Here is a 56,929-nt window from a genome sequence, read left to right on the forward strand (position 1 = left end):
TTCGCCTGACGACCATAGCGTGCGGGAACCACCTGATCCCTTGCCGAACTCAGCAGTGAAACCGCTCAGCGCCGATGGTAGTGTGGGGTCTCCCCATGTGAGAGTAGGTCATCGTCAGGCACTTATTCTGAAGAAGCCCAATTCCGAGAGGAGTTGGGCTTTTTTGCATGCATGGGGCAGGCCCCCCTTTTTTATTCGTGGGGCCGCGCCGAACGAAAATAACCTCGGTGCGGTCCGGCCTGGCTTTTCGTAACGGAGGCTCGTGTCGTTCGTCCCCGCTTTTCTTGTTGCGGCGACGTTGTAACCCGCGGTGGGACTCACCCCCATGTGAGACCGGTGTGAGAGCACCAGGAAGCCGGCCGGTCCGTCAGGCACTTATGATGAAAAGCCCGATTATCGAGAGAGATAGTCGGGCTTTTATCATCAAGAGGCTTATCCAGCGCCATAGGCATGGAACGGTCCTGGTTATACGTCAGTCGGGGCAGCCCCGACATCATTGTTCGTCCAACGCCTGAACTCGCTCACGCGACCGGCTCAGGATGGTCAGTCTTGCCTCGTTGGTCGATGAGCCGAATGAGGTTGGCTAGTGGCGGCGAATCATTGCCTTGGCGCCAGGCGAAGCGTAGAGGCATATCGCAATCGTCAAGTTCATCGAGACGGAGGTACTGGATACCAGGCATCGGATGGGCCGCGGCGGAGTCTGGCACGATAGCGATGCCGAGCCCTGCGGCTACCATGCTCAGGATGGCGATGTTATCGGCGCCGTACTGGACCACCTTCGGGTGGAAGTTGTGGTGATGAAAGTGTCCCATCACTCGGTCGTGATAAGCGGGAGATGCTTGTCGAAACCCCCAGATGAAGTCCTCACCTTCCAGCTCCGACAAGCGCTTGGGCGGCTGGCTGGTCCAGGCAGAGGCCGCGGGTACGGCAAGGATCAGAACGTCTCGATGGTAATCGCGACAGAGGATGCCGGACTCGTCGTCGTGCTGGAGGTACAGGAGCCCTGCGTCGAGCGTTCCCTCTCTCAGGCGTTCCAGTGTTGGACCCGATAACAGTGGATAGACTTCCAGGGCGATATCCGGATACCGGCGGCGGAAGTCGGCTAACAGCGACGACACTCGAGGCACCCACAAGTGGGTGACCGTAATGCCCAGGCTCAGGCGACCACTGATACCGCTGCCGAGTGCCGAGAGCCGGCCGCGCAGCTGGTCGCGATGGGCCAGAAGCTCACGGGCCTCTTCGACCAGGGCGCGACCGGCCACGGTCATGACCATGCCGCGCGCCTGGCGCTCGAAGAGGCGGGTTCCCAGATCTTCCTCGAGTAGCCGTATCTGGCGCGTCAGTGCCGGCTGAGCGACGTGAATGCGGCGGCTGGCGGCAGTGAGCGAGCCGGCTTCGGCGACGGCGAGAAAATAGCGTAGCTGGCGAAATTCCATGACGAGCCATGCTGGTTTGATATGGAGGGCATCAAGTATAGATATTTCTGATATGGCCTGAAAGCTTCCATAGTGAGGGTGCCTAATAATTCCAAGACGGGACCTCTCATGACAAAGCGCTACCATCTCGCCGTCACGGCCCACTTCGCTGTTTGTGTGCTGGCGATGGTCTGGCCGGGAGCCCTGATCGCTAATCGCATTGAGCCCTATGTCCTTGGTCTGCCCTTCCTGTTCTTCTGGTACGCCGCCTGGATGATGGTGCTGTTCATCGGCATGTGGGTCGCGTACGCCGTACGCCACGGAGTGCGGTCATGAGTGATTCCGTCGTGGTGATGGGGATTACGCTGGCTTACCTGGCCGTGGTCCTGTGGGTGGGCATTCGTGCGCGGGGGCAGGGTAGCTCCAACCTGGAAGGCTACGTTGCCGGTGGGCGCCATATTGGTGTAGTGATCCTCTTCTTCATACTCGGCGCCGAGATATTCTCGGCGTTTTCGTTTCTTGGCGGCCCAGGCTGGGCCTATGACCGCGGTGCGCCGGCGTTCTATATTCTGGCTTACCTGGGGTTGGCACCGATTACCATCTGGGCGTTGGGCCCGAAAGTCGCGAGCTTGGGGAGAGAAAAGGGCTATCTGACCCAGGGGGACCTGATCGCCGATCACTATGACAGCCGTCCGCTTGGCGTGCTGGCCGGGGTCATCGGAGTTCTCGCCATGGTGCCTTATCTGACGATTCAGATCGCCGGCGCTGGCCTGTTGTTCCAGGCGGCGACCGACGGGCTGGTGCCGTTCTGGCTCGGTGCCTTGCTGGCCTTCCTGGTGGTGGCCGTATACGTCTTTACCAGCGGTCTCAACGGGATCGGTTGGACCAATCTGCTGCAGGGCATCATGATGATCGTCATCGCCTGGTTTCTGGGGTTGGCGATCCCGCAGCACCTCTACGGTGGCGTCGGTGAGATGTTCCAGCGCCTGGCGCTGGAGGCTCCCGAGTATCTGACCATGCCTGGCGCCAAGGCCATGTCCTGGGGCGCCTTCAGCACAGCGGTGCTGGTCAGTGCCTTTGGTGGCTCGATGTGGCCGCACCTGTTCATGAAGTTCTACTCTGCTGACAGTGGCCAGAGCCTGCGCAAGGTCAGTGTCTTCTATCCGCTCTACGCTTATCTGCTTATCCCGCTGTTGCTGATCGGTTTCGCCGGCATCCTGGTGTTTGCCGAAGCCCCGCTGGACCGGCCCGACAGGGTGCTGCTGGAACTCGTCGTCAACGTCTCGGATTTTCCTGCTTGGGTCATCGGCCTGATGCTCTCTGGCGCGTTGGCTGCGGCCATGTCGACCGGTGCCAACCTGGCCCACACGGCTGCCGTGATCATGGCTCGTGATGTGCTTGGGCCATCGCTGCTGCGCGATGCAACGGATGCTCGAATGGTTTTCACCACCAAGGTCTGCGTTCTGGTGGTGTCGTTGGTTGCCTATGTCTGTGCCTTGGTCAATCCGGCGTCTCTGGTCACGCTGCTGCTTGGCGCCTACGGGATGATCGTTCAGCTCTCTCCGATGGTGCTGGGAGCGCTGTTCCTGCCCGCGTTGACACGCCGGGCCGTGTCCATGGGGGCACTTGTCGGGAGTCTTGTCTTTCTCACCTGTCAGTTCCTCGTGGCGAGCCCTCTTGGCTGGCACGCGGGGTTCTGGGGCATTGTCGCTAACGTCGCGGTGTTGCTGCTGTGGCAGACCCGTATCGAGAAGATCAGCGTGACGCCTGTCGCCTGACTGTCCACCCTCAATGACAACACTAAGGACCTCCCATGACTCAGACCTACGATAGCGTATCGCTCAAGTCCATGATCGAGGCGCAGCTCGATGAGCATCTCGATGGTGTGACCGCGCTATACCGGCGTCTTCACGAGCATCCGGAATTGCCTTTTCAGGAGCATAAGACCAGCGCCCAGGTTGCCGAGGCGCTGCGGGCGCAGGGCTTCGAGGTAACGCAGGGGGTGGGTGGAACCGGCGTCGTGGCGATGCTACGCAACGGCGATGGCCCGACGGTGATGCTGAGAAGCGACCTGGATGCGTTGCCGATTCTTGAAGATACCGGTGTCGATTTCGCCAGCCGGGATACGGGGCAGACGCCGGATGGCCGGCAAGTGCCGGTGATGCACGCTTGCGGCCACGACCTCCACTCCAGCTGTCTGGTGGGGGCTGGCGCGGTACTGATGGCGCTGCGAGAGCACTGGCAGGGGACGCTGATGTTGATCGCACAGCCCGCCGAGGAGATCTTCGGCGGCGCTCAGGCGATGCTCGCCGATGGCCTCTACGACCGGTTTGCGCGCCCGGATATCGTTCTTGGGCAACACAATATGCCGGCGTTGGCCGGCACCGTAGGTCATACCGAGGGCCAGGCCATGGCGGCGGCGACCACGCTCAAGGTGACGGTACACGGAGCCGGGGGGCATGGGTCGATGCCGGCGCAGACCATCGATCCGGTAGTGATCGCCGCCCATATCGTGACGCGGCTTCAAACCATCGTCGCTCGGGAGGTGCCTCCGGAGCAGACCGTGGTCGTGACGGTGGGCAAGCTGGTGGCCGGCACCCAGGGCAACATCATTCCCCATTCTGCGGAGATGGAGGTCAATGTTCGCGGCTTCGACGATGCGCTCCACCGTAGGGTCCTGGAAGCCATCGAGCGGATCGTGCGTGCCGAATGTGAGGCTGGCCGCTCACCTAAACCCCCGGAGTTTGAAGTGCTGACCGAAACCATCACCCTGCGCAACGACGACGCGGCGGTTGCCCGAGTGCGCGCCAAGCACGCAGAGTTGCTCGGCGAATCGACGTTGTTCGACATGCCGAGGGTCAACGGGAGCGAGGACTTCCCGTACTTTGGCAATGCCGACGCCGGTGGCTTCGGTGGTGATGATATTCCTTGCGTGTACTGGTTTGTGGGCGCGACTCCCGACGCGCGTTGGCAGCAGACCCCGGGCGAGAGCCTGAGCGAAAAGCTGTCGCAGCTGGAGATGCCGCACTCGCCGTACTATTTTCCAGGCAACGACGTGACCGTGCGCACGGCGATGGCGGCGTTTGCGGCTGGGGCCTTGGCATGGCTGGCTCCCAGGGAAAGAGACACGCCGGGCGCTTGACGCCACCCCGGCAAGCCAGCGGCTGCGAAACCACTCGTTGGAGGACGCGACGCAACGATAATCCAGTGCTACGTGGCACTGGATTTTTCGGTCGGACACTGGGAGCGCCGAGCTTAAGGGCTCGCGGACAGGACCGCTAGAATTCCACCTCCAGCCCCGCATATACCGAGCGGTCGGGGGCAGGCTCGAAGTAACGGTTCCCTGTGGCGTTGATGCGCACGTTGGCGTAGTGCTCTTCGTCGAACAAGTTCCGCACGCCGAGGTAGCCGGAAAGCACCGTGTCGGCGCCGATACGCCACCCGTTGCCGGCGCGCAGGTTGACCAGCCAATAGCTGTCCACCTCCACCCGGTTGGCGTTGTCGGCCATCATGTCGCCAACGTACTGCGTCTCGAGGGTGGCAAACGGGCGTTCGCTTCCATTGCCTTGGCCATACCAGGTGAACTGGTTGACCCAGGTGGTTTCCGGAAGCCCCGGCAGGCGGTTGCCATCGAGATCATCGACGCCTTCGACATCGTCGAACTCGTAGCGGGCCAGCGTCAGGGCGCTGTCCAGGCGTATGCTGCGTGATGGCTGCCAGCCCAGTGCCAGTTCGATGCCATCGCGGGAGGTGTCGCCCGCGTTGGTATAAAAGGTACGCCCGCTCGCCCCTTCATAAGGCACCAGCTCGTCCTCGACATCGATGGAGAACAACGCCACGTCATAATCCAGCCCCAGTCCCAAGGTACCCCGTGCTCCCAGCTCACGGCTCCAGGCTTGCTGTGGCTCGATCTGCGGATTGAAGCCACCGCTGCCATCGGGGTTGGCGAACTCGGCAAAGGTGGGGGTCTCGTAGGCGGTCCCGGTGTTGGCATACACCTGATGATGGGGGCGGTAATGGTAGCTCGCGCCAAGGCTGCCGCTGGCTTCGCGGAAGGTGCGATCGCCGCTTTGGTCGCCATCGCTCAGGTAATCATCGTCGACCTTGAGATCTACCCGGTCGAAGCGTCCACCGAGCGATACTGTCCAGGCCTCGCTGAGAGAGAGGTCGGCCTGGCTGAAGACGCCGAGAGAGTCGGCGGTCTGTGTCTCGTCGGCCACTTCGCCGGTCACGCGACCATCGAATGCCACGTCACGACGATGGCGGTCGTCCTGTTGTCGTGCGCCTTCCAGGCCGACCATGAAGGCCACAGGCATGCCTGCGATGCTGGCTTGCTGGCGATACTCGGCGCTGACTCCAAAGTGCTCGCGGTCATAATCGATCAGGCTGTCCCCGGGGTAGGGCAGTTGCTGCTCGAAGTCGCGCCAGGTGGTGAAGCCCTTGAGCGAGAGTTCGCCGGGGCCGAACCCCCGGTCTTCGTACTGCAGGCCCAGTACCTGCTGGTCGACTCGTTGGCCGGTATCGTACTCCTCGGTGAAACGCCCGGCCTGGCGACGGTCGCTATCGACCTGGTCCTGGGTCAGGCCACCGGGATCTTCCGAGCGCGGGTTGTCGAGCAGGTTCAGGATCGCGGTCAGACGACGCTCGGAGTCGAGGTCGCGGGATAGTTTGGCGTTGAGCTGGTTCTTCTCTACGCGGCTGTGATCGCGATAGCCCGCCTGTTCCAGCCTCGAAGCGCTGACATGATAGGCCCAGCCGGCATTCGTGCCGCCGGTGGCCAGGGTCTGCTTGTTGTACCCATCGCTGCCGATGGCGGCGCCGATTCGGGTCTTGTCTTCGCCTTCTCCACGACCATCCGCGGTGGTGACGGCGATGACTCCGCCTGCGGCATTGCCGTACTGCACCGACGAAGGGCCACGAATGACCTCGATGCGCCGAGCACTGTCCAGGTCGATGGCATCGAGTTGGGCCTGGCCGTCGGGCAGGCTGTAAGGAACGCCGTCGACCATGACGGTCACGCCGCGGACGCCGAAGGGGGCTCGGGCCCCGAAGCCGCGGATCGATACGCGAGCCCCCTGAGCGAAGTTGTCGCGGTTCTGGATGAACACCCCCGGCACCGTGACTAACGACTCGTCGATGTGCACTCTTTGCCGCCCCTGGGCAATCGCGTCGTGCTCCACCACCGAGACCGCCAGCGGTGTGGCGTACAGCTCTCGGGCGAGGCGCGGGGCCGTCACCGAGACGGGGGGCAGGGTCAGGCTGGTGGCTCCCTCTGCCTGGCCGGCGGCGCTATCGACGGGTTGGGCGAGGGCAGGGGAGCCGAGGCCGCAGCCCACCACGAGCGCGGATGCGAGACGAAAGGCGGTCATGGACGTCCTTGATGGGGAGAGCTGGATCGATTCGCCTAGAGTCTAAAGAAGACGCTTCAGAATAGGTAGATGATAAATACCTAATGCCTGGTATCCGGTGGAAACGCGCGACGGTTTCCTCGTCGCAAGACGGGCCTAGACCAAAGTCGCTTTTCGTCTTGAGCGCCGGTAGTTTACCTTTCTGTTGAAATAACGAACTGATGTTCTCCATGCGAACTTTTCTACGACAGCGAAGCGAGCAGAAGAAATGTCGGTCGATATAACGATAACTCCCGGAGGATCCCCATGAAGCTTACCCAGACGCTACCTACCACGCTCGCGAGCTGCCTGCTGGCCGCATCCATCGCCGCTGTATCGGCCACCTCGGCCCAGGCTGCCACCACCCTGCGCATGGCTCACTTCTGGCCGGGCGCATCGGGTATCAACACCGAGATCTTCGAGCAATGGGCCAAGACGGTCGAGGAGGAGTCTGGCGGTGACCTGCGGGTTCAGCTATTTCCGTCAGGCACCCTGGCCAAGCCCGACGATATCTATGAGGCGACGGTAAACGGCATCGCCGACATCGGCGCCACGGCGCAAGGCTATACGGCGGGGCGCTTCCCGCTAACCCAGATCGTTGAGTTGCCCGGCGTATCGGATACCGCGGTCCAGGGCTCGTGCATCCTGCAGACGCTCTATGATGATGGTCTGCTCGACGAGGAGTACGCCGATACCAAGGTGTTGTACATGTTCACCACCGGCCCGGGCTACATCCATACCGTGGATACCGACGTCCGGACACCGGCGGATCTCGAGGGCTTGCGCATTCGTCGCCCCACGGCGGTGGCCGGCGACATCCTAGAGAACATGGGCGCAAGCCCTGTCGGCATGCCGGCGCCGGATATCTATACCTCCATGCAGCGCGGTGTGATCGACGGCCTGAGCTTCCCCTGGGAAGGCATGAAGGGCTTTCGCATCAACGAACTGGTCGAGTACCACACCCAGGTACCGTTCTATTCGTTGGTCTTCGTGGCAACCATGAGCCAGCGCGCCTACGACCGCCTGAACCCCGAACAGCAGGCGGTGATCGACGACAATTCCGGCATGAAGTGGGCCGAGAATGCCGGCGAAGTCTTCAGTGCCATCGACCAGGTGGGCAAGCAGGAGGCCGAGGACGCCGGGCATACCATTCGCGTGGTCGACGATCCGCTCAATGACCCGGATTGGGCGGCACCGCTTGAGAAGGGCATTGAAGACTACCTGTCTGGGCTCGAAGAGCGCGGTCTGACCCAGGCTCGCGATGTCTATCAGGCCGCGCTTGCCGCGCGTGACTCCTGCTCGACGAAAGCGGAGTAAGCGCCATGCGTGAACCTCTCGAACGGGTCAGCCATTGGCTTGCCCTCGGCTGTCGTGTCGTCGCCGGCATCGCGTTGGTCGCACTACTGGCGGTGACCATCGGGGATGTTGTCACGCGCTATCTGCACCGCCTGACCGATGGTGTCATCTCGCTTAGGGTGATGGGCAGCGTGGAGCTGGTGAGTTACTTCATGCTGTTCTCACTATTGGCGGCCATGGCCGCCAACGTCGAGAAGAGTCAGGTGGTGGTGGAGGCCTTCTCCCATCGCCTGCCGCGGTCCTTTGCCGCTCGCTTGAATGGCGTCTATCTGCTCGGCTTTGCTGGACTCGGTCTGGTATTGTTCGTCGGCTTGCTCGGGGCGGCGTCGAGTGCTGCCGGTCACGGCGAGGTGACGCAGGATCTGCGTCTGCCGATGAGCCCGATCTATCTGGTCGCGGCGGTGCTGAGCCTGTTGCTCGGTGTGCGTAGCCTGATTCATGCGCTGCTCGGCGCCTTGTATGCGGTAGACATGGAGGTGTCACATGGCGACTGAAACGATCGGCGCCATCGGCCTTGGCCTACTGCTGGTGTTGATGGTCCTGCGGGTTCCGGTAGCCCTATCGATGCTGTTGGTTGGCGTGGGTGGCTTCTCTCAGGTGATCGGCTGGGAGGCGGCGGTCTCCATGCTCAAGTCGGTGCCGGTGGAGGTGCTCTCCAACTACAGCTTCAGCGCGGTGCCGATGTTCATTCTGATGGGGGTGCTGGCCGCCCACTCGGGCATGGCCGGCAAGCTGTTCCAGTCGGCGCGGGTGATCTGCGGCGGCTGGAAGGGGGGCCTGGCCATCGCCGCGATCGGCTCCTGCGGGATATTTTCGGCGATCTCCGGCTCGTCCTTGGCCACCGCCAGCACCATGACGCGGGTGGCGCTGCCGGAGATGGAGCGCTACGGCTATCATCGCGGGCTGGCCACCGGGGCGCTCGCCGCTGGCGGGACGCTCGGCATCATGATTCCGCCGAGCATTGCGTTGCTGATCTACGCCATTCTCACCGAGCAATCGGTAGGTGACATGTTCATGGCGGGCCTGATTCCGGGCCTGATGGGGCTCGCCTTCTATGCCCTGACAGTGAGCGTGGTGATGCGGTTGAAGCCGTCGCTGGCGATCGCAGGGGTGCCGACAGGCTGGGGGGAGAAGCTTGCCTCCCTCGGCGGGCTGGTGCCGTTCTTTGCGGTCTTCTTGATCATGATCCTGGGCATCTACTTCGGCATCTTCACGCCGACGGAAGGCGCCAGTGTCGGGGCCTTCGCGACCCTGCTCTATGCACTGGCCAAGGGCCTGCGTGCGCGCGAGCTGTGGGCCGCGGTACAGGAAACGCTGGCGCTCTCGGCGGTGGTGTTCTTCATGCTGGTGGGGGCCGAAACGCTCGGCTACTTCATTTCGGTGTCGCGCATCTCGTTCTCGATCAGCGATACCCTTTATGCGATGGAGCTGTCGCCCTTCGTGGTGGTGCTGTGCATCCTGGCGATGTACTTCGTGCTGGGCATGTTCATGGACTCCATCGCCATGCTGGTGATCACGGTGCCGGTGGTGTTTCCGATCATCCAGTCGCTGGGGATCGACCCGGTGTGGTTCGGCATCATCACGGTGCTCACCGTGGAGCTTGGCTTGATCACGCCACCGGTGGGCATGAACGTGTTCGTGATCAAGGCCATGGCGCCCCACGTGGGGCTCGGCGAGATATTCCGTGGTGTCTCGCCGTTCATTGTCTCCGACTTCCTGCGCTTGGCATTGCTGCTGGCCTTCCCGGTGCTTGCCACGCTGTTCCTGTAGGGCTCGGGGGCACCGCCGTGAGATGGCGGCGGCGCCTCTTGCCCGTAGACTCTGGCGCCCCCTTTCCAGGGGGCGTCGGCGTTTGTGGCGGGCACCCGCTCAGTCCTGGCGGCGCTGGCGCTGGCGAAACGCGCGAGGGGCGAGGCCCGTCAGGCGCTTGAAGAAGCGTGTGAAGTAGGCGGGCTCCGAGAAGCCCAGACCGTCGGCGACCTGGGCAATGGTCAGGTTGGTGTAGGTCAACTCGCGCTTGGCCTCGAGCAGCAGCCGCTCGTGGAGCATCATCAGGGCACTGCGTCCGGTAAGCCGGCGGCACAGGGTGTTGAGGTGCGCGGCACTCAGGTCGAGCTCCTGTGCCAGGTCGGCTACACCGGGTTGGCGTCGAAACTGGGTCTCGATCAGCGTCTGGTAGCGGGTCAGGTGGCGATGAGAGCGATCGTTGTCGCCGCGCTTCGTCGCACGGGACCCATCGCCCACGGCAAGCCGTGAGGCTTCTATCGTCAGCGCCTGCACCAGCGCGCCCAGTAGGCTATCGCGGCCCTGGGCGGGGCGTCGGTACTCGCTGTCGATATGCTCGATGAGCGTCGTCAGATGGCCGTGGGCCTCACCTTGGGGGAGCGGTTGAGCGCTGGGACGTCGCCACACCCTGGCCTGTTCCGGCAGGGCGACTTCGAGACGCTCCACGAGGGGGGCCGCCAGGGTCAGAATATGCCCGTCGATGTTCTCGGAAAAGTGAAACCCGTGGATGGTCATGGGGGGCACCACGATGGCAAGCGGCGCCTTGAAGCGCTGCCGGTGACCCTCCAGTTCCAGGCTGATGTCGCCACCGCGAAGCACCAGCAGATGCATCAGGTCGGCGTGGCGATGAGGCTGGATCCGCCAATCGTGCAGGCGACTGCGTTCGGCGATCGACTCGCAGTGCAGCAGGTCCGGTGTCGGCCAGTGCTCGATCTCGCCATAGAGGGCGAAGATCGGCACGGTTTCCAGTCCGGAAGGGGCAGCAGGGCGGGGCATGTCACCTCCTCGGGGTCGGTGGGACGGCTTCGACCAAAGTCGAGGAAAAATCTTCGGAAAGTCCAATTCACCTGCCGAATATTGCCTTATCTGCGGTGCTATTTCAGTGAAAAATACAACCTATAACGATAATCGCGATTCCCTCCCTGCTCCTGCCGTCGACGAGGCCATACCATGACGACTACCGCACCGCCCCCTCAGATCCTGACCACCCGTGTCGCCATCATCGGCGCCGGCCCTTCCGGGCTGCTGCTTGGACAGCTGCTGGCTCGCCAGGGCATCGCCAACGTGATTCTCGAGCGCAAGAGCGGTGAGTACGTCCTCGGGCGAATCCGTGCAGGCGTTCTGGAACAAGGCATGGTCGACCTGCTGCGGGAAGCCGGTGTCAGCGAGCGAATGGACGCAGAAGGTCTGCCCCATGACGGCTTCGAGCTGGCCTTCGACAATCGCCGCGTGCGCGTGGACCTGGCCGGTCATACGGGGGGCAAGCGAGTGATGATCTATGGCCAGACGGAGGTCACTCGTGACCTGATGGCGGCGCGCGAGGCCGAAGGTGGCATCAGCTACTACGAGGCCGATGCGGTGACCCCTCATGACCTCGAGACGGATGCGCCTTACGTGACCTTTACCCATGCTGGTGAATCTTACCGACTCGACTGCGCTTATGTGGCCGGCTGCGATGGCTATCATGGCGTGTCGCGGCGCTCGATCCCGGAGGAGCGTCTCAAGACCTTCGAGCGCGTCTATCCCTTTGGCTGGCTGGGCATGCTGTCGGACACACCGCCGGTGACCGATGAGCTGATCTATGCTCGTCATGATCGCGGGTTCGCCTTGTGCAGCATGCGCTCGGAGTCCCGCAGTCGCTACTACGTTCAGGTGGGCCTCGAGGAGAAGGTCGAGGACTGGTCTGATGAACGCTTCTGGGACGAGCTCAAGCGCCGCCTGCCCGATGAGGTGGCCGCGCAGCTGGTCACGGGGCCGTCGCTTGAGAAAAGCATCGCGCCGCTGCGCAGCTTCGTGGTGGAACCGATGCAGTATGGCCGCCTGTTTCTGGTCGGTGATGCCGCTCACATCGTGCCGCCAACCGGAGCCAAGGGCTTGAACCTCGCCGCCAGCGACGTCAATACGCTGTACCGTCTGCTGCTGAAGGTCTTCCGGGAGGGGCGCACGGACTTGATTGAACGCTACTCGTCAACCTGTTTGAAGCGGATCTGGAAGGCCGAACGCTTCTCTTGGTGGATGACCTCGATGCTGCACCGATTCAGCGACGAGGAGGACTTCGAGGCGCGCATGCAACTGGCCGAGCTCGACTATCTCACCGGGTCTGAGGCGGGCCTGACGACCATCGCGGAGAACTACGTCGGGCTGCCGTACGAGACGCTGGAATAGCTTTCGGCAAGGACCGTCAACAAGATCTGGCTTGGCGGCGCCATCAGCGAGCGCCGCGGCCTACCGCCCTTTGTCTCGTGTGGCCAGGCTCCAGTACCTTCTGTCGCCGACTAGGCAGGTCGCGGTGCTTGACGTACTGTCATGGGCCAACCGCCAATGCCTGCACGCTCTGCCATGACCCAAGACCGCTTGACGCCGTTTCAGATCCTGATCCTGATCCTTTCCTTCTACGTGCTTGGCGCGATGGCGGTGCAGGAGCTCAATGACCTCACTCCCGAAGTCGAGGAACTGCTGTCGACCCTCGACCTGGTTGTCTGTGTCTTCTTCTTCGCCGATTTTGCCATTCGCTTTTACCAGGCAGACGACAAGTGGCGTTTCATGCGCTGGGGGTGGATCGATCTGCTGGCGAGCATCCCGGTCAGCTTCTTGTTCGCCGGACGCCTGATTCGCGTGGTTCAGATCATCCGCATGCTGCGAGCGATCAAGTCGGTGCACTTGATCTGGAGCCTGATGTTTCGCAACAAGGCCAAGGGCATCTTCGCCTCGGTGGCGTCGGCGACCTTGTTGCTGCTGATTTTCGGCTCGGTGGTGATACTGGTGGTCGAAGGCCCCAACCCCGCAAGTTCCATTGACACCGGCGAGGAGGCGTTGTGGTGGGCTTTTGTCACCGTGACCACCGTCGGTTACGGCGACTACTATCCGGTCACCACCCTGGGGCGTGTCGTCGCTGCCCTGTTGATGGTGGCAGGGGTGGGGCTCTTCGGGAGTTTCGCCGCCTATGTCGGCTCGTTGTTCATCGATGACCAGGAAGACGAGTCCGAGCGCTTGCACCGAGCCAATCGCGAGATGATGCGGGAGCTGCATAAGGAAATTGTGGCGTTGCGCCAGGAGGTGTCGTCATTGCGCGGGGAGTTGAGTGGCGCTGCGGCCGACGACGGTAACGCGCCGCCGGGGGCCCAGGCCGCGACGGAGCGCCCCACACCGGGTCCGAGGCCGAGCGTGAAGGACGCGGCCTCGGACCCTGGGCAGAAAAAAGAGTAGCGAGGGGCCTCGCTACTCGATTTGCTCATCGCTTGATGCGTGCACCAGCGAAGGCCCTACCTAGTCGTCCTGATTGACGCTGGTGACCTCGAAGGAGTCCCGGGCCAGGCTCAGCTCGAGCTCTCGATGCTGATCGTCATAGCCCTCGACTTCGATGTGTCCGTAGCCGTCCGCGTCGATTGACGAGATCTGCACGATGCCCGATGCCTGGGCGCTGTCCAACGCCTTGCCGACGTCTTCGGCGCTGAGGCTCCACTCTGGCGCCTGACTCTGAGTGGCGTTGCGTTGTTCGCGCAGAACGCTGCCGTCGTCGAGAGACAGGTCGACGTCCAGACGCGTACCGTCGTTATGCCAGCCTTCGGCTTCGAAGCGATTGCCATCGTCGATGCTGAGCTCGTCGAAGCGGACGAAGCCGTAGTCGCTGGCAGCCTGGGTCATGCTGTCGAAGCGATCGCGTGGACTGCTTTCATCGGCCATGGCGGTCGTGGCCAACGGCACCAGCAGTGCGCCACTGAGAGCCAGGGTAGCAATCGTCAGGGTAAGAGGCTTGCGAGTCATGATGTCGTTCCTTGTTGGCTGAGTAGGTTACCCGGCGATCCTTGCTCCCGGGAGTGACGCCAGTATCGCAAGGTCCACCTGTCGTCAGCCTGACAGCTTCGTTCATGTTTCATTCATGAATCCGGGGGAAGCAGACCAAGCGTGGAGAAGTGCGGCAAGAGCGCGGCAAGAGCACGGCAAGAGCACGGCAGGAGCACGGCAGGGGGCGCCAGTGAGCACGGCAGGAGCGCGTCAGGAGCGCGGCAGGAGCACTGCAAGAGCGCGTCAGGAGCGCGACAGGAGCACTGCAAGAGCGCGTCAGGAGCGCGGCAGGAGCACTGCAAGAGCGCGGCAGGAGCACGGCAGGAGCGCGGCAGGAGCACGGCAAGAGCGCGGCAGGAGCGCGGCAGGAGCACGGCAGGAGCACGGCAGGAGCACGGCAGGGGGCGCCAGTGGTGACCCGGATAACGTCAGGCGGCGCCGGGCAGGGAATGCCTCGGCGCCGCCATCGTTGCTGCTGGGTTGGCTGCGAAATGAGTGTTGCGCGGGTATTAGCCGCGCTGGTCGGGGCGGACTTGGTAGTCACCCTCCAGCACCTGGTGAGGGCGCGTATCGCCATGGTCGCCGTCAGGATTGATCTGTTCGGCGTGCTCAGCGCGATAGTTATCCATGCGCTTTTTCATCTTATGCCGAACGAAAGGCATCATCGCCCAGCCGACCAGCAGGAAGATCAGTCCGAGCAGCGTGCCGACGACCATCATGACGCCGAAGAAGAGCCAGGTGAGGATGAGCTTCGGGCCGCTCATGCGGGACGTGGGGCGCGCCTGGCGGGCCCGCTCCTGCCACTGCTGGGCCGCTCGCCAGGCGGCATTCTGAGCGCGGTCTTGCTGGTGTCCATTAGTCGTCATGATTCACTCCGGTAACCTCGAAGGTATCGCGCGTCATGCGCACTTCCACTTCGCGTTGCTGATCATCGTAGCCTTCGATCTCGATGTCGCCTGTACGATCGACATCAAAAGAGCCGAATTGTTGCAAGCCCGATGCCTGAGCGCTATCCAGCGCCCGGGTGACGTCATCGCCACTGAGGCTCCAGTCGGGAATCTCGCTCTTGCGCTGCTCTTCGCGAATGACGCTGCCATCGGTGAGCTGCATGTCGATGTCGAGTTGCCAGCCGTCATCGCGCCAGCCTTCGACCTCGAAGCGGTTGCCGTCATCGACGCCGAACTCATCGAAGTGGGTGAATCCGTACTCGCCGGCAGACTGGAGCAGGGTATCGAGCTGCTCGCGGGAGACGCTGCCGTCGTCGGCCAGGGCGGTGGTCGCCATGGCGCCGGTCAGAGTCAGGGTGGCGAGGCTGAGAGTCAGGGGCTTCATCATGGTGTCGAATCCTTGCGTTGCTTGATGATGGTCTTTCGCCGGGAGCGGTTGGCGCTGCGTTGGCGAGTGGAGCCATACTGGCAGCCCTGACCTGTCATCGAGCTGACAGTGTCGTTCATGTTCCATTCATGTTGCATACGGCAAACTTCGCGCCCATGAGATACCTGATACGATCGACGCTGACGGTGTGCTTGTTGGCCACCCTATGGGCGATGACCTTTGCGCCGTTGCCCTCCGCTGGCGCTCGCCTCGGTGAAGGCGACGCGGGTGGCGGTATCGTTCACGCTTTCGGCATCGGCCACGCCCATGCCGATGACGACGATGCCGGCTGGCGTGACCTGCACCAAGAAGTGGAGCAGGGCCGTCTGGTTGGGCTGCCTAGCGTGCTTGATTGGCTGGAGGCGCATTACATCGGCCAAGTGGTAGAGGTCGAGCTCGAACGCGAGGATGGCGCCCCGGTATACGAAATCGAAATGATCGGCCCCGAGGGGCAGGTAGTGGAATTCGAGTTCGATGCCGTGAACGGCGAACTGATTGGCATCGAAGGCGTTGGCATCAAGGAGATGCAGCGACGCTAGCGGGCCCGGGCAGGGCACCAGACAAGGAGCGTGGCATGAAGATTCTGCTCATCGAGGATGATCAGGCGCTGGCCGAGGCGCTGGCCGAGTCGCTCAGGGATGGCGGCCTGCTGGTCGAGACGGCGGGCAGCGGCGGCGACGGTGATTTTCTATTGCGCACCGAGCGCTATGACGCGGTGATCCTCGACCTGGGCCTGCCCGATGGCGACGGTACCCGGTGGCTGGCCCAGTGGCGCGATGACGCCATCGATCTGCCGGTGCTGGTGTTGACCGCTCGTGAGCGCTGGTCCGACAAGGCCGCCGGCTTTTCGGCGGGCGCCGACGACTACGTCACCAAGCCGTTCGAGACTGCCGAGGTGTTGTTTCGACTGCGTGCCCTGGTGCGCCGAACCCACGGCCATGCCCACCCGGTACTGAACGCGGGCGATCTGAGTTTCGATACCCATAGTGGCAGCGTCACCCTGGCCGGGCGCCCGGTGACCCTCACCGCCCAGGAATCTCGACTGCTGGCTTACCTGATGCATGCCCGTGAGCGGGTGGTGAGCCGCGTCGAGCTGTCCGAGCACGTCTACGACCGTGACCATGAGCCCGACTCCAACGTCATCGACGTTCAGATCAGTCGCCTGCGGCGCAAACTCGGCGGCGAGCGGATCGTCACCCTGCGCGGCCAAGGCTATCGCCTGGTGGCCGTCGACGCCGACGGCGAGTGAAGAGGCGCATCATGGGGCTGATGGCGAACATGTCGCGCTGGACCCTGGCGCGCCGGCTGATCATCGCCTCTGTGGTACTGGTCATGGTCATCGTGCCGCTGGTCGGGGTGGGACTTTCCTACAGCTTTCGGGAGTCCGCGTCGGCCTCCTTCGACGAGCGCCTGGCGTCGATGCACAAGGTGCTGCTGGCCGCGATGGAGCAGGACCCGGTCAGCGGTCAGGTCGTGGTCGACGATAGCCTAGGCGACTCGCGCTTTGGGCGTGTGTTCTCCGGCTGGTACTGGCAGATAAGCGACGGCCAGGGGCTCAATCGTGTGTCGCGGTCGCTGTGGGATCAGCGGCTGCCTCTGACCGCCGATGGTGGCACCCGGTGGCGAACCCTGAGTGGCCCGCGCGGCCAGTCCCTGCGCCTGGTGGAACGCACCTTGCGCCTGCCCGGCCAGCCCTACCCGATTCACGTCAGCCTCGCCGTCAGTCGTCAGGAACTTCAGGCCGAAGTCGCGCGCTTCGAGTGGTTGCTGTGGTTGTCATTGGTGGCGCTAGGCGCGCTGTTGCTGGGTGGCCTGGCGCTGCAGATTCGCTGGGGACTGGCGCCATTGAGGGCTCTGCATCGTGATCTGGCGGCGGTAAAGAGCGGAGACCGAGGGCACCTCGACACGCGCTTGCCGGGAGAACTCGCCGATGTGGCCAGCACCATGAATGACGTGCTCGACCACGATCGGCGGATGATCGAACGGGGCCGTGCCGCCGCAGGCAATCTGGCCCACGCGCTGAAGACCCCCGTCAGTGTGCTGCAGGCCCAGGCCGACCGATTGCCAGCGACCGAGCGGCGGCAGGTGCGTGAGGAGGTAGCGCGCATCGACGCCGCCGTGCGTCACCACCTCGCCCGGGCGAGTGCCGCCGGCAGTGCGGTGCTGGCAGGGCCCGTGCGGGTCGCCGAGGTGCTGGCGCCGGTGGTCAATGGCCTGGAGCGCTTGGCCGGCCGACGCGGTATCACCCTTAAGCGCGATATTCCGGCGCAGTTGACGCTGCGAATCGATCCTCAAGACCTTCAGGAATTGACCGGTAACCTGCTCGAGAACGCCATGGACTGGGCGTCTTCTCGCGTTCGTCTCACGTTTTCTCTGGCCCACGGGGGGAGCTGCCTAAGCCTCGCGGACGATGGTCCTGGCATGACCGAGGCGCAGCGCAGCACGGTGCTGGCGCGGGGCGTTCGCCTGGACGAACAGCGTGCCGGCAGTGGCCTGGGGCTCGCCATCGTCGAGGATCTCGTGACCCTCTACGGCGGCCGCCTGACCCTGGGAGAATCCGACCTGGGGGGCCTTGCGGTGGACGTCTGGCTGCCCGGCGCAGACCAGCCTCAGGGCTCCGGCGCGCGACGCTAGGCACGCAGCGTCAGCGCAGAGGCCGACGATTCGTCGAGACACCTGGTGGGGCCGGTTGCCGTTGCTGGTCGCAGATGCCGGCGGGTGCATTGTGCAATTCACCGCACCTTGCGATGATGCCGGCTTCGATAACCGTCAGCGAGCCGCGTGTGGACAAGTTCGAGGTCAAGTTGGATCAGGCGGCGCGGGCCGCTTGGCTGTCCTACGTGGGTGGCCGCACCCAAGATGACATTGCCGCCCAGCTCGGGGTATCGCGCCCTGGGGTACAGCGACTGCTGGCGCTGGCCCGCCAGGAAGGCCTGGTCAAGGTCCATATCGATCATCCCATCGCCCATTGCACGGCGCTGTCTCAAGCCATTCGTGAAGCCTTCGAACTCGACTACTGCGATGTGGTGCCGGCCGCCAGCGACACCCTCGACAGCACGCCGTACCTGGCCGTGGCAGGCGCCGATCGTTTGGCCCGGCTGATCGAGCGCAGCGAGCCACAGACGCTGTCGCTGGGCTCCGGGCGCTCGGTTCGGGCCATGGTCGAGGCGCTCAGCCGTATCGACCGCCCCCAACACCGCTTCGTCTCCCTGGTCGGCAACGTCGCTCGAGACGGCTCTTCCAACCGCTATGACGGGGTGATGATGGCCGCCGACAAGACCGGCGGCGAGCGTTTCCTGCTGCCGACGCCGGTGGTCGCCACGACGGTGGAGGAGAAGCAAACGATGATGGCCCAGCCCCTGTTTCGCGCCGTGGGGGAGGTGGCTAAACAGGCCCAGGCCGCCTTCATCGGCGTCGGGCGCATCGATCGCCAGGCGACCCTGTTCCAGGATCATTTCATCAGCGAGGCGGAGCTCGACGAACTGCTGTCGCTGAATGCCGTGGGCGAGCTGGTGGGGTGGCCCATGGATGCCCACGGGCGATTGATCGACTGCTCCACCAGCCGCCGGGTGACCAGCCTCGCGCTGGAGCTGTTTCGTGATCACGCGATGGTGGCCCTGGCCGGTGGTCGCGACAAGGGCCCGGCGATACTGGCGGCCTTGCGCGGCGGTTGGCTCTCGAGTCTGATTACCGATGAGCACGCCGCGCGATACATCGTCGATCAACTGGGCTGATGTCCCGGTGGTGGGGCCGGTGCGTGTCGACGGTTGTCCCCGTCGCGTAGCGCGGTGACCTGCGGCCGGCAACGACCGGCTTCCCTCCTGCGGTATGGCTCCACGTGGAGCCTCTGATCCCCCTGTGGTGCGGCTCGCCGCGCCTATACAGCTAAAGTCTACCCACCGAGGCTTTGCGTTTTGCCGGCTCCTGTTCGATCATTTGATCATTCAATGATCGGATTGATCATTTTCATAGGCAAAAACACTCGCCGAAGGGAAATGCCGTCGCACCGCAGTCGCTGGCCGCAAGCTTGGCCAAGATCCGCAGGCGACGGGCAGCAGGCAGGTGATTCCGTCACGATACCGACAATAACAAGCTCGCCCCGCGGGCCCCCTACGAACAGGAGTGCGTCATGAACCACCCTTACCCCCTGTCCTGCGTCGCCGGTTTTCCGCGCAAGCCGCTGGCCCGTCTGATCTCGGTGGCCGGTGTCGCGGCCTTCGGTGCCTCGGCGGCTCAGGCCGAGACCATCACCGTCGCGACCGTGAACAACAACGACATGGTCATCATGCAGGGCCTGACGGACGCGTTCGAAGCCGCTCATCCCGATATCACCCTGGACTGGGTGGTGCTGGAAGAGAACGTGCTGCGCCAGCGCATGACCACCGATATCGCCACCCAGGGCGGTCAGTTCGATGTGATGACCATCGGCAGCTACGAGGCGCCGATCTGGGCCGAACGTGGCTGGCTCGAGCCACTCGGTGATCTACCCGCCGACTATCGCGTCGATGACCTGCTTAAGCCTGTGCGCGATGGCCTGAGCCATGACGGAACCCTGTACGCCTTACCGTTCTATGCCGAAAGCTCGATGATGTACTACCGCACGGACCTCTTCGAGCAGGCTGGCATTGCCATGACCGAACAGCCGACCTGGGAAGAGGTCGGCTCCTGGGCCGAGACGCTGAACGACCCAGACAACGATGTGGCCGGCATCTGCCTTCGCGGCAAACCGGGTTGGGGCGAGAACATGGCCTTCGTCTCGACCCTGGTCAATTCGTTCGGTGGGCGCTGGTTTGACATGCAATGGAACCCCGAGATCGACAGTCCGGCGTGGAAAGACGCGATAGGCTTCTACGTGGACCTGCTCGACAACTACGGTCCGCCAGGCGCCAGTTCCAACGGCTTCAACGAGAACCTGGCGCTCTTCTCCCGCGGCAACTGCGCCATCTGGGTCGATGCCACGTCGGCGGCCGGCAAGCTGTTCAACCCCGATGAATCCCAGGTCGCCGATCGCTTGGGTTTTGCGCCGGCACCGGTGGCCAAGACGCCAAAGGGCTCCCATTGGCTGTGGGCCTGGTCGCTGGCCATCCCGGCCTCGTCGGATTCGAAGGACGCGGCACGCACGTTCATCGCCTGGGCCACTTCCCAGGAGTACGTCCAGCTGGTCGGTGAGTCCGAGGGCTGGACCAGTGTGCCGCCAGGGACGCGCGCCTCGACCTATGACAACGAGAACTACGTCGAGGCCGCTCCCTTCGCCAGCTTCGTGGTCGAGGCGATCCGCGAGGCCGATCCCACCGATTCGTCCCTGGAACCCAACCCCTATATTGGCGTGCAGTTCGTTGGCATCCCCGAGTTCCAGGCCGTCGGTACCCAGGTCGGCCAGATGGTCGCCGCGGCCTTGGCCGGTGAGACCAGCGTCGAGCAAGCGCTGTCATCGGCGCAGCGCGCCACCGAGCGGACGATGCAGCGTGCCGGCTATCCCAAGTAAGGCTGGCGCTCTGTCCTGAGTGTTTTGGTGCACTCGACGCCGCGTCGATCGCCACTCACCCGCCGAGACTCACCCGCCGAGGGGCATCCGCCTCTCGGCCCTACTTCGAGTGTGATCCGTCATGAACAAGGCTCGAACTTCCGGCCGCTCCGTCGGAGGGTTGCGTACCCTCTCGCTGCAGGCACCCGCGGTCACTCTGCTGTTGCTGTGGATGATCGTGCCGCTGGCGATGACCGTATGGTTCTCGTTTCAGCGCTACAACCTGTTGATGCCCGACATGACCGGCTTCGCCGGCGTCGAAAACTACGAATACCTGCTCACCGATCCGGCGCTGTGGTCGGCCATGGGCACCACCCTGCTGCTGGTGGGGTGGGTGCTGGTGATCACCGTGGTTGGGGGAACCTTGCTGGCGGTGCTGTTCCAGCAAGACTTCATGGGCCGCGGTGTGGCGCGAGTGCTGGCGATCTCGCCGTTCTTCGTCATGCCCACCGTCAGCGCCCTGGTGTGGAAGAACATGATGATGCACCCGGCCAACGGTGTGCTGGCATGGGTCGCCGAATCCCTCGGTCTGCCGGCGCTGGACTGGTTCTCCAGCCTGCCGCTGACCTCGGTGATCATCATCGTGGCGTGGCAGTGGCTACCCTTTGCCCTGCTGATTCTGCTTACCGCCATGCAGTCGCTCGACGACGATCAGGTCGAGGCGGCGCGCATGGACGGGGCGGGCCCCATCGCGGTGTTCTTCTATATCACCTTGCCGCATTTAAAGCGTGCCATCAGCGTGGTGATCATGATCGAGATGATCTTTTTGCTGACCATCTTCGCCGAGATCTTCGTTACCACCTCGGGTGGCCCAGGGCTTGCCACCACCAACCTGGCTTACCTGATCTACATCCGCGCCCTGCTCGATTTCGATGTCGGCACGGCCTCCGCCGGTGGGGTGATCGCGATCATCCTCGCCAACATTGTCGCCATCTTCCTGGTCCGCATGGTGGCCAAGAACCTGGAACAGTGACACTCGCATCGCTCTGGAGGTTTGCCATGACGACATCGACCACGACGACCACTCCCAAGGCCCCGGCGGCGGATGCTACGCGCTCCGATGCGGCGGCCCGCTCGCAGCGCTTACGCCGATTCACCATGGCCGTGCTGGGCTGGGGTGTGGCCTTGACCATCTTCTTCCCGATCTTCTGGATGATCCTGACGGGCTTCAAGACCGAAGCCGATGCCATCGCCGATCCGAGCCTGATCTTCAGCCCAACGCTCGATAGCTACGCCGAGGTCCAGGACCGCGCCGACTACGTCAAGTTTGCCTGGAACAGCGTTGTGGTGTCGTTCGGCTCGACCCTGCTGGCGCTGCTGATCGCGGTGCCGTCTGCCTACGCCATGGCGTTTCTGCCGACCAAGCGCACCAAGGGCACGCTGCTGTGGATGCTGTCGACCAAGATGCTGCCCTCGGTGGGGGTGCTGGTGCCGATCTACCTGCTGTTTCGTGATTTCGGCCTGCTCGACACCAAGCTCGGCCTGATCATCGTATATACCTTGATGAACCTGCCCATCGTGGTGTGGATGCTATACACCTTCTTCAAGGACCTGCCCAAGGACATCCTCGAAGCCGGCCGCATGGACGGCGCCGGCACCCTGCAGGAAGTGTGGTATCTGCTGCTGCCGTTGACGCTCCCCGGCATCGCCTCCACCGGGCTTCTGTCGGTGATCCTGAGCTGGAACGAGGCCTTCTGGAGCCTCAACCTGACGACCTCTCAGGCCGCGCCACTGACCGCCTACATCGCCTCGTTCTCGAGCCCCGAAGGCCTGTTCTGGGCCAAGCTCTCCGCGGCGTCGACCATGGCCATCGCGCCGATTCTGGTCTTTGGCTGGCTGACCCAGAAGCAGATGGTCCGTGGCCTCACCTTCGGCGCCGTGAAGTAACGACTTCGACACAGGATTTTCGGCGGGCCCTCGCGCTGACATGAACGGTGCAAGGGGTGCGATATGCCCCGGGGCGCCGCCAAATAAGAGGACAACAATATGGCAACACTTCAACTCGATCAGGTGGTCAAGAGCTTCGGCGATACCCAGGTGATCAAGGGCATCGACCTGGACATCCAGGACCAGGAGTTCGTGGTCTTCGTCGGTCCTTCCGGCTGTGGCAAGTCGACGCTGCTGCGCATGATCGCAGGGCTCGAGAGCACCACTGCCGGCGATATCAATATCGACAACCAGCGCGTCAACGAACTCGGTCCGGCCGAGCGCGGCCTGGCCATGGTGTTTCAGAGTTACGCGCTGTACCCGCACATGACGGTAGAGGACAACATGGGCTTCAGCCTGAAGCTCGCTGGGGTGTCGCGGGAAGATCGCCGTACCAAGGTGATGGAGGCGGCCAGGATACTGCAACTCGAACCGTTGCTTGAGCGCAAGCCCAAGGCGCTCTCCGGGGGGCAGCGTCAGCGCGTGGCCATCGGGCGCGCCATCGTGCGAAACCCGCGCATCTTCCTGTTCGATGAGCCGCTGTCGAACCTTGACGCCGCGCTTCGGGTGCAGATGCGCATCGAGCTTGCGCGGCTGCACGAAGAGCTCAAGGCCACCATGATCTACGTCACCCACGACCAGATCGAGGCCATGACCATGGCCGACAAGATCGTGGTGCTGCAGGGCGGCGTGGTCGAGCAGGTTGGCTCGCCGATGGAGCTCTACCACCACCCGCGTAACCGATTCGTCGCCGGCTTCATCGGCTCGCCGAAGATGAACTTTCTCAATGCTGTCGCCGAAGAAGGGAGTGCCCAGGGCGTAACGGTGCGCCTGCCGGGGGGCGGTAGCGTCAGTATCCCGGTGGACGGCGGCCAGGTGAGCGAGGGCCAGGCCCTGGACGTCGGCGTGCGACCGGAGCACCTGAGGCTCGATGACAGCGGTCCCTTGAAGGCGCAGATCAATGTGATCGAACGCCTCGGTGGCCAGACCTCGCTGTACGTGGAAATGGACGATGAGCTGATCACGCTGATGGTCGACGGCGACGTCGCGCACCGAGTGGGTGATGTGGTGCAGTTCGGCTTCGACCCTTCCCGCGCGCACCTGTTCAGCGCAGACGGCCTGGCCCTGCAGAGCCTGAGTCGTCATCCGCTGGCCTCGTTGACCCGCCAGGACAACCGTGTCGCCAGTGAAACAGAGGCCTGAGGAGCGCCCATGGAGACCCTGATTTTCGACTGTGATGGCGTGCTGGTGGATAGCGAAGTGATCGCCGAGATGACGCTGGCGGCGCGCCTCGCCGAGTGGTTGCCTGATCTCGATATCGAGGCCGAGATCGGCAAGGCGCTGGGGCAGACGACCGCAGCGATTCTGGCCGGGCTCGAATCCGCTAGCCAGCACCCGCTGCCGCAGGATGCCCTGGCGTTAATCGATGACGAGATCGAAGCTCGCCTGGCGCGCGATCTCATCGCCATCGATGGCGTCGCCGATGCCATCGCACGGCTGACGCTGTCCAAGGCGGTGGTGTCCAACAGCCGGCGCCAGCGCGTCGAGAGTTCGCTGAATCGCACGGGCCTGGCAGAGGTGTTCGGCGCGTTGCCGATCTTCTGCGCCGAACAGGTCGCCCGCCCCAAGCCGGCCCCCGATATCTACCTGCTCGCCGCCAAGACCCTGGGCGTTGAGCCGTACGACTGCCTGGTCGTCGAGGACTCTGTGTCGGGAGCCACCGCTGCGCGGGCCGCGGGCATGACGGTGATCGGTTTCGTTGGCGCCAGCCACATTGCTCCCGGTCATGATCAGCGCCTTGATGACCTCGGCGTCTGGCGCGTCATGCGCCGCATGAGTGAATTGCCGGGGCTGGTGCAGGCCTGGCAGCAACGGCGCGGGAGCCGCGCCGACCAGCAAGAACCTGACCGGCAAGCGCCTGGTCAGCAGGCAGACCACCATGGCTCGTCTGTGTCTCGCTAACGATGTCTCGCTAACGACCGTCGCCCGAGGGGGCCTGGCGGCCGCGCCCTGGCGCAGCGTCCACCAGACTCGGGGCAAGCTACTTACTTCAAGCCACTTACTTCAAGGAACGGATCGATGAAACTCACCGACAAGGTAGCGGTGATCACCGGTGGCGCCCGTGGCATCGGCCTTGCCATCGCCGAGCGGTATCTGGCCGAAGGCGCTCGCGTGGCCATCGCCGACGTCGACCCTGCGGCGCTGAAAGAGGGGCTTGGCCACCTGGGGGCTGGTGAGCGGGCTATCGGTGTGCACCTGAACGTGTGCGAGCGGGACTCCATCGACGCCATGGTGACGCAGGTGGTGGAGCGCTTCGGCACCATCGATATTCTGGTCAATAATGCCGCGGTCTTCGATATGGCCCCGGTGCTGGAGGTCAGCGAGCGGAGCTTCGATCGTCAGTTCGCGGTCAATGTGAAGGGCCTGTTCTTTACGCTTCAGCGGGTGGCCAGGCAAATGGTCGAGCAAGGCCACGGTGGCCATATCGTCAACATGGCCTCCCAGGCGGGCCGCCGCGGTGAAGCTCTGGTCAGCACCTACTGCGCTACCAAGGCGGCGGTCATCAGCTTGACCCAGTCCGCCGGACTCGGCCTGATCAAGCAGGGGATTCGTGTCAATGGCATCGCCCCTGGCGTGGTCGACACTCCGATGTGGGGAGAGGTCGACGCCCTGTTCGCCAAGTACGAAAACCGCCCGCTGGGCGAGAAGAAACGCCTGGTCGGTGAGCAGGTGCCGATGGGGCGCATGGGGCGTCCCGACGACTACGCCGGTGCCGCCGTGTTTCTGGCGAGTGGCGACAGCGATTACGTCGTTGCCCAGACCCTGAACGTCGATGGTGGCAACTGGATGAGCTAGTCGCCATGCCAGGCTCGCCGCCTCACACGGCGAGGCCCGCCGCCCCACACGGCTAGGCTCGCCGCCCCACACGGCTAGGCTCGCCGCCCCACACGGCTAGGCCCGCCCGCTGGGGCTGGTGTGCTAGGGCTTAAGTGCCAGGCCCGGAGTACAAGATCCCGGCCGCGAGACCGGGGCCGCCGACGGCAAGGAGCATCGCGTCATGATTCCCAGCATTGACCAGATCAACGAACGGATACTTCTCGGCGCCGAAGGCCGGGCCCGTTACATCGTGGCTCTGGCTGGCCCCCCGGGGGCTGGCAAGTCGTTTCGTTCGGCCTGGCTCGCCCGGACCCTCAACGAGCGTTGTCCGGGCAGCGCCGCCGTGGTGCCCATGGATGGCTACCACTACGACAATGCCGTGCTTGAACCACGGGGCCTGCTGGCGGTAAAGGGCGCGCCCGACACCTTCGACGTCGAAGGGCTACGTCAAGATCTGGTGCGTCTGAAGCGCGCCGATGGCGATGTCGCGGTGCCGGTGTTCGATCGCCCTCTGGACCTGGCTCGGGCCGGTGGCCGGGTGATCAGTAAAAGCCACCGAATTCTGATCGTCGAAGGCAACTACCTGCTGCTCGATGAGGGGCCCTGGCCTGCCTTGCGCAGGGATTTTGATCTGACCCTGTTTCTCGATGTGGACGATGACGTGCTCGAGCAGCGTCTGATCGAGCGCTGGCTCGGTATGGGCCAGGACCACGCAGGGGCCATCGCCAAGGCGCGTGACAAGGACATGCTCAATGCCCGCCTGATCAAGGCGTGTTCGGTGAGCGCCGATATCGATTGGCGTTAATGCCAAGGCCAGCACGACGCGCTATGGCATGACGGTTTTCCCACTTTTCCCTAGAGGTTCCCATGAGTCGACTCAACCAGGCCACACTTGGTCAGCTCGATCCGCGAGTCGCGCATCCGAGCTACGATCGCACCGGCGTCACGCCAGGCATCGTGCATATCGGTGTGGGCGGATTTCATCGCGCCCACCAGGCCATGTATGTTGACCGGCTGATGGACGCCGGGTTGGCTCTGGACTGGGGCATCATTGGCGTGGGCGTGATGCCTGGCGATCGACGCATGCAAGAGGCGCTGGCCGGGCAGGATCATCTCTACACGCTTGTTATCAAGCATCCCGACGGGACCCATGAGCCGCGTGTGATCGGCGCGATGCTCGACTATCTGTTTGCGCCCGACGACCCCGAGGGCGTGGTTGAGGCGATGGCCAATCCGGCCATTCGCATCGTGTCATTGACCGTGACCGAGGGGGGCTACAACTTTCATCCGGTCAGCGGCGAGTTCGATCTCGATGATCCCGATGTGGTCCATGACCTGGGCGAACCGACACGCCCCAGGACCAGCTTTGGTCTAGTGGTGGAGGCCCTGCGTCGGCGCCGCGAGCGTGGGCTGGCCCCTTTTACGGTGATGTCATGCGACAATATTCAGGGTAACGGCGACGTGGCCAGGCGCATGTTCACGGCCTTTGCCCGGGCCCGGGATGGCGAGCTTGCGCGCTACATCGAGCAGGCGGTGGCGTTTCCCAACTCCATGGTCGACCGTATCACGCCAGTGACCACGTCCACGGACATCGACGAACTCAGCACGCGCTTCGGCGTCGACGATGCTTGGCCGGTGGTCTGCGAGCCGTTTACCCAATGGGTGCTGGAAGATCACTTCGTCGCCGGGCGTCCGGCCTTCGAAGCGGTGGACGTCCAGGTGGTCGAGGACGTCGAGCCGTATGAGCTGATGAAGCTCCGGTTGCTCAATGCCAGTCACCAGGCGATGTGCTATTTCGGCTATCTGGCGGGCTATCGCCACGCGCATGAGGTGTGTCAGGACCCGCTTTTCGTCCAGTTTCTGCTGGGCTACATGGCCGAAGAGGCCAGCCCGACGCTGGCGCCGGTGCCTGGCGTCGACCTCGACGGTTATCGCCGAACCCTGATCGAACGTTTCGCCAACCCCCAGATCAAGGACACCCTGGCGCGACTATGTGCCGAAAGCTCGGACCGGATTCCCAAGTGGCTGGTGCCGGTGATTCGCCACCAGCTTGAGCACGGCGGGGAACTCAAGCGCTCGGCGGCGATCGTGGCCAGCTGGGCGCGCTACGCCGAGGGCATTGACGAGGCCGGTGAGCCGATTGTCGTGGTCGACCGGCTCAAGGCGCGTTTGATGCCACTGGCCGCCCGCAACCACGAGCATCCTCGCGCCTTCATCGAGAACCGAGAGCTGTTCGGCGATCTGGCCGACGCCCCGCGGTTTCTGCTCGCCTATCTTACGGCCCTGAAATCGCTGCACGAGAAAGGCACACGCGCTACCTTGGAGGCTTTGGTACTGGCGGGTCACGAGGGTGGTCCATAACCGCGGGGGAGACGCCGATGTATCTGGGAGTGGACTGTGGGACCCAGAGCACCAAGGTCGTAGTGGTCGATGTGCAGGCCGGCCGGTTGATCGCCGAGGCGAGCCATCCTCATCGGCTCACAGAGGGCGCGGGCGGGCGCCGCGAGCAGGCCCCCGAGGACTGGGTCGGGGCCTTTCGCGGGGCCTTTCATGAGGCCCTTGCGCGCGCCGGTGCCGGCGCCGAGTCGATTCGTGGTATCGGCGTATCCGGCCAGCAGCATGGCATGGTCGCGCTCGACGCCACAGGACAGCCGCTGCATCCGGCGAAGCTATGGTGCGACACCGAGACCGATGCTCACAATCAGGCGCTGATCGAGCGGTTGGGGGGCGAAGCCGGTTGTCTCGAGGCGCTGGGGCTGGTGCTGCAGACGGGCTACACCGCCTCCAAGATTGCCTGGCTGCGCGATACCCATCCCGAGGCCTATCGGCGCATCGATAGCCTGATGCTGCCCCATGAGTATCTCAACTTCTGGCTGACCGGCGAGAAAGCCGCCGAAGCCGGTGATGCCTCGGGGACCGGGTATTTCGATACTCGCACCCGGCGTTGGAGCAACACCGTCTTCGCCGCGATCGCACCGGAGCTGGACCCTGAGCGCGTGCTGCCGCGACTGATCGATTCCCGCGAGGCCGTCGGGCGAGTTCGGGCCTCGCTGGCGCAAGAACTGGGGCTTGGCGACGGCGTGCTGGTCTCGAGTGGCGGCGGTGACAACATGCTCGGCGCCATCGGCACAGGCAACATTCGCCCCGGCCGGGTGACGATGAGTCTTGGCACCTCGGGCACCGTGTGCGCCTGGTCCGAGACGTCGGTCGATGCCGGCAGCGCCATGGTGGCCAATTTCTGCGCCAGCCATGCCGGCTGGCTACCGCTGGTCTGCACCATGAACGTGACCTCTGCCAGCACGCGCATACGCGAGCTGTTCGGTCTGGATATCGCCGGCTTCAATGACGCCTTGAGCAGCGCCCCAATCGGTGCCGGTGGGGTCACCGCACTGCCGTTCTTCAATGGTGAAAGGGTGCCGTCGTTGCCCCTGGCGACGGCGTCCCTGGCCGGGCTGACCAGCCGCAATACCACCGCGCCCAATGTCTGCCGTGCAGTGGTAGAAGGCGCCACCTTTGGCTTGCGCTACGGGCTGGATCTGCTGGGCCCCCTGGCCGCGGGCGCACGCCAAGTTCGCTTGATCGGTGGCGGTGCCAGAAGCGCTGTGTGGCGCCAGATGGTCGCCGATATCACCAACACCGAGGTGGTATGCCCCAAGGTGGCCGATGCCGCGGCGCTTGGCGGCGCCATTCAGGCTGCATGGTGCGCTGGGGAAGGTGAACTGGACGCGCTTTGTGATCGCCTCGTGCATCTGGACGATGCACTAGGAGCGCTTCCTGCTGGTGAGAATGTCCGTGCCTATAGAGACGCCTATGAGCGTTACCAGGCAACGCTTTTGAATGAGCATGGCGTGGGGTAGCCTGCGCCAGACAAGATGCCTGGTTCGCTGCCTGCTCCGCGCACAGTGCAGGTCAGTGCAGGTCAGTGCAGGTCAGTGCAGGTCAGTGCAGGTCAGTGCAGGGCAGTAGAAAGGGCGAGCCTGCAGCGATGCCAGGATGGCCCCGCGCGGTGTTGGCGCAGGGGCCATCATGCGTTCAGGGGAGTGCTTTTCGTTGTTGGCGGTGGTTAGAGCCCGTTCGGCCAGGAGTACCGTAGCGTCTTGTCATGCGTCATCTTATCGATCGTGGCGGGCCTGCCAAGGCACGTCGGTCTAGCCAATATGTCTAAGGTCTTGCCATTTTTAGCTCAGCAGCATTGACCAACGACGTCGGCATCGTGGATGGTTAGTTGATATATACAACAAGCCGTATTTTGTATTTCTCAACGTCCAGCGCTAGGCGACTAGTAGTTCTTGAGCCTGAACTTGAGCCTGAGCCTTTTGGCTTAAGCGCCGAAGACAGGACCGCGTGGGCAGATAGTCTGCGCGTAGCCGGCTGCTTGGGGGCATGGTGAGCTCCGGCGCTATCAATCTGTGAGGTGTGTCTGTCATGACCGATGCCGTAAGCCCCGATCACCGCGTCGCCACGATCGTCGATTGGGACGCCTCGACGCTGTCTCATGCCATTCACACCCGAGAGGCGTCCTGCCGTGAGGTGATGACGGCGTATCTTGCCCATATCGACGCGGTGAATCCGCGCGTCAACGCCATCGTGTCCCGGGTCGATAGTGAGCGTTTGCTGGGCCAGGCCGACGAGCGTGATCGTCAACTCGACCGCGGCGAGTCGATGGGCTGGCTGCATGGCGTGCCCCAGGCGATCAAGGATCTGTCGCCGACCCAGGGCATCACCACCACCCTGGGCTCGCCGCTGTTCGCCGACCAGGTGCCCGAAGCGGATGGCTTGATGGTGTCGCGTATGCGCAAGGCGGGGGCGATCATCATCGGCAAGACCAACAGCCCCGAGTTTGGCCTCGGTTCGCAGACCTACAACTCGGTTTTCGGTGCGACGCGCAATGCCTTTGACCATCGCCTGTGTGCCGGCGGGTCCAGCGGCGGTGCGGCCGCTGCACTGGCCATGCGTATGCTGCCGGTGGCCGATGGCAGTGACATGATGGGGTCGCTGCGCAATCCCGCCGGCTATCACAACATTTTTGGTTTCCGCCCTTCCTTCGGACGCGTGCCCCACAGTCCCGTTCCGGAGATTTTTGGTCATCAGCTGGCGACCGAAGGGCCGATGGGGCGTCGCGTCGATGACCTGGCCCAACTGCTGGCTATCCAGGCCGGTCCCGACCCGCGAGCTCCCTTGGCCCTGAGCGATGCTGGCCGGCACTTTGCCGAGCCGCTGCAGCCGCTGTCCGCGCAGGCCCATCCGAGAATCGGCTGGATCGGCGATTGGCGGGGCTATCTGGCGATGGAGGAGGGTGTTCTCGACGTCTGTCACGAGGCGCTCAAGGTCTTCGAAGGCCTGGGCGCCGAGGTCGAGGCGCTGACGCCGGACTTCGCCCCCGAGCGGTTGTGGGAGAGCTGGTTGACCCTGCGCCAGTGGGCGGTGGCGGGGAGCCTTAGTGAGCTGTGGGCGGACCCCGAAAAGCGCCGCCTGCTGAAGCCTGAAGCCCGCTGGGAGGTCGAGCAGGGCATGACGCGCTCGGCCCTCGATGTGCACCGGGCCAATGTGTCGCGCAGCGCCTGGTACCAGTGCCTGCTGGCGCTGTTCGAGCGTTTTGATGTGCTGGCCCTGCCCAGCGCTCAGGTGTTTGCCTTCGACGTCGACACGCCCTGGCCCAACGAGGTCGCCGGGCGTTCCATGGATACCTACCACCGCTGGATGGAAGTCGTCATCGCCGGGTCTCTCGCCGGCTGCCCGGTGATCAGCGTGCCGGCAGGCTTCAGCCGACAAGGCAAGGCCATGGGCCTGCAGCTGATCGCCCCGCACCGCGATGATCTGGCACTGTTGAGGCTCGCCAAGGCCTATGAAGCCGCGATCCCCGAGCTGTTGGGGCGTCGTCCCGCAGGGCGCTAGACGGCGTCAGGCATGGTGGTGGGTGGGGCACTGGGGCACTGGGGCACTGGGGCGCGCTGGGGCAAGGTGACTCGAGGCCACGCTCTCGGTGTCCGCCGCGTGCTTGCTCAGCCGAAGGCCAGTCGCCAACATGCTGCCGTGGCCATGCCGGTGGCTATGGCGGCCAGGGTCTTGCCGGTGGTTAGCATCACCGTGGTGGTGGTCACCAGCGCCAGGCGAGCCGCCGTGTCGCCGTCCAGTGCCATGGGCATGATGACGGCGACCAGCACCGAGCCGGCCATGGCATTGATGAAGCGCTGAACGCGGGGGCCGATCGGCACCCAGGACATGATCAGCACACCGCCCGCTCGGGTTAGGTATGACACTGCGCCCATGATGACAATCGCCAGCATGGCGCCGAAGTCCGCTGTCGGCAGGTTCATGGGGCGTCGTCCTGTGCTGTGCTGGCCTTCGGCGGAATCAGCAGACCCGCCACGCCGCCGGCAATGGCGCCGACGATCACGTGAGTGTTGTCGGGCAGCCACTTCAGGGCGGCCACCGCGGCGACCCCCGCCGCTATCCAGCAGGCCAGGACACGCTGGTCGGGCTTGCCCCCCAGCAGCACCGCCAGCAAGAAACACCCCATGATCACGTCGAGGCCGAAGCGCTGCGGTGATGACACCCCAGCGCCGAAGGTCACGCCGATCAGGGTGCCGAGCATCCAGGCTAGCCACAGCGCGATGCCGCCGCCTACCAATACGCCGACGTTGCGCTCCCCGCGCTGAAAGTCGCCGATGGCCATGGCCCAGTTGGAATCGCTGACGAGTAGCATCGAGGCGTAGCGGGGTGCCGTAGGTAGATCTTTCAACCAGGGGTAGAGGGCGGCGCCCATCAAAAGATGGCGCGCATTGATCGCTAATGTGGTCGCGACCAGGGCGATCAGGGGAATCTCCGGCCCCCAGAGATCGAGCGCCGCGAACTGCGCGCTACCGGCGAAGACGAGGGCGCTCATGGCCAGGGTCTGAAGCTGTGACAACCCGGCGCCGGGGGCGGCGACACCGAAGGCCATGCCGAACACCACGACAAAAAGGCAAAGCGGCGCCATGCGCCTGAAGCCTGACGCCACGCCTGCGGCGTCGAGGCGAGTGTGGGAGGTATTCTGAGAGAGGGGCATCGAGCTGGTCAGCCTCCGTGCGAACAGCGTCTCCCCGCGGCCAAGGAGCTGGCCTCGGGGCAAGACAACGAGTCGGGTGGGTCCCAGACCCTATCCTCGGCGCTTACCGGCTCCTGTTCAAGGAGCCCCCTGCTGATGGCCCCCTTAGTCACTGCGTGCCGCTGGCGATGCCAATACGGGTGGACAACCGGTGTCCAGCATCCAGTGCTCGAGTCTGTCGGCCAGGCGCGTAACGCCGGCACGTAGTGCCCCGCCCCCGGCTCAGGCTCAGGCTCAGGCGCCCCGCCCCCGGCTCAGGCGTGCCAGATGTCGGCGACAAGACGATAGCTTTCCAGGCGATCCTCTAGGGCATAGGTGTCGGTGTTGAGCATTAGCTCATCGGCACCGGTGCGCTCGAGGAATCGCTCGAGGCCTTCTTTTACGGTCTGTGGCCCACCGATCACCGCGGCGGCGAGAAAGCTCTCGACCTGGACGCGCTCCATGGGCGACCAGTCGAGTTGCTCCACGGGCGGTTGGGCCAGGCTGCGCTTGCCGCGAATCATGCCCAGGAACTTGAGGCGTGCGGTGCTTGCCAGGTACTGCGCGTGGAGGTCGTTGTCGGCGGCAATCACCGGTAGACCGACGATGGCATAGGGGGCATCGAGCACTTCAGAAGGGCGGAACTGGTCACGGTAGACCCTCAGCGCCTCATCGAGTTGACCCGGAGCGAACTGCGCGGCGAAGGCGAACGGCAGGCCCTCTCGAGCGGCTAACTGGGCGCTGTAGAGGCTCGAACCCAGCAGCCATAGCGGCACGTGGGTGCCTTGGCCGGGTACTGCGCGCACTCGCTGATCGGGCTTGGCATCGCCCAGATAGCCTTGGAGTTCGGTGAGGCGCTGGGGGAAATCATCGCCCCCCGCGTAAGGGTCGCGACGCATGGCCGCCATGGTGGCCGCATCTGAGCCTGGCGCACGCCCCAAGCCGAGGTCGATACGCCCAGGGTAGAGCGTCTCGAGGGTGCCGAACTGCTCGGCCACCACCAGGGGTGGGTGGTTGGGCAGCATGATGCCGCCGCTGCCCACGCGGATGCGTGATGTCTGGCTCGCGACATGGCCGATCAAGACGGCGGTGGCGGCGCTGGCGATGCCTTCCAGGCTGTGGTGTTCGGCCAGCCAGTGGCGGGTGAAGCCCGCTGTCTCGGCCTGCTGAGCCAGGGCAACACTGGCGTGGAAGCTATCGGCGACGGAGCCCCCGGCGCGGATCGGGGCCAGATCCAGCACGGAAAGTGGTGTTTGGCTGAGTCGAGGCATCGATGTCTCCTTCTTGATATGGGGAATTTCCTACAAAATGGATGTATTCGTAGTGAATTTTATGCCACTCCGGTAAGTGGTCGGCAAAAGGCACTTTTTTTCGATCAAGTTCACTATGATGAGGGCGTGGTTCGTGGGTGGGACCGCGGTCGGGTTGTCATCACGCTTGCTTGGGTGTGGTCGAAAAGCAGCGGGCGAAGAACAGTGGTCGAAAGCCGATCTCGGCGCCGTTCCCTTTAGCGATGTTCGTTGGCCACGGTTGGCTAGCTACGGTTCGCTAGCCAGTGCCACGGCGAACCTTCGTCCTGGCTGCTCAATGACCGGAGCAGATGGTCGAGGGACACGGGCATAGGGCTCGACGGCGCCAAGCGTGCCTCTGGGTCGGATCGACACGCCGATGCGGAGAAGCGGGATACGGCCGTCAAGCCAACGTTTGCGCTGGTGACACCTGACATATAGATAACATGCTAACAGTTATCGCGAAACTTGGTCTGCAAAGGCTGCTCGGCATCCGCGTCACTGCCGGGTCGTCCGACACGGCGCATCCTGGTGGGAGATGGGCGGGAACAGGATGCCGCGGCGGCGCTGCACAGGCCTTCCGAAATGCGACATTGATAATAACTAGGAAGGCAATATGCAACAGAACGATGGACAGCGGGTCTTCTACGTCTCCGCGATTATCATAGCGATACTGGTCGCCCTGGGCGTCCTCTTCCCCGTCGGATTTGGCGACGTCGCAACCGCCGCCTTGAATGCGGTGTCACGCCTGTTTGGCTGGTTCTATCTCCTCTCTGTCTTCGGCATCATGGTGTTCCTGCTGGCGCTGGCCATGGGCAAGTATGGCAAGGTGCGGCTGGGGCCACAGGATAGCAAGCCCGAGTATGGCTTCTTCTCCTGGGTCAGCATGCTGCTGGCGGCGGGGTTCGGCGTGGGGCTGGTGTTCTATGGCATGGCCGAACCGATGACGCACTACATCTCGCCGCCTTACGGTGATGTTGCGCCGGAAAGCGCCGAATCCGCGCGCTATGCCATCCAATACGCCTTCTTCAACTGGGGCGTGCATCAGTGGACGGCCTTTGCGTTGGTGGGGTTGATCATCGCCTACTACCAGTTTCGCAAGGAGCAGGCTGGGCTGGTGTCCGTGGTACTGCGTCCGCTGACGGCCAAGCGCCCAGGGCTTCAGCGCTTCAATGGCGCCCTGGATGTCTTTGCGGTGGTGGCCACGGTGATGGGGGTTGCCACCTCGTTGGGCCTGGGGGTTCTGCAGACCAATGGCGGCCTGCATGCGGTTTTCGGGCTCCCCGAGAACGGCTTCTGGCAGTTCATTATCCTGTTCTGCATGTTCCTGGCCTATATGGCATCGACCTGCTCCGGACTCGACAAGGGCATCAAGCGGCTGTCGAACCTGAACATGATCATGTGTATCGCCATGATGCTCTATGTGCTGTTTACCGGGCCGACGTTGAAAATTCTCGAGACCATCACTTTGGGGTTCGGCGACTACCTGCAGAACTTCCTGGTCATGAGCCTACGCATGTCGCCCTACAACGGTGACAACTGGGCACAGAACTGGACGATCTTCTATTGGGCCTGGGTGATTGCCTGGTCGCCGTTCGTCGGGACTTTCGTTGCCCGTATCTCGCGCGGTCGTACCATCAAGGAGTACGTGTTCGGCGTGCTCTTTGTCCCGCCGTTGCTGGCCTGCCTGTGGCTCGGTGTCTTCGGCGGTACGGCCATCCACATGGAGCTGGCCACCGAAGGGCTCGGCCTTGCCGCCGCGACTCAGGACAACATCACCGTGGCGTTGTTCAAGATGTTCGATCTGATGCCATTCTCCGGGCTACTGTCGGTGATGGCGATGATCTTGATCTTCATCTTCCTGGTGACATCCGCCGACTCTGCCTCTTACATCGTCGCCCAGATGACCGATAACGGTTCGATCAATCCTCCGCTCTACAAGCGCGTACTGTGGGGCGTATTGATCGCCGCCATCTGCCTGACACTGATTGCCTCAGGGGGGCTCAAGGGCTTGCAGGCCGCGGCGGTACTCTCGGCACTGCCCTTTACCTTTATCCTGTACATGATGGTGGTGGTCTTGATGCGTGAGTTGCGCAAAGACCGCAAGCTGATGCTCGACGGGCTCTATCACCATTACAAGGAAATGCCGGTAGGGGCAGACGCCTTCGAGGCTCGTGACCAGGCCAAGGAGGAGGGTATGGCCCCGCCGGAGGAGGCACTGAAGCAGGACGACGAGGATGTCTCTGGCACCCACACCATGGCAACCACGCGGCCCAAGCCTCAGTCCTAGCCATGCAAGCCATGTGAGCCGCGACACGAGGCGAGACGAGCGCGTTAGGTGAGCGAGGCTCAGAAGACTCGCGAGTTCTGTCCCGGTCGTAGCAGTAGCCGCTGAATCCGGCGCCCCCTGGGCGCCGGATTTTTTTGTCCGATACTCGGGCGGGCGCCGTACGGGGCTAGGTTCTGTGCTTACTCGGGCTTGGTTTGCTAGCCTGGCGGCCATTGTTCATCCGAGTTGCCTCACGGCAAGGAGCTTTTTATGAAGGGTCAAGGAGGACCGAGGATTCTGTCGGCGTCCGGTGGCCAGCGCGTGTTTTTTCTGTCGGCACTGATCATCGTCGTGTTGGTGGCCTTCGGGGCGGGCTTTCCGGAGGCCTTCGGACATGTGGCCGATGCTGCACTCGGCAAGATCTCCCACCTGTTTGGATGGTTCTACCTGCTGGCCGTGTTTGGTTTCGTCATCTTCCTTGGCGGGCTCGCGCTGAGCAAGTACGGCAAGGTGCGTCTAGGGCCCCAGGACAGCACTCCGACCTACGGTACCTTTTCCTGGATCAGCATGTTGCTGGCGGCAGGGTTCGGGGTGGGATTGGTGTTCTACGGCATGGCCGAGCCGATGAGCCATTTTGCATCGCCTCCCTATGGCGATGTGGCGGCAGAGACCCCCGAGGCGGCGCGTTACGCGATTCAGGTCGCCTATTTCAACTGGGGCGTCCATCAGTGGGCGGCGTTTTCGTTGGTCGGGCTGATCATCGCCTACTTTCAGTTTCGCAAGGGCCAGGCCGGGCTGGTGTCATCGGTATTGTCATCGGTCACCGCCAGGCGCCCATGGCTGCGCCCTTATACCGATAGCCTCGATGTCTTTGCCGTCGTCGCTACCGTAATGGGGGTAGCGACGTCGCTGGGGCTAGGTGTGCTGCAGACCAACGGCGGATTGCATGCGGTGTTCGGTTTGCCGGAGAACGCCTGGTGGCAATTCGTCATCCTGTTGTGCATGTTTCTGGCCTATATGGCGTCGACCTGGTCCGGGCTCGACAAGGGCATCAAGCGTCTGTCCAACCTCAACATGATCCTGTGCATCGCCATGATGCTGTATGTGCTGTTCACCGGGCCGACGGTACAGATTCTCGAGACCATTACCCTCGGCATTGGCGACTACCTGCAGAACTTCATTGGCATGAGCCTGCGCTTATCCCCCTATGACGGTAACGACTGGGCCAGCCAATGGACGGTCTTCTACTGGGCCTGGGTGATCGCCTGGTCGCCCTTCGTGGGGACCTTTGTCGCTCGAGTGTCGCGGGGCCGCACCATTCGCGAGTACGTGTTCGGGGTGTTGGTGGTGCCGCCGCTGCTGGCGTGCCTGTGGATCGGTGTGTTCGGTGGTGCTGCGCTGCACATGGAGCTCGGTGGGGACGTAGGGCTTGCCGCCGCGACTCAGAACAACATCACTGTGGCGCTGTTTTCCATGTTCGATCAAATGCCGTTCTCGTCGCTATTGTCGGTGATGGCGATGTGTCTGATTTTCGTTTTCCTGGTGACATCGGCGGATTCGGCCTCATTCATCGTCGCCCAGATGACTGACGACGGCTCGATCGAGCCGCCACTCTACAAGCGGGTGTTGTGGGGCGCATTGATCGCGGCGATCTGCTTTACCCTGATTGCCGCCGGTGGCCTTGAAGGCTTGCAGTCCGCCGCTGTGCTTTCGGCGCTGCCCTTTTCGTTCATCCTGTTCATGATGGTCTGGGTCCTGGTCAAGGAATTGCGAGCGGATCGCAAGGCCATGTTGGCGCAGTTATATCGCCGCCACGGAGAAACACCGGTCGGCGCCGATCCTTTCGAGGCGGAAACACTTGCCGACGAGGAGCGACTGCGGCGGGCGCCGAATGTGGTCAACCGCCGAATCAATCACTGAGTCTTTGCCGTCATGCTCGCCAGGGCCGTGGAGGCGAAAACGGCCCCGTGCCGGGCGGAGAAAACGGGAGTTCCTGTGCGTCGCCTGCTACATTAGACGACTTCAGGACTCCTTTTGGGTCAGGCGTCGTTTCGGGTCTACGCTAAGAGGAACGGTTGAAAGGATGTCAATCATGTCTCCCCCTTCCCAGGCTCGCGGTGCTACTCGCCGTGGGTCTCGCCGTCGCCGCAGGATGCCGGCGCTCTCCTGGGCCTCCTTCGACCGATGGCTGGATCGCCTGGTCACGGTGGCCGTCGCCACCGCTGTCGTGGTGGGGATAACTGCGCTCGTGTTATCACTGGTGGTTGGCCGCTAGTGAGCGTCTGCGGCTGAGCCCGTGTGAGAAGCCCGTGTGAGAAGCCCGCCTGTTCCGTAGGCTCCGTCTGTCATCGAGCCGTCGTGTGAAGCCGCGGCGATATGGCTCCCTCCTTCTGTCCTCGTCATGACGTCCTGTGAGACGCTCGCACTTCGGTCAATGGTAATGGCCCTGCGCCAGGGCCATGGCCCTGAGGCTCGTGACGTTTGAAGCGGTCCTATAGCGTGCCGCCGTGGCAGACCCGGTCGCTCGACAACCGCGTTCGGATCGCCGGATGGGGGCAGGTGACGCGCCACACCGACTTTCGATGGCATGCGGGCGAGCGGACGAAGGCCGGGCGCTAGGGGAGACACATGATGCGACTACGCTGGATTCTTGTGCTGGTGGCGGTGGGTGTGGCCATCGACAAGAGTGACTGGACGCCTCCTCCGGCCTGGATTCCTTGGGCCCCCCTTGCGATCGATGACCCCGTCACCCCGCTGACTACCTTCAAGTTGGCGCGGCTGAAGGGGAATCCCGAGGCCTGTCGGGCGACGCTTGCAAGCGCTCCCGATCTGCGCTTCACAGCGCTTGCCGATACCACCGTGGCCGGTTGTCCGCTGAGCAACATCGTGCGGGTCACCCGCAGTGGCGTGACGTTCTCCTCGAGTTATCTGGCGTCGTGTCCGTTGGCCGTGGCCTGGGCGCTGTTCGAGCGTCATGGCCTCGAGCCGGCAGCCCAGCAGGAGCTGGGCGCCTCGGTTGAGCGTGTCGATCATCTCGGCAGTTTCGCCTGCCGCAATATCTATGGTCGGGCCAATGCCCGGCGCAGCGAGCATGCCAGCGCCGAAGCCCTCGATGTTGCCGGGTTCGTCCTCGACGACGGACGACGAGTATCCTTGCGTCAGGACTGGGGGGAGGGGGCCGAGGGGGTGTTCCTCAAGCGTGTTCAGCGGTCTGCTTGCGACGTCTTCGGTACCGCCCTGGGGCCCGATTACAATGCGGCACACGCCGATCATTTCCACCTTGGGGTGGGTACCGGTCTCGGTGTGGGGGGGATCTGTCGCTAGGGCTGGGGCGCACTTGTGGACCCCGTGTACGGGCCGAGGTCGGGGGAGCAAAGCCGAATTCAAGCAGTAGCTGATGCCGTGGCTCGCCTGGCGCGGCCTGGTCTGGCGCTGGCCAACCAGCGCGAATGGATCGCGGGTGACGAGCGGTGAGGCGTGGGCTTCGACACGACGGCGGGCCCCCGAAGGCGCCCGCCTGTTTCGTGCTCGGCCACCGCGCCAGCGCCGGCCTCGCCCCATGATGGGCCTCACCGGCTGCTCCTTGGCCATCGACTGGCCTGGAGAGTGGCGACGGGACGGTTACCGGTTGAGGTCGATGTCCTCTGAGTCGGTGGCGGCACCGGTCGCAGCACCCACACCACCCCCGATGGCGGCGCCTTGGCCGACATCGCCGCCGGTCACGGCGGCCGCACCGGCCCCTACGGCCGCGCCGACCCCTGCGCCGCTGAGAGCACGTTCACCGGTGCCTGTGCCGCAGGCGGTGAGGCCAAGTGCCATGGCGCCAGCGAGAAGGGTAAGGGTAACGCGCTTGGTGGAAAGGCTATGCATGATGTATCTCCAATATTCGATATGTTCTCCATCGAGCCTAGAGATCCCCTGGCGACTGTGCAATGTCGGGGAGGTCGCTCGAGTGTCTCCTTTGGCAGACATGGGGCACGACCCTGGGCTGTTGCTGAGTGATACAGTGGATGTTGCCCCCGCCGAGCAAGATCTCACGGGCCGGCACGCCCACGACTCGGCGCCCCGGGAACAGCTCGCCGACGGTGGCCATGGCAGCAGCGTCTTTTTCCGGGTCGAGCAATGGCATCACCACGACCGTGTTGCCGACGTAGAAGTTGACGTAGGAGGCCGCCATGCGATCACCGGGCTGACGCGGGTGTGAGCTCGATAGACGGTCGATGCCACTGGCCTCGTCTTCGGCGATGTGCAACGGGCCTGGTTGGGGCAGACGATGCACACGAATCGCGCGACCTTTCGCGTCGCGAGCCGTTTCAAGAACCGCGAGGGCTTCGCGGCAGATGGCGTACTGGGGGTCCGTGGCGTCGTCGCACCAGGTCAAGGCAACTTCGGCCGGCGCGACGAAACAACACAAATTGTCTACATGGCCATCGGTTTCATCGAGATGGCAGCCCCGGGGCAGCCAGATAACCTGACTCACCCCGAGGTAGTCACACAGCAGTTGCTCCATCGCGATGCGGTCGAGCCCCGGGTTACGGTTCGGGTTGAGCAGGCACTCTTCGGTGGTGATCAGAGTCCCTTCGCCATCCACATGGATGGCGCCGCCCTCCAGCACCACACCGGCGGTGAAGCGCGGCACGTCGAGAATCTGGGCGATCTTCTGACGAATGCGGCGGTCCTTGTCCCAGGGGAAATAGAGCCCTCCCTTGAGGCCGCCCCAGGCATTGAATTCCCAGTCGACCATGGCCAAGCCGTACTCGGCGTGGGTGAGAAAGGTCGGGCCGACATCGCGCATCCAGGCGTCATTGCTGGACAGCTCTACCACCCTGATGTGCTCCGGTAGCTGGAAGCGAGCGTTCTCGTACTGGTCGTCGTTGACGCCAACGTAGACCGTCTCGCTGTCGCTGATGGCGGTGGCCACCTCGACGAAGGCCTGCTGCGCGGGTTTCGCCCCCAGGCGCCAGGTGTCCGGGCGCTGGGGCCAGAGCATCCAGCAGGCATCGTGGGGGGCGAATTCGGCGGGCATGGACCAGCCGAGTTCGGCGGGAGTCGGGGACGCGCTATCGTTTGTCATGGCAGGCTCACAGAAATCCGATCAACAGAAATACACCGGTGGCCAGGGCCGCGGCAATCAGGACATAGGGCAATTGGGTCAGGGCATGGGCCATCGGGCTGCAGCCACTGCCCTGGGCAGAGAGCACCGTGGAGTCACCATAGAAGCAGGCGTGGCTACCGAAGGCGCTGGCGGAAATCAGGGCCCCGACGACCAGCGGCATATTGGCATCCATGCTCTGGGCCAGCGGCAGCACGATGGGCATGGCCACCGCGAACAAGCCCCAGAAGGAGCCGGTGGCGAAGGCCAGAAACGCCATGGTGACGAAGACCACCGCCGGCAATAGCCCCGCGGTCATGAGTGGTTCGACGGCATCGATGACGACCTGGGTGAGACCGAGCACATCGTTGACTTCCTTGAGCGTAAAGCCTGCCACCAGAGTACCCAGCGGCATGATCATCGCCTTGAAGCCGTCCAGTGCCGTATCGAAGGTGGCGTCGAAGCTTAATAGCCGCTGTGCGGCAATCAACACCAGCGTGACGGCCAGGGCCACGATAACGCCGCGGAGGATATCGATGTCGAAGTACCAGGTGGCGAGGATGAGGCTGGCGATGGGCAGCAGGAAGTTGATCAGGTGGGGCGTCTGGCCGCCCTCGCTAGCCTCGAGGGAAAGGGCATTGTCTTCGCCCCCGTCGGGTACCGGTTGGCCGCCACGGGCGCGTGCCTCGGCGGTCTTCATCGGTCCGATGTCGGGCAACCAGCCGAGCGCGACCAAGGGGACGATGGCCGCCGCGACCCAGGCGTAGGCCATGTAGGGGATCGACTCGATGTACAACGACATGCCGTTGGCGGTGACATGGTTGTCTTCGAGCAGGCCGGCGAAGAATACCGCCCAGGTGGAAAAGGGCACCAGTATGCACACCGGGGCCGCGGTGGAGTCGACGATGTACGCGAGCTTTTCCCGGGATACGCCATAGCGGTCGGTGATCTTCTTCATCGAGGCACTGATGGTCAGCGCATTGAGGTAGTCATCGACGAAGATCACCAGACCGAGCACCCAGGTGGTGATCAGGCTTTGACGACGCGACGCCAGGCGCGTGGTCATGGCGTCGCCGAAGCTCAATACGCCGCCGGTCTTGACCAGCAAGGCAATCAGACTGCCGAATAGTCCACAGACCAGAATGATCCAGGTGACCGTATCATTGCCGAGGACCTCGAGCAGGATGTTGGAACCTCGAGTGATGACCTCGGAAGGGTCGATCATGAACAGGCCGACGAGGCAGCCGGCGAGCAGCGATTCGATGGTTCGGCGAGTCATGATGGCCATGATCAACACCACCAGGGTGGGGACCAGGCTCCATATGCCATAGGTTTCCATGCAGGCTCCGGACTATTGTTGCGGCCTGTAGAGGCCGAGCTGTTGTGTGAGGGAGCGAAGGAGAACAGACGACCCAGGAGCTGCCCCCGGGGGCCGAGGCCTCCACGGGGTGTTCGGGTCGCGCTGCCGGCACGTGCGCAGGCCTACAGGAAACCGTCGGCCTTGAGCGAGTCGGTGGTGGCCGCGAGCGCCTCATCCAGGATCGCGACGGCGGTATCGACGGTCTCTCGGGTCCAGATCAGAGGAGGAGAGACGACGTTCAGGTGGCCCACCGGACGAATGATCAGGCCGCGTTTCTGGGCCTCGAAGGCGACGCGATCGCCGACCCTGGCGTCGACCGGGAACAGCGCCTTGGTCGCTTTGTTGGCGACGTTCTCGATGCACATCATGAAGTGGCTTCCACGCACATCGCCGACCGTTTCGTGGTGAGCCAGCCCCTGCAGAGCCTGCTCCAGGTACGGGCCAACGTCGCGCACATTGGCACAGATCGCTTCACGCTCGAGGATTTCGATATTCATGAGTGCGGCGGCGCAGCTGACGGGGTGGCCCGAGTAGGTGAAGCCGGTACTGAGGACCCCGCCCTTGCCCTGGGGAGTTCCCAGCACGTCGTAGAGCTCGTCGGAGATCAAGGTGGCGCCTAGAGGGGCATAGCCCGATGACAGTCCTTTGGCGATATTGATGATGTCCGGACGGGTGTCGAAGACGTCTTCGGAGGCAAAGAAATGTCCGAGCCGGCCGAAGCCCGTGACCACTTCGTCGGCGATAAACAATATGCCGTTGGCCCGACACGCTGCCTGCATGCGGGCGTGGTAGCCGCGGGGAGCGACTAGAACACCGCCGGCGCCCATGATCGGCTCGGCGATGAAGGCGGCGATGTTGTCGGCGCCAATATCGGCGATGGTGGCCTCGAATTCTTCGACCAGATGGTCGCAGTAGGCGTCTTCGCTCATGCCATCGGGGCGACGATAGAGATTGGCTTCGCTTACGTGGGTAACCAGGTGGTCGAGCGTATCGAATTCCCAGTTGTTGCTGGCGATACCGGTCAGGCTGGCGGCCAGATAAGTGGTGCCGTGGTAGGCGTTGTTGCGCGACAGGATGCGCTTCTTGGTCGGCTTGCCGAGGCGATTGAAGTAGTAGTGCACCAGACGAATGGTGGCATCGTTGGCGGTGGAGCCGCCGCAGGTATAGAAGACGTGGTTGAGATGGCTCGGCGCCAGTTCGGCGAGCTTGGCCGCGAGCTGGGCCGCCGGTGCGTTCGACAGGTTGTTGAACGTCGAAAAGTAGGCCATGCGGGTGGCCTGGTCGGCCATGGCCCGGCCGATTTCCGCACGGCCATGGCCGACGTTGACACACCAGAGCCCCGCGATGCCATCGATGAAGCGGTTGCCGTGCACATCGGCGACGTAGATGCCATCGCTATCGGTGATCATTTCCGACCCCTTGTCATGAAACTGACTGAAGTCGGTAAACGGGTGGATGAAGTGATCCTTGTCCTGTTGCCACAGGGCCTCGGCGTCGAGTGCCGGGCGGGCGGTGACGGATGTCGTGGTGGTCGATGTGGCCTTGGCGTGGCAAGAAGGGGTCGATGTTGTCATTGGTTGGCCTCCTGTTGAGATGAGGCCAGTCTGCGTAGGTCGGCTGTGCACGCGACATATCCTTATGGGGGTATGTCGGATCGTTGGCGCTACGTCGTGGACGCGTCGGTAGTCCGGGCGCCCGGCGCAGCACTGTCCAGGCGTGGTAACGGCATCTCGCCGTGTTCGGCGCTCAGGCAACAGGCGCTGGTCCCGGTGACACGGTCGCGGCCTGCGGGGAACCGCAGGCGTCATCGCGGCGCGCCCCGGTCGGTGGTAATCTTAAGCTGAATTAGCATAGATTTGTCTCGCCAAGGCTACGGCGGTCAGACAGTTTTCATCGTCCTCTCTTCCGGATCACTTACATGTTGTCGCGTGCTCTGCCCCTGCCTGTGGGCATTCTTCTTGTCGGTTTGATGGCCTTCTCCGCGCCTGCTCTCGCGGCCAAGTGCAGTGGTTCCGGTGGCCTGGCTTTCATAGGTACCACCAACGACGCTTCGCGTTCGGTATGGCTATCGGGCACGTCGGGCGGTGATTTCGGCCTCGATGCTGCCCAGGGCAATCAGAGCATCGATCGCTGGACCAAGAACCCGGGGGGCCTTCACCTGACGCTGTCGCCGGTGGTGTCCAATGGCAATGGCGGGGTGCATAAGCTACTCGACCTGAATGGCGGCAAACCCTGCCAGCTCGATACGCAAAACCAGAAGGGCGGCTTTACCTTGCCCCCCGCGGGGCAGATTCAGCTGCCGAGCCGTCCTGGGATCACGCCGCCTATTGGTGAGATCTTTCCTGATTTCTCCCGCCCCGGAGGCATCACGCCGTCGCTGCCCCAAGGCGTTCGGCCACCGATTGGCAGCTTGCCGCCGTCAGGGGTGATGCCGTCGCGGCCGCCGGGCGTTACGCCGCCCGTGGGAACCTTGCCGCCGTCTGGGGTGATGCCGTCATTGCCCCAAGGCGTTCGGCCACCGATTGGCAGCCTGCCGCCGTCCGGGGTGATGCCGTCGCGTCCTCCGGGCGTCACGCCGCCCGTGGGGACCTTGCCGCCGTCCGGGGTGATGCCGTCGCGGCCGCCGGGCGTCACGCCGCCCGTGGGAACCTTGCCGCCGTCCGGGGTGATGCCGTCGCGTCCACCGGGCGTCACGCCGCCCGTGGGGACCTTGCCGCCGTCCGGGGTGATGCCGTCGCGTCCACCGGGCGTCACGCCGCCCGTGGGAACCTTGCCACCGTCCGGGGTGATGCCGTCATTGCCCCAAGGCGTTCGGCCACCGATTGGCAGCTTGCCGCCGTCCGGGGTGATGCCGTCATTGCCACCGGGCGTCACGCCGCCCGTGGGAACCTTGCCACCGTCCGGGGTGATGCCGTCGCTGCCGCCGGGTGTCACGCCGCCCGTGGGAACCTTGCCGCCGTCCGGGGTGATGCCGTCGCGGCCGCCGGGTGTCACGCCGCCCGTGGGAACCTTGCCACCGTCCGGGGTGATGCCGTCGCTGCCGCCGGGTGTCACGCCGCCCGTGGGAACCTTGCCGCCGTCCGGGGTGATGCCGTCATTGCCCCCAGGTGTCACGCCTCCGCTCGGCTCCCTGACGCCCGAGGGCGGCCGTCCCGGTCAGGGGGTGACCCCGGAAGTCCCGGCGGTGTCGGTGCAATCGGTGGCCTCGGGGCAGGCGCCCCCGGGTTGGGCGCCGCTACCGCCGGGGCGCTGTATCGATCCGCGGTACGACCCTCGCCTCGGCGGACAGCCGCTGGCGGATGGTAGCCTGCCGACGATCAGCTGTCCCCAGTCCGAGCTCCAGAGGCTGGCCGGCCAGCGCTCGATGACGGCGCTGGAAGCGGCGGTTCGCTCCCAGGTCCCTGTCACCCAAGGGCGGCAGGGCGAGCCGTCCTCACCGTGGAACACCTGGGTAGACGCTCGACATCTTGATATCAACGATCGGCGTGATGGCCAGGACCTGGACGGCAAATCCAGCGTGGTGGCCGTCGGGGCAGACCGCTGGGTCGCTGAAGACACCGTTGCCGGGGTCAGTGTCAGTGTCGATTCGAGCCGCAGTGATGGCTTCGGTGGTGCCTGGGAAAACGCCTCAGACGGGTTTAGCGTTTCCCCTTATGTGGCTTATCGGTTGTCACGTGACTGGGCGCTTGACGCTTCCTTGATCTGGCGTTTCGGTGACAATGAGACCGATATCGCCACCCTCGAAGGGGACTACGACACCGAGAGCTTTGGGGGTGCCATCAATGCCCACGGCCAGTATCACTGGGGGGAGGCGCTGCTGCGGCCGACGGTCTCCGTGTACTACTCGCATGAGCGTAGCGACGACTATGACCTGTCCGGAAACGTCTTCGGAGCGCCAGTTCGCGTCGAGGTGCCGGGGGATAGCTGGAACGTCGGCGTGGCCACGCTCAGTGGCGAGGTCAGCCGGCTGTGGACGATCGACCAGGAAAATCTCGTCATGCCCTACCTCGAAGCCGGGGTGGACTGGGCCTTCGAACGTCCCAACGACGGGCGTTACCTGAATGCCGACCTGCAATGGGAGGAGCCGTCGGACTGGACCGGGACTCTGCGTGGTGGTGCTCGTTGGCTGATGGGCGAGGCGACCCTGCTGGAGGTCAGCGCCGGCTATCTCAGCCTCGGCCACGACGACCTGGATGTCTGGGAAGGCCGGCTCTACCTGTCGTACGGTTTCTAGTGCCCGACCCCGGGCCGCGAGTGCCGCTAGTCGCGGCGCTGGCGTGAGATCAACGCCACGTGGTCGAGAAAACAGCGAAACAGCTGGGCCTGACTCGATACGTCCAGGCGCTGGTAGAGGTGCTTGCGGTGGACCTTCACGGTGCCGTCGCTGATGCCGAGCTCGCGGGCGGCGGACTTGGTGGAGTGGCCTGCCAATAGCAGGCGCACGATTTCCTGCTCGCGGGGGGTGAGCTGGCCTTGGCCGAAGCTGGTGAAGGCGGCATCGACGGGCTCTACGGCATCGTTGTCGGTATCGAAGCGCGGGCGCTGCCAGGTCCAGAACTGGGTGAGCAGAGCGGCCGCCACCGGGGTGATGTGGCGCAGGGCCTGAAGAGCGCGACGCGTCAGCGCCGGGGCCTGGTCACCGAACCCCAGCGATACCACGAGCACGGTATCGTCTGCGACCCGAGCGAAAAGGCCCACCTCGTCGCGCAGCCCCAGGGCTCTGTAGTAGTGGGCGTGGTACTCGCTGGCTTCGAAGCGGTCCGGCGCCAGGTCCCTGAGCCGGTGGGCGCCGTTGTCGAGGCCGGCTTCGGTGGCCTGGAACATGGGGTCGAGCAGATAGACTCGACTCAGATAGCGGTCGATGCCCTGTTCGCGCCGATGGGGGGGATAGTTGTCGTGCACCACCAACGGGCGCCCGCGGCCCCGGTAGGCGTGGATGATGACGGTGTCGAAAGGCACCAGCTGACCGAGCGCCTGCTCCAGATGGCGAGGAAAGTCGGCGTCGGCGGCGGTCTGGATCAGGCCGGCCAGGCGCAGGTGCCAATCCTGGCCGGTGGCACCGGCGAGCAGATCCGTGGGAGTCATGGGCGGGTCACATGGTAAAAGCCTGAGGGTAGCACCGCCGCCGTCGGGACTTAAGTCGTTTGCCGGTTCTCGACTCCGCGCATGGCGTGGCGCGGGCCGCGCCAAGGCTGGTATCTTGAGCGTCCCTACGCCAACAGGACGGCGCGATGAGCGTGACGAGTGCAGAGCGAGCTGTGGCCCCCAGTGCCTCACGCCGTGAGATCTTCGGCTGGGCGATGTTCGATTTCGCCAACCAGGCCTATACCCTGCTGATCATTACGGTGGTGTTCGGCGAGCTATTCACCACGGTGATCGTCGGCGACCGTGACGACAACTTCCGGCTAGCCAATCTGCTGTGGAGTCTGGCGCTGGCCGTCAGCTATCTGCTGGTGGTGGTGACCGGGCCGCTATGTGGTGCGGTCATGGACTACCGCGCCGAGAAGAAGCGTTTCTTGTTCGTGAGTTACCTGGCCACCGTGGCGACGACGGCCATGCTCTATTTCGTCGAGCCTGGTTATGTGGTGCTGGGGCTTTTGTTGATCATCTTCTCCAACTACGCCTATTCCATGGGCGAGTCCTTCATCGCGGCTTTCCTGCCGGGCCTCGGACCGCCGGAAAAACTCGGTGGAATCTCCGGCTTCGGTTGGGCACTGGGCTACATCGGTGGGCTGGTGGCGGCGGGTTTCACTCTGACGGTGCTGGGTGAGGCGACCGAGGATAACTTCGAGCGCATTCGCTGGGTGGGTCCCTTCGCCGCGGGCTTCTTTCTGGTCGCGGCCATTCCCACCTTTGCGTGGCTCAAGGAGCGCGGCCAGTCACAGCCGGTGGCGGTGTCCTTCACCCAGATCGCCTGGCGCCGGGTATCGACCACCCTGCACGAGCTGCGTCATTTTCGGGACCTGGGGATCTTCCTGGTCTCGCTGCTGTTCTCGATGGCCGGGGTCTACATCGTGATTGCCTTCGCCTTCATCTATGGCGCCCAGGTGATCGGCTGGGATGCCACCACCCGCAATCTGATGTTCATCATCGTTCAGCTCACCGCCGCCGCCGGGGCGCTCGGCTTTGGCGTGATACAGGACCGCATCGGCACTCGAGTCACCTACCTGTTCACCTTGGTGCTATGGGTGCTGGCGATTCTGTCGATCTGGGCAACTCCCCAGGTCACGGAGTGGCTCAATGCGACCTTCGGACTGGCCTGGGAGGCGCAGCAACTGTTCTTGGTGGTGGGGTGTCTCGCCGGTCTGAGCCTCGGCTCCAGCCAGTCTGCGAGTCGCGTGCTGGTGGGGCTGTTTTCACCGGCGCAGAAGTCGGCGGAGTTCTTCGGTTTCTGGGGCCTGGCCAACAAGCTAGCCGGCGTGGTAGGGATCGTCGGGCTTGGGCTGTTGCAGGCCGTGGTCGGCCTGCAGGCCTCTATTCTGCTATGCGCAGCCTTTTTCGTTCTCGCCATCGTGATCTGTCTGAAGGTCAACGAAGCCCGTGGACGGCAAGCGGCTCGAGACTGGGAGTCGCGCCGTGAGGGCGGGGTCTGATGGGGCTATCACTGGACGCTGCCGGTCTGGCCATGGTCACGGCCATCTTCGTGCTGGCAGGTGTCGTCAAGGGCGTCCTCGGCATGGGAATGCCGACCATTTTGCTGGCGCTGTTGACCGCCACCCTGGGCTTGCCGGTAGCCATGGCGCTGATGCTGGTGCCCACGGTGGTCACCAACCTGTGGCAGGCCCTGCGCGGCGGCCATCTGCTTGCCCTGTGTCGGCGTCTGTGGCCCTTTCTGCTGACCGCATCGCTGGCGGTGTGGCCGGGGGTATGGGTACTGGCTAGTGTCGATGCCCGTTGGTTGTCGCTGTTGCTCGGCGGCTTGTTGATGCTCTATGCGGTGATGAACTTGCGCCGCCGGTCGCTGCGTCTCGTCGGCAACCCTGTTCAAGCCTGCGTGACAGGCGCACTCAATGGTGTGCTGACGGGCATGACTGGCTCCAGCGTCTTTCCGGGCGTGCCGTATCTGCAGGCTATCGGGTTACCGCGAGATGCTCTGGTGCAGGCCATGGGCCTGCTGTTCAGTCTCTCGACGTTGAGTCTTGCCCTGGCGCTCAACGAGCGTGCGCTGCTCTCGGCGGAGTTGCTCGGTGGCTCGCTGGTCGCCGTGGTGCCCGCCTTCATTGGCATGGGCCTCGGGCAGTGGTGGCGCCGGCGCCTGTCCGAGGCGAGGTTTCGGCAGGTCTTCCTGGTCGGCTTGCTGGTACTCGGCGCCTATCTGTGCCTGCTCTCTCTTCTCAGGCCTTCCATGGGGTAGGCGCTTGCTGCCACGGCACGCGAGTGATGATCCGCCTCGAGACCGTGGCCGCTGTCTCGAACGTGGCCGCTGTCTCGAACGTGGCCGCTGTCGCTCGGCCAGCGTCAGCCGGGTGTCGCCCTTGCCGCCGCCACCAGTGCGTCAGTGACTATCTTGTGGCGATGGTCGGGCAGGGGGCTTCCCGTGGCTAACAGCGCTTCGCTACTTCGGTCGCTCGAGGGCGAACAGGTCCGTGCAGCGGATGTAGTCGCTGCCCGCCATGCGGCCAATGGGCTTGAGCGCCTCGACCCCCACGTGGCGCCCGTCCCAGACCTCGGGGGCGGCGTGTATCACGGTGACCTCGGCCAGCACCAGATTGCCGGCCAGGGGGGAGTCGCCGAAATGGAGGATATCTCTAAGCTTGCAACCAAAGGCGATCGGGGCTTCGGCGATGCGCGGCACCCGCAAGTCACCGAGCGGGGCCTTGGTCAGCCCCGCGTGCTCGAACTCGTCATCCTGGGGTGGCAGGCTGGCGCTGGTGGCGTTGAGCGCTTGAGCCAGGGCCTCTCCGCCGATATGGACCACGCATTCGCCGACATCCTTGAGGTTGGCGATGGTGTCTTTGGTCGCTCCTTCGCCGTTGAGCAGCGGCGAAAACGCAAGAACAGGAGGAGCGACGCTGGCGACGGTGAAAAACGAGAAGGGGGCCAGGTTGGCGTGGCCGTCTTTGCTGATGGTGGAGACCCAGGCGATGGGGCGCGGGGCAATAGCACCGGAGAACAGGCGGTAGAGAATGCCGCTGTCGAGCTCGCTGGCAGTGAGAGTGGCGTCGTCGTTCACAGAGGTTCCTCGTGATGGGCCGTCAATTGGCGGCAGGTTGGGACGATACGGGTATCCGAACACGCGACGCCCGTCGCGTAAAGTCGCTCGCCCAGGAGTCGCGCACCGCTGGCGTCGCCTGCCGTTCGCGCACCAGCGTTACCTTCAGCGCCCGACCCATGGCCGCGAGCGAGCCACTCGCGCAGCGCCTGCGCCATTACCGTGTGATGGCGCAGGCGCAGGCGCAGAGGAGGTGGTGGGGTCAGGGCGATGGGACCGGGGCGTCGAGGAAATCCCCGATCCTTTTCGCCGCCTGGGCGATGCTGACCACGCCGTCGATGTGGCCACGATCGCCCTTCAGCACCTCGAGGTCCACGGGAGTACCATCGGCTGCGATCAACCGGGCCGTCTCGCGCACCGACTCGGGGGCGAAGACCAGGTCGTCCTCGCTGTAGAGAATCAGCGTCGGTGCCTCGATGGCGGCAAGCCCGGCAGCCGCGTCGCCGGCGTGGCCGGGGGTGAAGGTCTGGTTGGCCTTGACCAGGTAAAGCAGGTGATTGGCGTCAGCGGTGCTGGCCCTTGCCGCGGAGATATCGTCCAGCGTCGCCTCGACGGCGTATTCGGCATCAAGATCGCCGGCGGGATCTTCCTCCGGGGTGGCCCAGCTGAGATCGAAGGCAGCATCGGCCCAGCGCCAGTGATTGGCCTGCAGCGTCACCAGCCGCAATGATTCGGCGAGGCCATCGAGCGGCGGTTCGCTGGCGTAGTAATCGCCGCCATTCCACTTGGCATCGAGGCGGATCGGCATCGCCCAACTATCGAGGCTCGCGATCAGCCAAGGATCCGCCACGCCGGATCCGATGACCGGAATCAGCCGCTCGACCCGCTCGGGGTAGGCGCTGGCCCATTCGTAGGCCTGCAGGGCGCCCATGGATGCCCCCATCACCGCGTGTAGTCGTTCGATGCCAAGCTCGTCGAGCAGCGCCGCCTGGACGTTGACGAAGTCTCCGATGGTCACTACCGGGAAGTCGGTGCCCCAGGGCTCTCCGGTCGCTGGATTGAGGGTGGCGGGGCCTGTCGTCGTGACCCGAGGGTCGTGGGCGTTGAGGTTGACCAGGGTATCCGAGGAGATGACGTAGTAGCGATCGGTGTCCACTGCCTTGCCGGGGCCAATGATCGCATCCCAGTAGCCGGGGGCGGCATCGTCTTCGGTGTAGCGTCCCGCCGCATGGCTGGTGGCGGAAAAAAAGTGGGTGATCAGGATGGCGTTGTCCCGGGCGGCATTGAGTTCGCCATAGGCTTCCCAGCCGACTCGGACCGGGGCGATGGTTTTCCCGCCGAGGGTCGTGTAGCTCGGCATCTCGAAGACCTGTTTCTCGACGCCATCGAAGGCCTGTGCCGCAAATGCCGGCAAGCCAAGCAGACCCACTACCAGGCCGCTGGCGACGGCGGTGGCCGCCAGCGAGGTGCCGCGCGGGAGGAGGTGCCGCCGAAGGCTGGAGCGTGGGTCTGGTCGGCGACGAGGGCCGTGGGTCATTGGCGTTTCGTGACGTAAGGCAATGCTGTCGCGGTCGGTGTGACACGGGCGCGTATGGAGTGAGCTAGTGGAAACTGTCATGATAAACCGTCCCTGGATTGGCAGATGGCGATGCTCGTTGCACCGTGGCTGTCAGTACAGTCGCCATCACCGCAGCCCGCCATACGGCGTTGGTCGTCTGGCGTACCCCAAGGAGAGAGGATGACTCGGCGACACGCCACCCGCCGCCCGGGACTCGCCATGCTGATTCTGTTCTGGGGCCTGTTCATTGGCCTGGGGGCCTGGTGGGCTCAGGGCTGGCTGGACGAGAAGATGAACCCCAATGCGCACCTGCAGAGCGTCGCGCCGGGTGAGCCGTTGACGCTCAAGCGCGGCCCGGGGGGCCATTTTGTTGCGCCGGGCAGGATCAATGGGCAGGAGGTCACGTTCCTGCTCGATACCGGCGCGACGCGAGTGGCACTGCCGGACAGTCTGGCCGACGAGCTGGGGCTAAAGAGCGAAGGTAGCGCCTGGTTTCGTACCGCCAACGGACGAGTACGTGGCGACTTGGCGACGCTCGAGCGGGTCAGCCTGGCCGGACTCGAGGCTCGCAACGTGCCGGGCTCCATCAGCCCGGGCCTTGAGGATGATATGGTGCTGCTCGGCATGAGCTTTCTTGGACGATTCGATATCGCCATGCGCGGCGATACCCTGACCCTGTCGCCGCCGGCCTCGGTGAATTCGCCGCCGCCTAGCGCGACCAAGGGCAAGGACGGTCGCTGATTCACGTTTGACCTATTTCCCAGGAGAACCCGACACATGTCTCTGATGCGCCGAATTGGCCTTCGACTGCCGATCTTCCAGGCCCCCATGGCCGGCTCACAGGACCAGGCTCTGGCCAGCGCGATTACGCGGGCAGGCGGCCTCGGGGCGCTGCCTGCCGCGATGCTGTCCGTCGAGGCGCTGGATCGTGCCCTGGCGGAGCTGAAAGGCGACGGTCCGCTCAACGTCAACTTCTTCTGTCATCGGCCGCCCGAGGCGCAGGCGGAGCGCTTGAGCGCCTGGCACCGGCTCCTGGCGCCCTTTCATGAGGAGTTGGGTATCGCGCCGCCACCGCCCTCGGACGATCCGGGGCGACGGCCCTTCGATGCCGAGGCCTGTGACCTGGTCGAGCGCCATCGACCGAAGGTGGTGAGCTTCCATTTCGGCCTGCCAGAGCCCGCGTTGCTGGGGCGGGTCAAGGATAGCGGGGCGCTGGTGGTGTCCACCGCGACTACCGTGGACGAGGCGCGTTGGCTTGAGGCCCATGGGGCAGATGCGATCATCGCCCAGGGCATCGAAGCGGGGGGCCATCGTGGCCATTTTCTGTCTGACGACCTTGGCCTGCAGCTCGGTACCCTGGCACTGGTGCCGCAGATCGTGGATAGCGTGACGGTGCCCGTGATTGCCGCCGGTGGCATCGGCGAGCCGCGCGGGGTCGCCGCGGCCCTGGCGCTGGGCGCCGAGGCGGTGCAGGTGGGAACGGCCTTCCTGTGCTGCCCGGAGGCCACCACACGAGCGGTCCACCGGCGTGCGCTGCTCGAGGCCGAGGCGCCAACGGCGTTGACCAACCTGTTTTCGGGGCGTCCGGCCCGCGGGATCGTCAATCGGCTGATGCGAGAGCTTGGCCCGATGAACGACCGGGTCCCCGATTTTCCCCTGGCGCCGGCAGGCCTGTGTGAACTGCGGGCCGCGGGAGAAGCCAACCACAGCGGTGATTTTTCCCCGCTGTGGTCGGGGCAGAACCGCCGAGGGTGCCGTGAGGTGCCGGCGGCGGAACAGCTGGCCTGGTTGGCCGAGGGGCTGCACTAGGCCTCGCGGGAAGGCTTGGCCGACGCCATCATCTGCGACCAGGGCAGTAGGCCAGAATGGCCCTTTGTCCTGGCATCGGCCTATTCTGGTCGCTCTTCCTTGGCCTGCTCACTTGGCCAGCTCACTTGACCAGCTCATGTGGCCTGCTCAGGGCGCCGGTCATAGCACCGGCTTCTTTGCCTCTCGGTCGACCCGGACCGAGAGGACGTCGGGGCGGGCGTAGTGGCCGACGGCGTCGAAGTCGAGCTTACTCTTCACCAGGCTGGCCCGATCGATGTTGGCGTAGATCACACAGCTGCGGTCGAAGATCGGTCCCGCCACGACCTCCCCGAGCGGGCCGACGATCACACTGCCACCTCGCATCAGCACGTAATCGGGGTCGTCGGAAAGGACGCAGCGATACTCGTCGTCAAAGTCGCCCCGTCTGAGGTACTGGCAGGCGCTCAGCACATAGCAGCGGCCTTCCATGGCGATATGCTGCATGGAGGGCAGCCAGGTGTCGCGGCTGTCGGCGGTTGGCGCACAATAGAGTTCGATGCCCTGGTCGTACATGACGGCGCGCAAGGCCGGCATATAGTTTTCCCAGCAGATGACCGCGCCGACTTTGCCCAGGCTGCAGTCGACCACGTCGAGTGTGGAGCCGTCGCCAAACCCCCAGACCAGACGTTCGGATCCCGTCGGCATCAATTTGCGGCGTTTGCCGATAATGCCACGCACCGGGTCGATGAAGACGACCGTGCAGTAAAGTGTCGCGCCACCCCGTTCGATGATGCCAATCACCACGAACACGTTGTTGTCGCCGGCAGATTTCTCGATTTCGGCAAGCTCGGGCCCCGCCATGTCGATGGCGCCATCGTAATAACGCAGATAGTCGTCACGTCCCTCGGGCAGGCGCGTGCCCACTGGGGCATCGAAGGTCATCCCCTTGGGGTAGGTACCGAGAAAGGCCTCCGGAAAGACAACCAGTTCAGCGGCCTCGCCGGACGCCTCCTCAATAAGTCGCAGGCACTTTTGCGTCGTGGCCGCGGCATCGAAGGGCACGCTGCTGTCCTGCACGACGGCGACTCTGATCTCGGGTTTCATGGTCTCATCCTATCGGTATGGGGAGTCAGGCGGGGCCGCCTGGTGTCCCGGTCTTGGGCGAGTCACTGGTGTCGACCAGAGCACCATCGTCGCCTGGCCGGTCAAGGTTGTTGCGCAAGTAGGTGTCAAACATGTCATGAAACTCCCGCAGGGATGTTTCCGGTACCGAAGGGGTGCGCCTGCTGACCACCCAGGTCACCGCAATGTTCAGCAAAAAGCCGCTGATCCCGGGACCCAAGGGAATCTCTGGGCGAAAGATCGCGACGATGGCCATGACCGAGGTGCCGCACACGAGACCGTAGAAGGCTCCCTGTTCGGTGATGCTGCGCAGATGAAGAACGCCCAGCGCCGAAGGAACCAGTTGTAACCCCAGGCCGAAGCCAAGGGAGGCGACCGGCACGAGAAAGCCGGTGCCGCCGGGAAGCAGGGCAAGAACGAAGACGAGGGCCGTCAGGCTGGCGACGACCAGGCGCGTGACTCGCGTGATGCCGGCGCTGCTCAGGGGCTGCTGGCGCCGCGAATCGATGATGTCCTCGGCGACCAGGCTGGCAGACGACAGCAATTGACTGTTGATGGTAGAGATAGCCGCCGCCAGGATGCCCGCGACCACCAGCGCGCCAAGCAGCGGGAGATGCGCACTGAAGATCAACGGCAGTATGGTATCGCTCTTGGCATCACTGACACCGGGAGCCACTCCTGGCAGCACGGCGGCCATACCGACGAGCAACGGGATGATTGCCATCATCCAGGAGTTCCAGAAAGGCGTCATGATTGACACCTTGCCGAGCACTTCGGCGGAAGATGCCGAGTAGAATTTTTGCCACATGTGCGGCAGTACCCAGGCGCCGAACCCGAGGCTTAGCCATAGCTCCATCATCTTCAGGGGATGGCCGGAGTTGACCACCAGGCTCGGTTTGAGCTCTGCGATGCGGATGAACATCTGGCTACCACCCGAGAGATTCACCACGTAGACGGCGGTAAAAATGAGGATGGACGCGAAGAAGATGCCCATGAAGGAATCGGTCCAGGCGGTTCCCTTGAAACCCGCCCAGAGGACGATGACGCCGACCATGACGGAGGTGACGCTGACCCCTATGAAATAGGGGATACCGCCGTCTGTCAGGGCTTCCAGCGCTCTGGCGCCACCACTCACCTGAATCAGCATCACCGGCACCATGGCGACAATGCCTGTCAGTGCCACGGCGATTCGAAGGCGACCGCTATGGTAGTAGCGCTCGATCATCTGGCCCGGGGTGATGAAGCCATAGCGCTTGCCGGCAAGCCAGATACGCGTACCGAATAGCCAGACGAAGATGCCATGGAAGATGGTCCATACGGCAAAACCGACAAACCAGACCCCTTCCCGAAAGTAGGAGCCGAAGGCACCCAGTAGCGTCCAGGTGGAAAAGTAGGTCGCTCCCATGGAGAGCAGCAGCACGATGGTTCCCATCGACCGACCACCGATGATGAAGCCTTCGCTAGAGGAATTGGAGGACCCACCGTCGCTGCGTTTTGCATAGAAGGAAATGACGAGAAAGGCCACCAGAAAAGCCAGCAGCGTGGAAATGGTGATGGCGTTATTCATGGCCATCTTCCTGTATG

At 63.9% G+C, this 56,929-nt stretch carries 49 protein-coding genes and 1 rRNA gene; 31 read left to right on the forward strand and 19 right to left on the reverse strand.

Annotated features, from left to right (window positions below; all coding sequences use genetic code 11):
- Positions 1-4 precede the first annotated feature (4 nt).
- Positions 5-120, forward strand: a 5S ribosomal RNA gene (gene rrf / locus ACUN9Y_RS19290).
- A gap of 401 nt (positions 121-521) precedes the next feature.
- On the opposite strand, the gene ACUN9Y_RS19295 is transcribed toward rrf, so the two are convergent.
- The gene (locus ACUN9Y_RS19295) at positions 522-1,436 is read right to left on the reverse strand and encodes a LysR family transcriptional regulator (RefSeq protein ID WP_445462360.1); all 915 of its coding nucleotides are present in this window, start codon (positions 1,434-1,436) and stop codon (positions 522-524) included.
- Positions 1,437-1,544: 108 nt separating this feature from the next.
- Between ACUN9Y_RS19295 and ACUN9Y_RS19300 the strand changes: the two genes are divergently transcribed.
- From ACUN9Y_RS19300 to ACUN9Y_RS19310, 3 genes are read left to right on the forward strand one after another with little or no spacing between them, the layout of a single operon-like run.
- Complete coding sequence (locus ACUN9Y_RS19300) at positions 1,545-1,751, forward strand: hypothetical protein (protein WP_445462361.1); 207 nt, start codon at positions 1,545-1,547, stop codon at positions 1,749-1,751.
- Positions 1,748-3,193 carry a sodium:solute symporter family protein gene (locus ACUN9Y_RS19305; RefSeq protein WP_445462362.1) on the forward strand — a complete coding sequence of 482 codons (1,446 nt, stop codon included), beginning with the start codon at positions 1,748-1,750 and terminating at the stop codon, positions 3,191-3,193. Before ACUN9Y_RS19300 ends, ACUN9Y_RS19305 begins: the two co-directional genes overlap by 4 nt.
- Positions 3,194-3,228: 35 nt before the next feature.
- Positions 3,229-4,557 carry an amidohydrolase gene (locus tag ACUN9Y_RS19310; RefSeq protein WP_445462363.1) on the forward strand — a complete coding sequence of 443 codons (1,329 nt, stop codon included), beginning with the start codon at positions 3,229-3,231 and terminating at the stop codon, positions 4,555-4,557.
- Positions 4,558-4,693: 136 nt separating this feature from the next.
- On the opposite strand, the gene ACUN9Y_RS19315 is transcribed toward ACUN9Y_RS19310, so the two are convergent.
- Positions 4,694-6,784, reverse strand: coding sequence for a TonB-dependent receptor family protein (locus ACUN9Y_RS19315; protein WP_445462364.1), 2,091 nt, complete (start codon positions 6,782-6,784; stop codon positions 4,694-4,696).
- Between the two features lie 285 nt (positions 6,785-7,069).
- Between ACUN9Y_RS19315 and ACUN9Y_RS19320 the strand changes: the two genes are divergently transcribed.
- From ACUN9Y_RS19320 to ACUN9Y_RS19330, 3 genes are read left to right on the forward strand one after another with little or no spacing between them, the layout of a single operon-like run.
- Positions 7,070-8,119 carry a TRAP transporter substrate-binding protein gene (locus tag ACUN9Y_RS19320; RefSeq protein WP_445462365.1) on the forward strand — a complete coding sequence of 350 codons (1,050 nt, stop codon included), beginning with the start codon at positions 7,070-7,072 and terminating at the stop codon, positions 8,117-8,119.
- Between the two features lie 5 nt (positions 8,120-8,124).
- On the forward strand, positions 8,125-8,652 hold the full coding sequence (locus ACUN9Y_RS19325; RefSeq protein WP_445462366.1) for a TRAP transporter small permease: 528 nt from the start codon (positions 8,125-8,127) through the stop codon (positions 8,650-8,652).
- Entirely contained in the window at positions 8,642-9,928 is a 1,287-nt protein-coding gene (locus ACUN9Y_RS19330; RefSeq protein ID WP_445462367.1) for a TRAP transporter large permease, read from the forward strand. Before ACUN9Y_RS19325 ends, ACUN9Y_RS19330 begins: the two co-directional genes overlap by 11 nt.
- 99 nt (positions 9,929-10,027) lie before the next feature.
- Here the strand turns inward: ACUN9Y_RS19330 and ACUN9Y_RS19335 are convergent, their stop codons facing one another.
- On the reverse strand, positions 10,028-10,939 hold the full coding sequence (locus tag ACUN9Y_RS19335) for a helix-turn-helix domain-containing protein (RefSeq protein WP_445462368.1): 912 nt from the start codon (positions 10,937-10,939) through the stop codon (positions 10,028-10,030).
- Between the two features lie 204 nt (positions 10,940-11,143).
- Here ACUN9Y_RS19335 and pobA point away from each other — a divergent pair, with 204 nt between their 5' ends.
- Both pobA and ACUN9Y_RS19345 read left to right on the forward strand, forming a co-directional pair.
- Positions 11,144-12,328, forward strand: coding sequence for a 4-hydroxybenzoate 3-monooxygenase (pobA, locus tag ACUN9Y_RS19340; RefSeq protein ID WP_445462439.1), 1,185 nt, complete (start codon positions 11,144-11,146; stop codon positions 12,326-12,328).
- A 174-nt stretch (positions 12,329-12,502) separates the two neighbouring features.
- On the forward strand, positions 12,503-13,369 hold the full coding sequence (locus ACUN9Y_RS19345) for an ion transporter (RefSeq protein ID WP_445462369.1): 867 nt from the start codon (positions 12,503-12,505) through the stop codon (positions 13,367-13,369).
- Between the two features lie 60 nt (positions 13,370-13,429).
- On the opposite strand, the gene ACUN9Y_RS19350 is transcribed toward ACUN9Y_RS19345, so the two are convergent.
- The 3 genes from ACUN9Y_RS19350 to ACUN9Y_RS19360 form a co-directional block, all read right to left on the reverse strand.
- Positions 13,430-13,927, reverse strand: a complete 498-nt coding sequence (locus ACUN9Y_RS19350) for a PepSY domain-containing protein (RefSeq protein ID WP_445462370.1) — start codon at positions 13,925-13,927, stop codon at positions 13,430-13,432.
- Between the two features lie 530 nt (positions 13,928-14,457).
- Positions 14,458-14,814 (reverse strand): hypothetical protein, encoded by a 357-nt coding sequence (locus ACUN9Y_RS19355; protein WP_445462371.1) that lies wholly within the window; start codon positions 14,812-14,814, stop codon positions 14,458-14,460.
- Entirely contained in the window at positions 14,804-15,283 is a 480-nt protein-coding gene (locus tag ACUN9Y_RS19360) for a PepSY domain-containing protein (RefSeq protein WP_445462372.1), read from the reverse strand. Before ACUN9Y_RS19360 ends, ACUN9Y_RS19355 begins: the two co-directional genes overlap by 11 nt.
- A 155-nt stretch (positions 15,284-15,438) precedes the next feature.
- On the opposite strand from ACUN9Y_RS19360, the gene ACUN9Y_RS19365 reads away from it, so the two are divergent.
- The 14 genes from ACUN9Y_RS19365 to ACUN9Y_RS19430 all read left to right on the forward strand — a co-directional run bounded on the left by ACUN9Y_RS19365 (position 15,439) and on the right by ACUN9Y_RS19430 (position 31,544).
- Positions 15,439-15,861: a PepSY domain-containing protein gene (locus ACUN9Y_RS19365; RefSeq protein WP_445462373.1), complete on the forward strand. Its 423-nt coding sequence runs from the start codon at positions 15,439-15,441 to the stop codon at positions 15,859-15,861.
- 35 nt (positions 15,862-15,896) lie between these two features.
- Complete coding sequence (locus ACUN9Y_RS19370) at positions 15,897-16,571, forward strand: winged helix-turn-helix domain-containing protein (protein WP_445462374.1); 675 nt, start codon at positions 15,897-15,899, stop codon at positions 16,569-16,571.
- A gap of 11 nt (positions 16,572-16,582) precedes the next feature.
- Complete coding sequence (locus tag ACUN9Y_RS19375; RefSeq protein WP_445462375.1) at positions 16,583-17,956, forward strand: sensor histidine kinase; 1,374 nt, start codon at positions 16,583-16,585, stop codon at positions 17,954-17,956.
- A gap of 149 nt (positions 17,957-18,105) precedes the next feature.
- Complete coding sequence (locus tag ACUN9Y_RS19380; protein ID WP_445462376.1) at positions 18,106-19,056, forward strand: sugar-binding transcriptional regulator; 951 nt, start codon at positions 18,106-18,108, stop codon at positions 19,054-19,056.
- 395 nt (positions 19,057-19,451) lie between these two features.
- A complete protein-coding gene (locus ACUN9Y_RS19385) occupies positions 19,452-20,807 on the forward strand; it encodes an ABC transporter substrate-binding protein (RefSeq protein ID WP_445462377.1) in 1,356 nt (451 codons plus the stop codon).
- 121 nt (positions 20,808-20,928) lie between these two features.
- Positions 20,929-21,819 (forward strand): carbohydrate ABC transporter permease, encoded by an 891-nt coding sequence (locus tag ACUN9Y_RS19390; protein ID WP_445462378.1) that lies wholly within the window; start codon positions 20,929-20,931, stop codon positions 21,817-21,819.
- Positions 21,820-21,845: 26 nt separating this feature from the next.
- Positions 21,846-22,733 (forward strand): carbohydrate ABC transporter permease, encoded by an 888-nt coding sequence (locus ACUN9Y_RS19395; RefSeq protein ID WP_445462379.1) that lies wholly within the window; start codon positions 21,846-21,848, stop codon positions 22,731-22,733.
- Positions 22,734-22,832: 99 nt separating this feature from the next.
- Positions 22,833-23,975, forward strand: a complete 1,143-nt coding sequence (locus tag ACUN9Y_RS19400) for an ABC transporter ATP-binding protein (protein WP_445462380.1) — start codon at positions 22,833-22,835, stop codon at positions 23,973-23,975.
- A 9-nt stretch (positions 23,976-23,984) separates the two neighbouring features.
- The gene (locus ACUN9Y_RS19405; RefSeq protein WP_445462381.1) at positions 23,985-24,734 is read left to right on the forward strand and encodes an HAD family hydrolase; all 750 of its coding nucleotides are present in this window, start codon (positions 23,985-23,987) and stop codon (positions 24,732-24,734) included.
- 117 nt (positions 24,735-24,851) lie between these two features.
- Positions 24,852-25,628 carry an L-iditol 2-dehydrogenase gene (locus ACUN9Y_RS19410; RefSeq protein WP_445462382.1) on the forward strand — a complete coding sequence of 259 codons (777 nt, stop codon included), beginning with the start codon at positions 24,852-24,854 and terminating at the stop codon, positions 25,626-25,628.
- Positions 25,629-25,830: 202 nt separating this feature from the next.
- Positions 25,831-26,454 carry a nucleoside triphosphate hydrolase gene (locus ACUN9Y_RS19415; protein WP_445462383.1) on the forward strand — a complete coding sequence of 208 codons (624 nt, stop codon included), beginning with the start codon at positions 25,831-25,833 and terminating at the stop codon, positions 26,452-26,454.
- 62 nt (positions 26,455-26,516) lie between these two features.
- Positions 26,517-28,010 (forward strand): mannitol dehydrogenase family protein, encoded by a 1,494-nt coding sequence (locus ACUN9Y_RS19420; protein ID WP_445462384.1) that lies wholly within the window; start codon positions 26,517-26,519, stop codon positions 28,008-28,010.
- 17 nt (positions 28,011-28,027) lie between these two features.
- Positions 28,028-29,506, forward strand: a complete 1,479-nt coding sequence (gene xylB / locus ACUN9Y_RS19425) for a xylulokinase (RefSeq protein WP_445462385.1) — start codon at positions 28,028-28,030, stop codon at positions 29,504-29,506.
- Positions 29,507-30,074: 568 nt separating this feature from the next.
- Complete coding sequence (locus ACUN9Y_RS19430; protein WP_445462386.1) at positions 30,075-31,544, forward strand: amidase; 1,470 nt, start codon at positions 30,075-30,077, stop codon at positions 31,542-31,544.
- Positions 31,545-31,651: 107 nt separating this feature from the next.
- Here ACUN9Y_RS19430 and ACUN9Y_RS19435 read toward each other — a convergent pair whose 3' ends face one another.
- From ACUN9Y_RS19435 to ACUN9Y_RS19445, 3 genes are all read right to left on the reverse strand, one after another.
- Positions 31,652-31,966 (reverse strand): AzlD family protein, encoded by a 315-nt coding sequence (locus tag ACUN9Y_RS19435; protein ID WP_445462387.1) that lies wholly within the window; start codon positions 31,964-31,966, stop codon positions 31,652-31,654.
- A complete protein-coding gene (locus ACUN9Y_RS19440; protein ID WP_445462388.1) occupies positions 31,963-32,697 on the reverse strand; it encodes an AzlC family ABC transporter permease in 735 nt (244 codons plus the stop codon). Before ACUN9Y_RS19440 ends, ACUN9Y_RS19435 begins: the two co-directional genes overlap by 4 nt.
- A gap of 293 nt (positions 32,698-32,990) precedes the next feature.
- A complete protein-coding gene (locus ACUN9Y_RS19445) occupies positions 32,991-33,986 on the reverse strand; it encodes an LLM class flavin-dependent oxidoreductase (RefSeq protein WP_445462389.1) in 996 nt (331 codons plus the stop codon).
- Between the two features lie 634 nt (positions 33,987-34,620).
- Here ACUN9Y_RS19445 and ACUN9Y_RS19450 point away from each other — a divergent pair.
- From ACUN9Y_RS19450 to ACUN9Y_RS19460, 3 genes are all read left to right on the forward strand, one after another.
- Positions 34,621-36,294 carry a BCCT family transporter gene (locus tag ACUN9Y_RS19450; protein ID WP_445462390.1) on the forward strand — a complete coding sequence of 558 codons (1,674 nt, stop codon included), beginning with the start codon at positions 34,621-34,623 and terminating at the stop codon, positions 36,292-36,294.
- Between the two features lie 249 nt (positions 36,295-36,543).
- Entirely contained in the window at positions 36,544-38,193 is a 1,650-nt protein-coding gene (locus tag ACUN9Y_RS19455; RefSeq protein WP_445462391.1) for a BCCT family transporter, read from the forward strand.
- A gap of 708 nt (positions 38,194-38,901) precedes the next feature.
- Positions 38,902-39,597: an extensin-like domain-containing protein gene (locus ACUN9Y_RS19460; RefSeq protein WP_445462392.1), complete on the forward strand. Its 696-nt coding sequence runs from the start codon at positions 38,902-38,904 to the stop codon at positions 39,595-39,597.
- Positions 39,598-39,894: 297 nt separating this feature from the next.
- On the opposite strand, the gene ACUN9Y_RS19465 is transcribed toward ACUN9Y_RS19460, so the two are convergent.
- From ACUN9Y_RS19465 to ACUN9Y_RS19485, 5 genes are all read right to left on the reverse strand, one after another.
- The gene (locus ACUN9Y_RS19465; RefSeq protein WP_445462393.1) at positions 39,895-40,143 is read right to left on the reverse strand and encodes a hypothetical protein; all 249 of its coding nucleotides are present in this window, start codon (positions 40,141-40,143) and stop codon (positions 39,895-39,897) included.
- 37 nt (positions 40,144-40,180) lie between these two features.
- The gene (aguA, locus tag ACUN9Y_RS19470; protein WP_445462394.1) at positions 40,181-41,347 is read right to left on the reverse strand and encodes an agmatine deiminase; all 1,167 of its coding nucleotides are present in this window, start codon (positions 41,345-41,347) and stop codon (positions 40,181-40,183) included.
- A 7-nt stretch (positions 41,348-41,354) separates the two neighbouring features.
- On the reverse strand, positions 41,355-42,704 hold the full coding sequence (locus ACUN9Y_RS19475) for a Na+/H+ antiporter NhaC family protein (protein ID WP_445462395.1): 1,350 nt from the start codon (positions 42,702-42,704) through the stop codon (positions 41,355-41,357).
- A 143-nt stretch (positions 42,705-42,847) separates the two neighbouring features.
- Positions 42,848-44,299 (reverse strand): aminotransferase, encoded by a 1,452-nt coding sequence (locus tag ACUN9Y_RS19480; RefSeq protein ID WP_445462396.1) that lies wholly within the window; start codon positions 44,297-44,299, stop codon positions 42,848-42,850.
- Between the two features lie 718 nt (positions 44,300-45,017).
- The gene (locus ACUN9Y_RS19485) at positions 45,018-45,839 is read right to left on the reverse strand and encodes a hypothetical protein (RefSeq protein ID WP_445462397.1); all 822 of its coding nucleotides are present in this window, start codon (positions 45,837-45,839) and stop codon (positions 45,018-45,020) included.
- Between ACUN9Y_RS19485 and ACUN9Y_RS19490 the strand changes: the two genes are divergently transcribed.
- Complete coding sequence (locus ACUN9Y_RS19490) at positions 45,823-46,959, forward strand: autotransporter domain-containing protein (RefSeq protein ID WP_445462398.1); 1,137 nt, start codon at positions 45,823-45,825, stop codon at positions 46,957-46,959. The genes ACUN9Y_RS19485 and ACUN9Y_RS19490 overlap by 17 nt on opposite strands.
- A gap of 26 nt (positions 46,960-46,985) precedes the next feature.
- Here the strand turns inward: ACUN9Y_RS19490 and ACUN9Y_RS19495 are convergent, their stop codons facing one another.
- On the reverse strand, positions 46,986-47,810 hold the full coding sequence (locus ACUN9Y_RS19495) for a response regulator transcription factor (protein ID WP_445462399.1): 825 nt from the start codon (positions 47,808-47,810) through the stop codon (positions 46,986-46,988).
- Between the two features lie 146 nt (positions 47,811-47,956).
- Here ACUN9Y_RS19495 and ACUN9Y_RS19500 point away from each other — a divergent pair, with 146 nt between their 5' ends.
- Together ACUN9Y_RS19500 and ACUN9Y_RS19505 are read left to right on the forward strand one after the other, a co-directional pair.
- A complete protein-coding gene (locus ACUN9Y_RS19500; protein ID WP_445462400.1) occupies positions 47,957-49,318 on the forward strand; it encodes an MFS transporter in 1,362 nt (453 codons plus the stop codon).
- Complete coding sequence (locus ACUN9Y_RS19505; RefSeq protein ID WP_445462401.1) at positions 49,318-50,079, forward strand: sulfite exporter TauE/SafE family protein; 762 nt, start codon at positions 49,318-49,320, stop codon at positions 50,077-50,079. Before ACUN9Y_RS19500 ends, ACUN9Y_RS19505 begins: the two co-directional genes overlap by 1 nt.
- A 201-nt stretch (positions 50,080-50,280) precedes the next feature.
- Here ACUN9Y_RS19505 and ACUN9Y_RS19510 read toward each other — a convergent pair whose 3' ends face one another.
- Positions 50,281-50,898 (reverse strand): flavin reductase family protein, encoded by a 618-nt coding sequence (locus ACUN9Y_RS19510; RefSeq protein ID WP_445462402.1) that lies wholly within the window; start codon positions 50,896-50,898, stop codon positions 50,281-50,283.
- A 241-nt stretch (positions 50,899-51,139) separates the two neighbouring features.
- The gene (locus ACUN9Y_RS19515) at positions 51,140-52,414 is read right to left on the reverse strand and encodes an E22 family MetX-like putative esterase (protein ID WP_445462403.1); all 1,275 of its coding nucleotides are present in this window, start codon (positions 52,412-52,414) and stop codon (positions 51,140-51,142) included.
- A 201-nt stretch (positions 52,415-52,615) separates the two neighbouring features.
- Here ACUN9Y_RS19515 and ACUN9Y_RS19520 point away from each other — a divergent pair, with 201 nt between their 5' ends.
- Together ACUN9Y_RS19520 and ACUN9Y_RS19525 are read left to right on the forward strand one after the other, a co-directional pair.
- Positions 52,616-53,176, forward strand: a complete 561-nt coding sequence (locus tag ACUN9Y_RS19520) for a retropepsin-like aspartic protease family protein (RefSeq protein ID WP_445462404.1) — start codon at positions 52,616-52,618, stop codon at positions 53,174-53,176.
- Positions 53,177-53,212: 36 nt separating this feature from the next.
- Positions 53,213-54,244, forward strand: coding sequence for an NAD(P)H-dependent flavin oxidoreductase (locus ACUN9Y_RS19525; RefSeq protein ID WP_445462405.1), 1,032 nt, complete (start codon positions 53,213-53,215; stop codon positions 54,242-54,244).
- A 159-nt stretch (positions 54,245-54,403) separates the two neighbouring features.
- Here the strand turns inward: ACUN9Y_RS19525 and ACUN9Y_RS19530 are convergent, their stop codons facing one another.
- Complete coding sequence (locus tag ACUN9Y_RS19530; RefSeq protein WP_445462406.1) at positions 54,404-55,327, reverse strand: carbon-nitrogen hydrolase family protein; 924 nt, start codon at positions 55,325-55,327, stop codon at positions 54,404-54,406.
- Positions 55,328-55,352: 25 nt separating this feature from the next.
- On the reverse strand, positions 55,353-56,912 hold the full coding sequence (locus tag ACUN9Y_RS19535; protein WP_445462407.1) for a sodium:solute symporter family protein: 1,560 nt from the start codon (positions 56,910-56,912) through the stop codon (positions 55,353-55,355).
- Positions 56,913-56,929 lie beyond the last annotated feature (17 nt).

Source organism: Halomonas sp. V046, from assembly GCF_052645355.1.

Coding starts and splice junctions, on each gene's coding strand:
- ACUN9Y_RS19495 (WP_445462399.1), bottom strand. CDS start 47,810: ATGACTCCCACGGATCTGCTCGCCGGTGCCACCGGCCAGGATTGGCAC.
- ACUN9Y_RS19295 (WP_445462360.1), bottom strand. CDS start 1,436: ATGGAATTTCGCCAGCTACGCTATTTTCTCGCCGTCGCCGAAGCCGGC.
- ACUN9Y_RS19400 (WP_445462380.1), top strand. CDS start 22,833: ATGGCAACACTTCAACTCGATCAGGTGGTCAAGAGCTTCGGCGATACC.
- ACUN9Y_RS19450 (WP_445462390.1), top strand. CDS start 34,621: ATGCAACAGAACGATGGACAGCGGGTCTTCTACGTCTCCGCGATTATC.
- ACUN9Y_RS19385 (WP_445462377.1), top strand. CDS start 19,452: ATGAACCACCCTTACCCCCTGTCCTGCGTCGCCGGTTTTCCGCGCAAG.
- ACUN9Y_RS19360 (WP_445462372.1), bottom strand. CDS start 15,283: ATGATGAAGCCCCTGACTCTCAGCCTCGCCACCCTGACTCTGACCGGC.
- ACUN9Y_RS19415 (WP_445462383.1), top strand. CDS start 25,831: ATGATTCCCAGCATTGACCAGATCAACGAACGGATACTTCTCGGCGCC.
- ACUN9Y_RS19465 (WP_445462393.1), bottom strand. CDS start 40,143: ATGCATAGCCTTTCCACCAAGCGCGTTACCCTTACCCTTCTCGCTGGC.
- ACUN9Y_RS19445 (WP_445462389.1), bottom strand. CDS start 33,986: ATGCCTCGACTCAGCCAAACACCACTTTCCGTGCTGGATCTGGCCCCG.
- ACUN9Y_RS19530 (WP_445462406.1), bottom strand. CDS start 55,327: ATGAAACCCGAGATCAGAGTCGCCGTCGTGCAGGACAGCAGCGTGCCC.
- ACUN9Y_RS19310 (WP_445462363.1), top strand. CDS start 3,229: ATGACTCAGACCTACGATAGCGTATCGCTCAAGTCCATGATCGAGGCG.
- ACUN9Y_RS19455 (WP_445462391.1), top strand. CDS start 36,544: ATGAAGGGTCAAGGAGGACCGAGGATTCTGTCGGCGTCCGGTGGCCAG.
- ACUN9Y_RS19435 (WP_445462387.1), bottom strand. CDS start 31,966: ATGAACCTGCCGACAGCGGACTTCGGCGCCATGCTGGCGATTGTCATC.
- ACUN9Y_RS19365 (WP_445462373.1), top strand. CDS start 15,439: ATGAGATACCTGATACGATCGACGCTGACGGTGTGCTTGTTGGCCACC.
- ACUN9Y_RS19460 (WP_445462392.1), top strand. CDS start 38,902: ATGATGCGACTACGCTGGATTCTTGTGCTGGTGGCGGTGGGTGTGGCC.
- ACUN9Y_RS19320 (WP_445462365.1), top strand. CDS start 7,070: ATGAAGCTTACCCAGACGCTACCTACCACGCTCGCGAGCTGCCTGCTG.
- ACUN9Y_RS19300 (WP_445462361.1), top strand. CDS start 1,545: ATGACAAAGCGCTACCATCTCGCCGTCACGGCCCACTTCGCTGTTTGT.
- ACUN9Y_RS19505 (WP_445462401.1), top strand. CDS start 49,318: ATGGGGCTATCACTGGACGCTGCCGGTCTGGCCATGGTCACGGCCATC.
- ACUN9Y_RS19330 (WP_445462367.1), top strand. CDS start 8,642: ATGGCGACTGAAACGATCGGCGCCATCGGCCTTGGCCTACTGCTGGTG.
- ACUN9Y_RS19345 (WP_445462369.1), top strand. CDS start 12,503: ATGACCCAAGACCGCTTGACGCCGTTTCAGATCCTGATCCTGATCCTT.
- ACUN9Y_RS19395 (WP_445462379.1), top strand. CDS start 21,846: ATGACGACATCGACCACGACGACCACTCCCAAGGCCCCGGCGGCGGAT.
- ACUN9Y_RS19375 (WP_445462375.1), top strand. CDS start 16,583: ATGGGGCTGATGGCGAACATGTCGCGCTGGACCCTGGCGCGCCGGCTG.
- ACUN9Y_RS19420 (WP_445462384.1), top strand. CDS start 26,517: ATGAGTCGACTCAACCAGGCCACACTTGGTCAGCTCGATCCGCGAGTC.
- ACUN9Y_RS19355 (WP_445462371.1), bottom strand. CDS start 14,814: ATGACGACTAATGGACACCAGCAAGACCGCGCTCAGAATGCCGCCTGG.
- ACUN9Y_RS19390 (WP_445462378.1), top strand. CDS start 20,929: ATGAACAAGGCTCGAACTTCCGGCCGCTCCGTCGGAGGGTTGCGTACC.
- ACUN9Y_RS19315 (WP_445462364.1), bottom strand. CDS start 6,784: ATGACCGCCTTTCGTCTCGCATCCGCGCTCGTGGTGGGCTGCGGCCTC.
- ACUN9Y_RS19535 (WP_445462407.1), bottom strand. CDS start 56,912: ATGAATAACGCCATCACCATTTCCACGCTGCTGGCTTTTCTGGTGGCC.
- ACUN9Y_RS19480 (WP_445462396.1), bottom strand. CDS start 44,299: ATGACAACATCGACCCCTTCTTGCCACGCCAAGGCCACATCGACCACC.
- ACUN9Y_RS19305 (WP_445462362.1), top strand. CDS start 1,748: ATGAGTGATTCCGTCGTGGTGATGGGGATTACGCTGGCTTACCTGGCC.
- ACUN9Y_RS19525 (WP_445462405.1), top strand. CDS start 53,213: ATGTCTCTGATGCGCCGAATTGGCCTTCGACTGCCGATCTTCCAGGCC.
- ACUN9Y_RS19440 (WP_445462388.1), bottom strand. CDS start 32,697: ATGCCCCTCTCTCAGAATACCTCCCACACTCGCCTCGACGCCGCAGGC.
- ACUN9Y_RS19350 (WP_445462370.1), bottom strand. CDS start 13,927: ATGACTCGCAAGCCTCTTACCCTGACGATTGCTACCCTGGCTCTCAGT.
- ACUN9Y_RS19500 (WP_445462400.1), top strand. CDS start 47,957: ATGAGCGTGACGAGTGCAGAGCGAGCTGTGGCCCCCAGTGCCTCACGC.
- ACUN9Y_RS19520 (WP_445462404.1), top strand. CDS start 52,616: ATGACTCGGCGACACGCCACCCGCCGCCCGGGACTCGCCATGCTGATT.
- ACUN9Y_RS19335 (WP_445462368.1), bottom strand. CDS start 10,939: ATGCCCCGCCCTGCTGCCCCTTCCGGACTGGAAACCGTGCCGATCTTC.
- aguA (WP_445462394.1), bottom strand. CDS start 41,347: ATGACAAACGATAGCGCGTCCCCGACTCCCGCCGAACTCGGCTGGTCC.
- ACUN9Y_RS19515 (WP_445462403.1), bottom strand. CDS start 52,414: ATGACCCACGGCCCTCGTCGCCGACCAGACCCACGCTCCAGCCTTCGG.
- ACUN9Y_RS19410 (WP_445462382.1), top strand. CDS start 24,852: ATGAAACTCACCGACAAGGTAGCGGTGATCACCGGTGGCGCCCGTGGC.
- xylB (WP_445462385.1), top strand. CDS start 28,028: ATGTATCTGGGAGTGGACTGTGGGACCCAGAGCACCAAGGTCGTAGTG.
- ACUN9Y_RS19430 (WP_445462386.1), top strand. CDS start 30,075: ATGACCGATGCCGTAAGCCCCGATCACCGCGTCGCCACGATCGTCGAT.
- ACUN9Y_RS19370 (WP_445462374.1), top strand. CDS start 15,897: ATGAAGATTCTGCTCATCGAGGATGATCAGGCGCTGGCCGAGGCGCTG.
- ACUN9Y_RS19325 (WP_445462366.1), top strand. CDS start 8,125: ATGCGTGAACCTCTCGAACGGGTCAGCCATTGGCTTGCCCTCGGCTGT.
- ACUN9Y_RS19405 (WP_445462381.1), top strand. CDS start 23,985: ATGGAGACCCTGATTTTCGACTGTGATGGCGTGCTGGTGGATAGCGAA.
- ACUN9Y_RS19475 (WP_445462395.1), bottom strand. CDS start 42,704: ATGGAAACCTATGGCATATGGAGCCTGGTCCCCACCCTGGTGGTGTTG.